Source organism: Desulfoluna sp. CLI2B, assembly GCF_056847375.1.
The window spans coordinates 5,045,113-5,100,193 of the sequence record NZ_CP186557.1 but is presented as its reverse complement, the minus strand read 5'-3'; the positions used below and the strand labels follow the sequence as shown (position 1 = coordinate 5,100,193).

General features: G+C 57.4%; 61 protein-coding genes, 6 tRNA genes and 3 pseudogenes (2 of these 70 running past the window's edge). 56 read left to right on the top strand and 14 right to left on the bottom strand.

Going from position 1 to position 55,081, the window contains the following annotated elements:
* Both fliJ and ACOYW2_RS23805 read left to right on the top strand, forming a co-directional pair.
* Nucleotides 1–21, top strand: the final stretch of a protein-coding gene (fliJ, locus tag ACOYW2_RS23810) for a flagellar export protein FliJ (RefSeq protein WP_482768196.1). 429 nt of this gene lie to the left of the window's left edge; the window shows 21 of its 450 coding nt (coding positions 430–450); its start codon lies off the left edge, out of view; its stop codon occupies nt 19–21.
* 7 nt (nt 22–28) lie between these two features.
* On the top strand, nt 29–598 hold the full coding sequence (locus ACOYW2_RS23805) for a MotE family protein (protein WP_482768195.1): 570 nt from the start codon (nt 29–31) through the stop codon (nt 596–598).
* A 145-nt stretch (nt 599–743) separates the two neighbouring features.
* Here ACOYW2_RS23805 and ACOYW2_RS23800 read toward each other — a convergent pair whose 3' ends face one another.
* Both ACOYW2_RS23800 and ACOYW2_RS23795 read right to left on the bottom strand, forming a co-directional pair.
* The gene (locus ACOYW2_RS23800) at nt 744–1,313 is read right to left on the bottom strand and encodes a hypothetical protein (RefSeq protein ID WP_482768194.1); all 570 of its coding nucleotides are present in this window, start codon (nt 1,311–1,313) and stop codon (nt 744–746) included.
* Between the two features lie 102 nt (nt 1,314–1,415).
* On the bottom strand, nt 1,416–2,210 hold the full coding sequence (locus tag ACOYW2_RS23795) for a substrate-binding domain-containing protein (protein WP_482768193.1): 795 nt from the start codon (nt 2,208–2,210) through the stop codon (nt 1,416–1,418).
* Between the two features lie 370 nt (nt 2,211–2,580).
* On the opposite strand from ACOYW2_RS23795, the gene ACOYW2_RS23790 reads away from it, so the two are divergent.
* From ACOYW2_RS23790 to ACOYW2_RS23775, 4 genes are all read left to right on the top strand, one after another.
* The gene (locus ACOYW2_RS23790) at nt 2,581–3,369 is read left to right on the top strand and encodes a coenzyme F420 hydrogenase/dehydrogenase beta subunit N-terminal domain-containing protein (RefSeq protein WP_482768192.1); all 789 of its coding nucleotides are present in this window, start codon (nt 2,581–2,583) and stop codon (nt 3,367–3,369) included.
* Nucleotides 3,370–3,403: 34 nt separating this feature from the next.
* The gene (locus ACOYW2_RS23785; protein ID WP_482768191.1) at nt 3,404–3,733 is read left to right on the top strand and encodes a Coenzyme F420 hydrogenase/dehydrogenase, beta subunit C-terminal domain; all 330 of its coding nucleotides are present in this window, start codon (nt 3,404–3,406) and stop codon (nt 3,731–3,733) included.
* Complete coding sequence (locus ACOYW2_RS23780; protein ID WP_482768190.1) at nt 3,730–5,670, top strand: thiamine pyrophosphate-dependent enzyme; 1,941 nt, start codon at nt 3,730–3,732, stop codon at nt 5,668–5,670. Before ACOYW2_RS23785 ends, ACOYW2_RS23780 begins: the two co-directional genes overlap by 4 nt.
* 417 nt (nt 5,671–6,087) lie before the next feature.
* Nucleotides 6,088–6,708, top strand: coding sequence for a 2-oxoacid:acceptor oxidoreductase family protein (locus ACOYW2_RS23775; protein WP_482768189.1), 621 nt, complete (start codon nt 6,088–6,090; stop codon nt 6,706–6,708).
* Nucleotides 6,709–7,143: 435 nt separating this feature from the next.
* On the opposite strand, the gene ACOYW2_RS23770 is transcribed toward ACOYW2_RS23775, so the two are convergent.
* From ACOYW2_RS23770 to dnaJ, 6 genes are all read right to left on the bottom strand, one after another.
* Nucleotides 7,144–8,145: an MBL fold metallo-hydrolase gene (locus tag ACOYW2_RS23770; RefSeq protein WP_482768188.1), complete on the bottom strand. Its 1,002-nt coding sequence runs from the start codon at nt 8,143–8,145 to the stop codon at nt 7,144–7,146.
* Between the two features lie 407 nt (nt 8,146–8,552).
* Complete coding sequence (locus ACOYW2_RS23765; protein ID WP_482768187.1) at nt 8,553–9,392, bottom strand: MBL fold metallo-hydrolase; 840 nt, start codon at nt 9,390–9,392, stop codon at nt 8,553–8,555.
* Nucleotides 9,393–9,938: 546 nt separating this feature from the next.
* The gene (locus ACOYW2_RS23760) at nt 9,939–10,832 is read right to left on the bottom strand and encodes an acyltransferase (protein ID WP_482768186.1); all 894 of its coding nucleotides are present in this window, start codon (nt 10,830–10,832) and stop codon (nt 9,939–9,941) included.
* 289 nt (nt 10,833–11,121) lie between these two features.
* Nucleotides 11,122–11,877 (bottom strand): phosphoribosylformimino-5-aminoimidazole carboxamide ribotide isomerase, encoded by a 756-nt coding sequence (gene hisA / locus ACOYW2_RS23755; RefSeq protein ID WP_482768185.1) that lies wholly within the window; start codon nt 11,875–11,877, stop codon nt 11,122–11,124.
* A gap of 25 nt (nt 11,878–11,902) precedes the next feature.
* Nucleotides 11,903–12,274 (bottom strand): 6-carboxytetrahydropterin synthase QueD, encoded by a 372-nt coding sequence (gene queD / locus ACOYW2_RS23750; protein WP_482768184.1) that lies wholly within the window; start codon nt 12,272–12,274, stop codon nt 11,903–11,905.
* Nucleotides 12,275–12,288: 14 nt separating this feature from the next.
* Nucleotides 12,289–13,404 (bottom strand): molecular chaperone DnaJ, encoded by a 1,116-nt coding sequence (dnaJ, locus tag ACOYW2_RS23745; RefSeq protein WP_180137708.1) that lies wholly within the window; start codon nt 13,402–13,404, stop codon nt 12,289–12,291.
* Between the two features lie 236 nt (nt 13,405–13,640).
* Here dnaJ and ubiE point away from each other — a divergent pair, with 236 nt between their 5' ends.
* Together ubiE and trhA are read left to right on the top strand one after the other, a co-directional pair.
* Entirely contained in the window at nt 13,641–14,378 is a 738-nt protein-coding gene (ubiE, locus tag ACOYW2_RS23740) for a bifunctional demethylmenaquinone methyltransferase/2-methoxy-6-polyprenyl-1,4-benzoquinol methylase UbiE (protein ID WP_482420263.1), read from the top strand.
* A gap of 484 nt (nt 14,379–14,862) precedes the next feature.
* On the top strand, nt 14,863–15,546 hold the full coding sequence (gene trhA / locus ACOYW2_RS23735) for a PAQR family membrane homeostasis protein TrhA (protein WP_482768183.1): 684 nt from the start codon (nt 14,863–14,865) through the stop codon (nt 15,544–15,546).
* Nucleotides 15,547–15,901: 355 nt separating this feature from the next.
* On the opposite strand, the gene pyk is transcribed toward trhA, so the two are convergent.
* Nucleotides 15,902–17,314: a pyruvate kinase gene (pyk, locus tag ACOYW2_RS23730; protein WP_482418324.1), complete on the bottom strand. Its 1,413-nt coding sequence runs from the start codon at nt 17,312–17,314 to the stop codon at nt 15,902–15,904.
* Between the two features lie 446 nt (nt 17,315–17,760).
* Here pyk and ACOYW2_RS23725 point away from each other — a divergent pair, with 446 nt between their 5' ends.
* Complete coding sequence (locus ACOYW2_RS23725; protein WP_482420261.1) at nt 17,761–18,765, top strand: response regulator; 1,005 nt, start codon at nt 17,761–17,763, stop codon at nt 18,763–18,765.
* A gap of 1 nt (nt 18,766) precedes the next feature.
* Here the strand turns inward: ACOYW2_RS23725 and ACOYW2_RS23720 are convergent, their stop codons facing one another.
* The 5 genes from ACOYW2_RS23720 to ACOYW2_RS23700 form a co-directional block, all read right to left on the bottom strand.
* Nucleotides 18,767–21,625: a response regulator gene (locus ACOYW2_RS23720; RefSeq protein WP_482768182.1), complete on the bottom strand. Its 2,859-nt coding sequence runs from the start codon at nt 21,623–21,625 to the stop codon at nt 18,767–18,769.
* A 19-nt stretch (nt 21,626–21,644) separates the two neighbouring features.
* Nucleotides 21,645–22,190, bottom strand: coding sequence for a TOL_0243 family YfiR-like periplasmic protein (locus tag ACOYW2_RS23715; RefSeq protein WP_482418321.1), 546 nt, complete (start codon nt 22,188–22,190; stop codon nt 21,645–21,647).
* 53 nt (nt 22,191–22,243) lie between these two features.
* Nucleotides 22,244–24,271, bottom strand: coding sequence for a TOL_0244 family TonB-dependent receptor (locus ACOYW2_RS23710; protein ID WP_482768181.1), 2,028 nt, complete (start codon nt 24,269–24,271; stop codon nt 22,244–22,246).
* A 270-nt stretch (nt 24,272–24,541) separates the two neighbouring features.
* Nucleotides 24,542–24,616 (bottom strand) — tRNA-Arg (locus ACOYW2_RS23705).
* Nucleotide 24,617: 1 nt separating this feature from the next.
* Entirely contained in the window at nt 24,618–26,363 is a 1,746-nt protein-coding gene (locus tag ACOYW2_RS23700; RefSeq protein WP_482418319.1) for a LysM peptidoglycan-binding domain-containing protein, read from the bottom strand.
* A 398-nt stretch (nt 26,364–26,761) separates the two neighbouring features.
* Between ACOYW2_RS23700 and ACOYW2_RS23695 the strand changes: the two genes are divergently transcribed.
* The 47 genes and pseudogenes from ACOYW2_RS23695 to rpsK form a co-directional block, all read left to right on the top strand.
* Nucleotides 26,762–26,837 (top strand) — tRNA-Thr (locus ACOYW2_RS23695).
* A 21-nt stretch (nt 26,838–26,858) separates the two neighbouring features.
* Nucleotides 26,859–26,943 (top strand) — tRNA-Tyr (locus ACOYW2_RS23690).
* A gap of 97 nt (nt 26,944–27,040) precedes the next feature.
* Nucleotides 27,041–27,116, top strand: a tRNA-Gly gene (locus ACOYW2_RS23685).
* Nucleotides 27,117–27,151: 35 nt separating this feature from the next.
* A tRNA-Thr gene (locus tag ACOYW2_RS23680) sits at nt 27,152–27,228 on the top strand.
* 116 nt (nt 27,229–27,344) lie between these two features.
* Nucleotides 27,345–28,542 (top strand): annotated as a pseudogene (gene tuf / locus ACOYW2_RS23675) (elongation factor Tu).
* Between the two features lie 16 nt (nt 28,543–28,558).
* Complete coding sequence (gene rpmG / locus ACOYW2_RS23670; RefSeq protein WP_092214426.1) at nt 28,559–28,708, top strand: 50S ribosomal protein L33; 150 nt, start codon at nt 28,559–28,561, stop codon at nt 28,706–28,708.
* A 66-nt stretch (nt 28,709–28,774) separates the two neighbouring features.
* Nucleotides 28,775–28,851, top strand: a tRNA-Trp gene (locus tag ACOYW2_RS23665).
* A gap of 60 nt (nt 28,852–28,911) precedes the next feature.
* The gene (gene secE / locus ACOYW2_RS23660) at nt 28,912–29,295 is read left to right on the top strand and encodes a preprotein translocase subunit SecE (protein WP_180137675.1); all 384 of its coding nucleotides are present in this window, start codon (nt 28,912–28,914) and stop codon (nt 29,293–29,295) included.
* Between the two features lie 18 nt (nt 29,296–29,313).
* Nucleotides 29,314–29,844: a transcription termination/antitermination protein NusG gene (gene nusG / locus ACOYW2_RS23655; protein WP_180137674.1), complete on the top strand. Its 531-nt coding sequence runs from the start codon at nt 29,314–29,316 to the stop codon at nt 29,842–29,844.
* Nucleotides 29,845–29,872: 28 nt separating this feature from the next.
* On the top strand, nt 29,873–30,298 hold the full coding sequence (gene rplK / locus ACOYW2_RS23650; protein WP_180137673.1) for a 50S ribosomal protein L11: 426 nt from the start codon (nt 29,873–29,875) through the stop codon (nt 30,296–30,298).
* Nucleotides 30,299–30,328: 30 nt separating this feature from the next.
* Nucleotides 30,329–31,033: a 50S ribosomal protein L1 gene (gene rplA, locus ACOYW2_RS23645; RefSeq protein WP_482418317.1), complete on the top strand. Its 705-nt coding sequence runs from the start codon at nt 30,329–30,331 to the stop codon at nt 31,031–31,033.
* A gap of 221 nt (nt 31,034–31,254) precedes the next feature.
* Nucleotides 31,255–31,785: a 50S ribosomal protein L10 gene (rplJ, locus tag ACOYW2_RS23640; protein ID WP_482418316.1), complete on the top strand. Its 531-nt coding sequence runs from the start codon at nt 31,255–31,257 to the stop codon at nt 31,783–31,785.
* A 73-nt stretch (nt 31,786–31,858) separates the two neighbouring features.
* Nucleotides 31,859–32,242 carry a 50S ribosomal protein L7/L12 gene (rplL, locus tag ACOYW2_RS23635; protein WP_218950963.1) on the top strand — a complete coding sequence of 128 codons (384 nt, stop codon included), beginning with the start codon at nt 31,859–31,861 and terminating at the stop codon, nt 32,240–32,242.
* A 127-nt stretch (nt 32,243–32,369) separates the two neighbouring features.
* On the top strand, nt 32,370–36,101 hold the full coding sequence (gene rpoB, locus ACOYW2_RS23630) for a DNA-directed RNA polymerase subunit beta (RefSeq protein WP_482768180.1): 3,732 nt from the start codon (nt 32,370–32,372) through the stop codon (nt 36,099–36,101).
* Entirely contained in the window at nt 36,016–36,465 is a 450-nt protein-coding gene (locus ACOYW2_RS23625; protein WP_482768179.1) for a DNA-directed RNA polymerase subunit beta, read from the top strand. Before rpoB ends, ACOYW2_RS23625 begins: the two co-directional genes overlap by 86 nt.
* Before the next feature lie 10 nt (nt 36,466–36,475).
* Nucleotides 36,476–40,915, top strand: a complete 4,440-nt coding sequence (gene rpoC, locus ACOYW2_RS23620) for a DNA-directed RNA polymerase subunit beta' (RefSeq protein WP_482768178.1) — start codon at nt 36,476–36,478, stop codon at nt 40,913–40,915.
* Nucleotides 40,916–41,072: 157 nt separating this feature from the next.
* Nucleotides 41,073–41,444, top strand: coding sequence for a 30S ribosomal protein S12 (gene rpsL, locus ACOYW2_RS23615; RefSeq protein ID WP_180137669.1), 372 nt, complete (start codon nt 41,073–41,075; stop codon nt 41,442–41,444).
* 53 nt (nt 41,445–41,497) lie between these two features.
* On the top strand, nt 41,498–41,968 hold the full coding sequence (gene rpsG / locus ACOYW2_RS23610; RefSeq protein WP_180137668.1) for a 30S ribosomal protein S7: 471 nt from the start codon (nt 41,498–41,500) through the stop codon (nt 41,966–41,968).
* 136 nt (nt 41,969–42,104) lie between these two features.
* Nucleotides 42,105–43,296 (top strand): annotated as a pseudogene (gene tuf, locus ACOYW2_RS23605) (elongation factor Tu).
* A gap of 17 nt (nt 43,297–43,313) precedes the next feature.
* Nucleotides 43,314–43,622, top strand: coding sequence for a 30S ribosomal protein S10 (gene rpsJ, locus ACOYW2_RS23600; RefSeq protein WP_092214491.1), 309 nt, complete (start codon nt 43,314–43,316; stop codon nt 43,620–43,622).
* An 18-nt stretch (nt 43,623–43,640) separates the two neighbouring features.
* Nucleotides 43,641–44,273, top strand: coding sequence for a 50S ribosomal protein L3 (rplC, locus tag ACOYW2_RS23595; protein WP_180137666.1), 633 nt, complete (start codon nt 43,641–43,643; stop codon nt 44,271–44,273).
* Between the two features lie 76 nt (nt 44,274–44,349).
* The gene (rplD, locus tag ACOYW2_RS23590; protein WP_180137665.1) at nt 44,350–44,973 is read left to right on the top strand and encodes a 50S ribosomal protein L4; all 624 of its coding nucleotides are present in this window, start codon (nt 44,350–44,352) and stop codon (nt 44,971–44,973) included.
* A complete protein-coding gene (locus ACOYW2_RS23585) occupies nt 44,970–45,257 on the top strand; it encodes a 50S ribosomal protein L23 (RefSeq protein WP_092214396.1) in 288 nt (95 codons plus the stop codon). Before rplD ends, ACOYW2_RS23585 begins: the two co-directional genes overlap by 4 nt.
* 14 nt (nt 45,258–45,271) lie before the next feature.
* A complete protein-coding gene (rplB, locus tag ACOYW2_RS23580; protein WP_482420254.1) occupies nt 45,272–46,099 on the top strand; it encodes a 50S ribosomal protein L2 in 828 nt (275 codons plus the stop codon).
* A 55-nt stretch (nt 46,100–46,154) separates the two neighbouring features.
* Nucleotides 46,155–46,433: a 30S ribosomal protein S19 gene (rpsS, locus tag ACOYW2_RS23575; protein ID WP_092214391.1), complete on the top strand. Its 279-nt coding sequence runs from the start codon at nt 46,155–46,157 to the stop codon at nt 46,431–46,433.
* Between the two features lie 35 nt (nt 46,434–46,468).
* Complete coding sequence (gene rplV, locus ACOYW2_RS23570; RefSeq protein ID WP_482418313.1) at nt 46,469–46,804, top strand: 50S ribosomal protein L22; 336 nt, start codon at nt 46,469–46,471, stop codon at nt 46,802–46,804.
* Between the two features lie 18 nt (nt 46,805–46,822).
* Nucleotides 46,823–47,470, top strand: a complete 648-nt coding sequence (gene rpsC, locus ACOYW2_RS23565) for a 30S ribosomal protein S3 (RefSeq protein ID WP_180137662.1) — start codon at nt 46,823–46,825, stop codon at nt 47,468–47,470.
* A gap of 40 nt (nt 47,471–47,510) precedes the next feature.
* Nucleotides 47,511–47,924, top strand: a complete 414-nt coding sequence (gene rplP / locus ACOYW2_RS23560; protein ID WP_092214385.1) for a 50S ribosomal protein L16 — start codon at nt 47,511–47,513, stop codon at nt 47,922–47,924.
* Entirely contained in the window at nt 47,924–48,106 is a 183-nt protein-coding gene (gene rpmC, locus ACOYW2_RS23555; protein WP_180137661.1) for a 50S ribosomal protein L29, read from the top strand. Before rplP ends, rpmC begins: the two co-directional genes overlap by 1 nt.
* A gap of 30 nt (nt 48,107–48,136) precedes the next feature.
* On the top strand, nt 48,137–48,394 hold the full coding sequence (gene rpsQ / locus ACOYW2_RS23550; RefSeq protein WP_180137660.1) for a 30S ribosomal protein S17: 258 nt from the start codon (nt 48,137–48,139) through the stop codon (nt 48,392–48,394).
* 18 nt (nt 48,395–48,412) lie between these two features.
* On the top strand, nt 48,413–48,781 hold the full coding sequence (rplN, locus tag ACOYW2_RS23545) for a 50S ribosomal protein L14 (protein WP_180137659.1): 369 nt from the start codon (nt 48,413–48,415) through the stop codon (nt 48,779–48,781).
* Between the two features lie 39 nt (nt 48,782–48,820).
* The gene (rplX, locus tag ACOYW2_RS23540) at nt 48,821–49,150 is read left to right on the top strand and encodes a 50S ribosomal protein L24 (RefSeq protein ID WP_180137658.1); all 330 of its coding nucleotides are present in this window, start codon (nt 48,821–48,823) and stop codon (nt 49,148–49,150) included.
* A 20-nt stretch (nt 49,151–49,170) separates the two neighbouring features.
* On the top strand, nt 49,171–49,710 hold the full coding sequence (rplE, locus tag ACOYW2_RS23535) for a 50S ribosomal protein L5 (RefSeq protein WP_180137657.1): 540 nt from the start codon (nt 49,171–49,173) through the stop codon (nt 49,708–49,710).
* Between the two features lie 92 nt (nt 49,711–49,802).
* Nucleotides 49,803–49,973 carry a type Z 30S ribosomal protein S14 gene (locus tag ACOYW2_RS23530; RefSeq protein WP_281374462.1) on the top strand — a complete coding sequence of 57 codons (171 nt, stop codon included), beginning with the start codon at nt 49,803–49,805 and terminating at the stop codon, nt 49,971–49,973.
* A 65-nt stretch (nt 49,974–50,038) separates the two neighbouring features.
* A complete protein-coding gene (rpsH, locus tag ACOYW2_RS23525; RefSeq protein ID WP_482418311.1) occupies nt 50,039–50,437 on the top strand; it encodes a 30S ribosomal protein S8 in 399 nt (132 codons plus the stop codon).
* Between the two features lie 15 nt (nt 50,438–50,452).
* Nucleotides 50,453–50,983: a 50S ribosomal protein L6 gene (rplF, locus tag ACOYW2_RS23520; protein ID WP_482420253.1), complete on the top strand. Its 531-nt coding sequence runs from the start codon at nt 50,453–50,455 to the stop codon at nt 50,981–50,983.
* 93 nt (nt 50,984–51,076) lie between these two features.
* Nucleotides 51,077–51,169 (top strand): annotated as a pseudogene (locus tag ACOYW2_RS23515) (50S ribosomal protein L18); the annotation flags it as partial.
* A gap of 131 nt (nt 51,170–51,300) precedes the next feature.
* Nucleotides 51,301–51,438: a 50S ribosomal protein L18 gene (locus ACOYW2_RS23510; RefSeq protein ID WP_482768177.1), complete on the top strand. Its 138-nt coding sequence runs from the start codon at nt 51,301–51,303 to the stop codon at nt 51,436–51,438.
* 18 nt (nt 51,439–51,456) lie between these two features.
* Nucleotides 51,457–51,951, top strand: a complete 495-nt coding sequence (gene rpsE / locus ACOYW2_RS23505; RefSeq protein WP_180137652.1) for a 30S ribosomal protein S5 — start codon at nt 51,457–51,459, stop codon at nt 51,949–51,951.
* A gap of 16 nt (nt 51,952–51,967) precedes the next feature.
* The gene (gene rpmD, locus ACOYW2_RS23500) at nt 51,968–52,162 is read left to right on the top strand and encodes a 50S ribosomal protein L30 (protein ID WP_180137651.1); all 195 of its coding nucleotides are present in this window, start codon (nt 51,968–51,970) and stop codon (nt 52,160–52,162) included.
* On the top strand, nt 52,152–52,589 hold the full coding sequence (rplO, locus tag ACOYW2_RS23495) for a 50S ribosomal protein L15 (RefSeq protein ID WP_180137650.1): 438 nt from the start codon (nt 52,152–52,154) through the stop codon (nt 52,587–52,589). Before rpmD ends, rplO begins: the two co-directional genes overlap by 11 nt.
* A gap of 6 nt (nt 52,590–52,595) precedes the next feature.
* Nucleotides 52,596–52,964 carry a hypothetical protein gene (locus ACOYW2_RS23490; protein WP_482768176.1) on the top strand — a complete coding sequence of 123 codons (369 nt, stop codon included), beginning with the start codon at nt 52,596–52,598 and terminating at the stop codon, nt 52,962–52,964.
* Nucleotides 52,961–53,893, top strand: a complete 933-nt coding sequence (gene secY / locus ACOYW2_RS23485) for a preprotein translocase subunit SecY (RefSeq protein WP_482420251.1) — start codon at nt 52,961–52,963, stop codon at nt 53,891–53,893. Before ACOYW2_RS23490 ends, secY begins: the two co-directional genes overlap by 4 nt.
* A 293-nt stretch (nt 53,894–54,186) precedes the next feature.
* A complete protein-coding gene (gene infA, locus ACOYW2_RS23480; RefSeq protein ID WP_092214362.1) occupies nt 54,187–54,405 on the top strand; it encodes a translation initiation factor IF-1 in 219 nt (72 codons plus the stop codon).
* Between the two features lie 46 nt (nt 54,406–54,451).
* Nucleotides 54,452–54,565 (top strand): 50S ribosomal protein L36, encoded by a 114-nt coding sequence (rpmJ, locus tag ACOYW2_RS23475; protein WP_092214360.1) that lies wholly within the window; start codon nt 54,452–54,454, stop codon nt 54,563–54,565.
* Nucleotides 54,566–54,578: 13 nt separating this feature from the next.
* A complete protein-coding gene (gene rpsM / locus ACOYW2_RS23470; RefSeq protein ID WP_180137648.1) occupies nt 54,579–54,947 on the top strand; it encodes a 30S ribosomal protein S13 in 369 nt (122 codons plus the stop codon).
* A gap of 48 nt (nt 54,948–54,995) precedes the next feature.
* Nucleotides 54,996–55,081, top strand: partial view of a 30S ribosomal protein S11 gene (gene rpsK / locus ACOYW2_RS23465; RefSeq protein ID WP_092214356.1) — the start only. It continues 304 nt past the right edge of the window; 86 of the gene's 390 nt are visible here — the first part of the coding sequence; it begins with the start codon at nt 54,996–54,998; its stop codon lies beyond the right edge, outside the window.

The following is a 55,081-nucleotide window of genomic DNA, read 5'->3' as shown; positions in this document are numbered from 1 at the left end:
ACGGCCCGGAGCCGGGAGTGAGGACGTGATGAAGGCAATGAGAGTTGTGATGGTGGGGATGCTGATTTTCTGGAGCCTGTGGGCTCCTGTGCTGGCAGCCGATTCACAGGACGGGGAAGCGCCCGAAGGCCAGGAAGCTGCCGCCCCTGTGGTGGAGACCCCGGAAATCCTCTTCCGGGGCCTGGAGGCCAAGCGCATTGCCCTGGAAGCCAGGGCAGAGGCCATTCGCCTGGAGGAGAAAAAGCTCAAAGAGCTTAAAACAGAGCTGGACGCCACCCGTGAAACCCTGGAGACCCTCCGCCGTCAGATCGAAACCAGCCTGAGCCGCCTGGAAGCCAAGGAGAAGGCGGTGAACGAAGCACAGCGCCTGGAAGAGGAGAAAAAGATCAAGCAGCTGGTCAAGCTCTACTCCAGCATGAAACCCAAACAGGCCGCAGCCATCGTGGACAGCATGGACATCGTCATTGCCGAGCGCCTCTTCATGAACCTCAAAGGGGACGTGGCAGGAAAGATCCTCGCCTATGTGGCAAAGGACAAGGCAGCGCGCATCAGCGAACGCCTCGCCGAAACGTTAGCCGACCTGCCGGAGGTGAAGTAGAACACCCCCGGTGAACTTCAGACAAACCAAACGCAAAAAGGCCGTGATTCCATGGGAATCACGGCCTTTTTGCGTTTGTGAGTGTTGCGCCTCCGGCGGCCCTGCCGAAGGGCAACGCGCAATGGCAATCAGCTTTCGAGGTGGCTCACCTCGCCGCCGGAGGCCTGCTTTTCTTGCTCAACGTCACCTGTTCAGTGCGTATAGGTCTTGTCGATGGTTGAGATGTAGAGGATGTCGTTCTCTTTTTTGACGAAGCATGCGATTCGAGGTCGTGTTCCTCAGCATCGTCAGGCCGGATGACGGCGTTTTCGTCCGTCAGGAGGTTTTTGAGCCTCCCGGAATCCGGGAACTGGAGAAGGACCTTTTCCCCCGGGGCGTTTTCCACGTCCCCGCAGGGGATCACTTCGCCGGAGTCGGCCATGAGGCGCCCCAGCTCCTCTTCGCTGGCGTTGGCATAGATCTTGGCCATGAGGTAGTCCACGGCCCCCAGGCCGTAGAGGGGCAGCTCGCACAGGGCAATGATGAAGCCCCTGGGGCGTTTTCGGGAGATCTGGATCTCCTCGATGGTCTCTTTGCAGTAGGGCTGGCGGGTGAGGGTGTAGATTCCTTCGGTCTCTTCAGCATGTAGACGGCGTTGATGCGCTGGCCCACCCCTTTTTCTCCGGTGCGGGTCTCCTCCACGCGCGGGGCCGACATGGTCAGGGCCGAGGCGCACCCCATGGCGAGAAGGAGACTTGAAAGCCAGATGAGGCCGATGGTTCTTTTCAGGTACATGGTGTTCTCCCGTTACGCTGGTGGCGGTTGGCTTCCAAACGGATCACTGGATAAGGGGGGTAAGTCCCCGACGCGTCATGTTGGCCCTGGCCTTTTCCGACAGGGTGTAATTGAGCACTTCCCGGACCACCCCGGACGGCTGGCCCCGGGTCACCAGTGAGAAGGTCTGCGTGTAGGGGTAATCTTCGGAACCGGGCTCAAGGCCGTCGATGGTGAAGATTTTGACGTTGTCGTATTTGGCCACCACGCTGCGTGTGGCAAAGGAGAGGGCCCCGGGAATGTGGCTCACTGCTTCAACGGCCGACGAGGAGTGGGCCGCCTGGTAATCGAATTTCATCTGGGACGCGCCCATGGCCTGCCGCACAAAATTGACATAGGCCCCGGTCTCCTTGACCGGGGTGATGATGCGCACGGGCAGGTCCGGTCCCCCCACCTCATTCCAGTTGGGGATGTTGCCGCTGAAAAGGCGCCTTACCTCGGTGAGGGAGAGATCCCCCACCGGAATCTCCGTACAGGCAATGACCACCATGGGGTCCTTGCAGATGGGGATGGCCACAAGGCCCTGCTTTCGATCCTCCGGAGAGAGGGGCAGGGCCGAGGCGGCCAGCTCACAGAAGCCGTTTTTCAGCCGGTTGATGGACACCTGGGAGGAGAAGATATGGAGGGTGACATTGAGACCGGTGGTCTGTTTGAAGTCGTTGAGGACGGTTTTGCCGAAGGCCTCGGCAATCTGGGAGGAGCAGCTGGCGTTGACCATGCCCTGGGCGGACACCGAGGCAGGCAGAAGGCACGACAGGGCGATGAGTAAAACGAAAAGAGCGTTATTCCTGGGTGACATGGCATCTCTCCGAGTGGAAGGTTGACGATCTGTATATCGAAACATAAAGAGCTGTTCGGTTCCTGGTAATGCCGAAAACCACGATACGAATATGCTGCCCCGAGGTAAAGTGAAATATTTCAGGCCGGACAGCCATGGGAGGGGATATGAGGTGTGTATCTTAAAATGAACGACGATCGCAACATAAAAATAGTGTTCGATAATTTTGTTGACAGGAAAAATGGGATGCCCGTATAATTTTTTTATAATGATATACGCTATTTGATAATGTCGAACAACTGAGGGCCAACGGCTCACGTCCGGCCCCTGTTCCGTGGAACCGGAGAACTGGTTTCGATTCACCCGTTTGTGCGATGCAAGGGAGACTGCCATGGAGATTCGCGGAGGGATGGAGCTGGTGCGTGATGTCCTGGACAAGGGGCTGTGTGTGGATTGCGGTGGCTGCGTGGGGCTCTGTCCCTATTTTCGGAGCCATAAGGGGCGCGTGGCCATGCTTTTCGACTGCAACCTCGAGAAGGGGAGGTGCCATGCCCACTGCCCCAGGGCGGAAGTGGACCTGGACGCCGTAAGCAAAAAGCTTCCCGGGGGCCATTACACCGGTGAGCCCGCAGGCCGCTTTCTTCGCATGGTCAAGGCCCGTGCCGGAAAGAAGATGGCGGGCAGGGCGCCGTACCAGAACGGGGGGACCGTCTCTTCCCTCCTGGCCCTGGCCCTTGATACCGGTCTCATCGATGCCGCCGCCCTTACCGATCGCAAGGGGCTGATGCCCCGGCCCCGCGTGGTCACCGACGTGGCCGGGGTCCTTGCCTGTGCCTCCTCCAAGTACATGGCATCCCCCACGGTGGCGGCGGTTCACGAGGCTGTTGCCGAAGGGTTTCGGCGCATCGCCGTGGTGGGGACCCCCTGCCAGGTCACCTCGGTGGGACAGATGCGGTGCGACCCTCTGGACCGCTCTGAAACCGATCCAGTGGCCCTGACCATCGGCCTTTTCTGTACCTGGGCGCTGGACGCTCGCCTCTTTTCCGACCTGATTCCCGGCGGGGTCGCCCCTGAGTCCGTTACCGGCATGGACGTGCCCCCACCCCCTGCCTCGGTGTTTTCCCTTCACACCTCGACCGGTACCGTAAATCTTCCTTTGGAAAAACTGCAGACTTCGTAAAGCCATCCCGGACGGCTGCCGGGTCTGCCCGGACATGACCGCAGAGTTTACCGATCTCTCCGTGGGAGCCATGGAAGGGGATACCTCCTGGAACCTTCTTATCTGCCGCACCGAGGTGGGGGATGCCCTGGTTGAAATGGCTGTCAGCAGGGGCTACCTCGACACCACGCCAGTGGACCCGGCTCAGGCAGACCGCCTCATGGAGGCCGCAGCTGTCAAAAAGGCCCGGGCCATGGGAAAGGCCCGTGACGAAGGAGGGCTCAACAGTAAGGAGGGGGCGTCGATGTTTCGCCTTGCCCCTGCCGTCGTGGACAAGATCATGGGCCGGGGGGCACCGACCCCAGGCGCCAGGGAGGAGCGATGAGCCATCTGCATGAAGAGAGGCCGGGAACCCGCCGGCTCTGCATGGGAAACGAAGCCATTGTCCGTGGGGCCCTGGAGGCAGGGGTGGCTGTTGCCGCAGGGTACCCGGGAACCCCGTCGTCTGAGATCATCGAAACCCTTTCGGAGTCGGCTGAATCCGAAGGGCTCTATGTGGAGTGGTCGGTGAACGAGAAGGTGGCCCTGGAGGTGGCGTCTGCCGCCTCCTTTGCCGGGCTGAGGGCCCTGGCCGTGATGAAGCAGCCGGGCCTCAACGTGGCCTCAGACTACCTGCTCCACTTGTCGGGCTCCGGTACCCGGGGAGGCATGGTGCTGGTCTCCGCCGACGATCCCGGGGCCCTATCCAGCGTCAACGAGGGGGAGACCCGGCCCTACGCCAAACTCATGGAGGTGCCCCTGCTGGAGCCGGGTGATGTCCAGGAGGCCAGGGAGATGACGGCCTGGGCCTTTGAGCTCTCCGAAACCCTTCGCAACGTGGTGCTCCTGCGGACCGTGACCCGGCTCTCCCATGCCAGTGGCACCGTGGTGATGGGAGATGTGCAGGAGACAGAGAAGAGGGCGCGATTTACCCACGACGGGTTTATCATCGACCCCATGGAAGGGGTGGTGATGAGCCCGCCCGTGGAGTGGAAACACGGCCAGCAGCAGGAGAAACTCGAAAAGGCCCGGGCCCTTTTTGAAACCTCCCTCTTCAACACCTACGAAGGCCCGGAGAACCCGGAGCTGCTCATCATCACCAGTTCGGTCTGTGCCCTCTACAGCAGGGAGGCCGTGAGCCTTCTAAAAGCGGAAGAAAGGGTGGGGATCCTTAAGCTCGGCACCACCTGGCCCCTGCCCGAGGCCCTGGTAAAAAAACACCTGGCCTCTGCTGCAAAGGTCCTGGTGGTAGAAGAGGTGCTTCCGTTCCTGGAAGGGGAGATCAAGATCCTGGCCGCCGAGTCCGCAGGGGAGATCGGCGTTAAACAATTCTTTGGTAAAAAAGAGGGGAACCTCGCCTCCACCGGGGAGATGAACCCGGACCGCGTGGTGGGGGCGCTGTCCGCCATCTTGGAGATCCCCTATGAAGGCCTGGAAGCAGCCTACGCCCAGCGGGCCACCGAGGTGTCCTTCATGGGTTCCCCCAACCGGGAGGCCACCTTTTGCCCGGGCTGTCCCCATCGTGCCTCCTTCTGGTCCATCAATACGGTCCTGTCCATGGACAACCGCAACGGCTTTGTCTGTGGTGACATTGGCTGCTACTCCATGGCCGTACTCCCGGCCGGGTTCTCGACCCTCAAGACCCTCCACGCCATGGGCTCCGGCACCGGGGTGGCAAGCGGGTTCGGCAAGCTCTCTCCTTTTGGCATGGACCAGCCCGTGCTCTCGGTCTGCGGGGACAGCACCTTTTTTCACTCCATTCTTCCCCCCCTTGCCAACGCCATCCACCACCGGGCCAACCTCACCCTCGTGGTCCTGGACAACAGCGGCACGGCCATGACAGGCTTCCAGCCCCATCCGGGCCTTGGCATCGATGCCATGGGAAGCCCCGCCCTCTCCATTGATATCCCCACAGTGTGCAAAGCCATGGGAGCACGCGTCAGCGTGGCCGATCCCTTTGAGGTGGCCACCACCCGGGAGACCCTCTTTGACCTCATGGATCAGGAGGGCGTGGGCGTTCTGGTTCTCAAGCAGGCCTGCGCCCTGAGCCCTGAAAAAAAACGCACCAAAGCCTGGGAGATGAGCGTGGATGAGTCCGCATGTCTGGGAGAAACCTGCGGATGCAACCGCCTCTGCACCCGGGTCTTTGCCTGTCCAGGCCTTGTCTGGGACAAAGAAAAAGGCACAGCCCGCATCGATGAGGTGGTCTGCACCGGCTGCGGAGTCTGCGCGGACATATGCCCTGTGGGCGCCATCCGGAGGGATGTGGCAGAAAGCGTGTGAAAAAGCGTGCCTCCGGCGGCGAGGTGTGCCACCTCGAAAGCTGATTGCCTCTGCGCTTTGCCCTTCGTTCCTCAGGACAAAGCGCAGAGGCGTTCGCCGCGGGCTGCGCCCGCCTCCAAAACCGGAGATTTTACGGGTATTCTCACAAGGTTTGGAAGGGTGTGGCTACGGTTTCATTCCTTCATTCCAAGGCGGAGTTTTGGAATGTTAAGGATCCCTGATCCAGGGTGTTGCCCTTTGCCTTCGGTACTCAGCACGGGCGAAGCCCGTCAGGGAATGTGATGGGCCTGAGGAATGAAGGCGAAAGAGCATTCTCGAACCTGGGGTCCAGGGGTGGCGAAGCCACTTAGGCTAAAAATCCCCTGGCCGCCGGAGGCAGGCTTTTTTTGAACCTGTATTGCGGACAGAGGAGAGCATATGGATGGCAGAGGACTTCCCCATGATCCGTACAATTTGATTGTTGCGGGGGTGGGCGGGCAGGGAAACGTGATGACGTCGCGGACCATCGGCTCCATGCTGGCGGCCCAGGGTTTTTTTGTTACCATCGGGGAGACCTTCGGGGCGTCCCAGCGTGGGGGATCGGTGATGAGCCACCTTCGCATTTCCGCCCGGTGCAGCTGGTCGCCGCAGATTCCGTTGGGCAAGGCGCACATGGTGGTCTCCATGGAGCCCTCCGAGGCGATTCGGGTGCTTAAGGATTTTGGGAACCGTCAGGTGAAGGTGATCACCAACACGCGTCCTTTTTTGCCGGTGGGGGTGATCTCCGGGCAGCTCAGTTACCCCTCGGATGAGGAGATCAGGGGCTGGATCCTGGAGATGACAGAGGGGGCCTGGTTCCTCAATGCCACGGAAGAATCCGTCAAGATCGGAGCACCGGTACTGGGCAACGTCATCATGGCAGGTGCCCTGGCGGGAACCGGTGAACTTCCCCTGGCACGGGAGCTGTTTGAAGGGGCTGCGGAAAAGCGGTTTGACGGGGAGACGCTGACTCAGAATCTCACAGCATTTGATGTGGGGGTCGCGGCCGTTTCCGGCTGAGCGTCCCCCCCACCAAGCTGTGAACGATAGGAGAATATGATGAAGAAACTCCCTGTGTGGGAGTACTCTTACCTAATACACAGTCCGTGCCAAGATGGAAAAATAATTTATGGAACCATGAGTAACGGGGCTTCTGGCCTTTTTGGGGACCTGAAGGGCAGGGATGGGAAAAGGGAAAAAAAGATCCGGGTGACTCCATTGGAGTCACCCGATGCCGCCGGGTGGATAAAAAAGTCTCACCAAGCGGTTTTTTTATGCGCATAAAATGATTGTTCGGCTTAACAACGCCCCAGGAGTGAGGCGCTCCAGGGCACAAGGGTGTTCGGGGGGGTAACAGGCCGATGGACCAAACGATGATCAAAGCGCATTCGCAATCTGCTTTTAAGGCGGCACACCTTGTCGCCGGAGGCTTGTTTTTTTGAATCCTGAAGGGTTCTATTGAGACAAGGCAATGGGGCGCCCCACCTGCACTTCGGCATAGCCCTTGCCAAAGGCCTTTCGGAATTGGTCCAGGCTCCAGTCGCAGCTGTCGTGGGGGGAGAGGCCCACGGTGGTGGCACCTGCTTTTTTGATGGTTTCGATGCCGCTTCGCACGTCGGCTTCGGTGAGGCCGTTCCACGGCATTCTATCGGAGCCCACGTATTTCTGGATGTTCACTGGGCCTACCTTGATGCGTCCTCCGCGGATGGGGTAGTGGAGCCCGCCGATGACAGCAAAAACAGGGTGGGGAAAAAGGGCTTCACAGCGTTCGATAAGACCTTCAATGGTGGGGTGGCCGCAGCCGATAATAAGGGCCATGCCCTTGCCCTTAACGTGGACGGCCAGGGCCTGTTCCAGGGTATAGCCCATGAAAAACAGGGACCGGCCCATGGGGCCCAGGGACCAGACCCCCGGCGCGATCTCCCGGGGTTCGGTGACGGTGACGGGACGGCACCCCTCGGGCAGGTGACCGGTGAGGGGCTCCGGGGTGTAGACAGGGAGGTCGGCCATGGAAAAGGGCCCTTGGGAAAAAGAGAACCGTTTCTCCTTCTCTTCGGGGATGCCCCCCACGTGGTCCCGGTGGAGGTGGCTGAGGACCAGGGCGTCGAGGGTGTTTAAATCCACACCGAGGGCTTCGGCATTGGCCAGCAGGGGAGAGGGGTGCTCCCCCTTTTCATTGGCGCCCACGTCCAGGAGGATCTTCGTGTCCCCTGCCGTGACGAGGTAGGAGACCCCGGCTTCGGTGGCAAGACCAGGCTCGGCTGCGTGGTAGTCCACCAGGGGCAGTACGGTGAGGGAGGAGACCCCATTGGAAGCGTCGAGCTTTGGTGCCCGGTACGCGGCATTTTCTATCTGCTGCCGCTTGATGCCGCGGGCGAGCTTGATCTTGAGCAGGGCCAGGGGGGTAAGGAGGATCAGGGCGAGGATGATCATAACCGTGAGCATGAAGGTGAGCATGGGCGCCTCCGGGGCTGGTGTGGGGTTTAACAATGACGCGTAAGGTATACGTCCGTGGTAAAGCAGTTTGTTTTGTGATTATTCAGCTTCAAAAAACAGCCTCCGGCGGCGAGGTGGAGCCACCGCGAAAGCTGATTGCGCGTGCGCATTTTCCTTCGTTCCTCAGAAAAATGCGCACGCGCCTTCGGCCCGGGCTTCGCCCGATACGTAAGCTGGTGGATTGTACAAACTATCCCACAAACCTTGGAGGACCAGGATGCGTTATCGTAACCCGTTGATAATCAGTTTTAACCGGACTACTTCCAAGGTGTTGGGAGATTTAAAAACCTGTTTGTCAAACTTTATAAAAGTTTGGCCCCCGGCAGGGCCGCCGGAGGCTTCTTGGGGCTGAATCGTTACCTCTGTTTTTATATTTTTACGACCCGATCCTTTTCAATCCCTTTGCGGCCCTCTTTGACGGTGGCCGCGGCGATGGCGGGGTCGTGTTCGAAAAAGAGGGTCCAGTTACCGGCCACGGCCTGTTTGAGGACGTTCTCCTTTTCGGACATGATGAGCAGGGGCTGGTTGTCGTAGCCCATGTGCCAGGGGACCGGGATATGGGCCGAGGTGGGGATCAGGTCGCCGCAGTAGAGCAGGGCGCCCTCCTCGTCGTGGATGAGGGGGAGCTGCTGGCCGCAGGTGTGGCCGTCGGAGAAGAGCAGGTCGATACCGTCGATGGGCAGGGTGTTGCCGTCCAGGACCGTGAGTTGCCCGCTTTCTTCCATGGGTGCCCAGTTCTCGGCAAAAAAGCTGGCCCGATCCCTCAAGGTGGGGTGCTTGGCCCAGTTGAGCTGGCGTTTCTGGGTGTAGTAGGTGGCGTTGGGAAAGGTGGGGACTGCCTTGCCGTCCTTGAGAAAGGTGGTGCCCCCTGCGTGGTCGAAGTGAAGGTGGGTGAGGATGACGTCGGTGATCTCCGCCGTGGAGAGGCCGAAGTCGCTCAGCGCTTGGTCCGGGCTGCGGGTGGACGTGACCCCGTAGATGGCAAGCTCTTTGTCACTGAACTTCGTGCCGCAGCCGGTGTCCACCAGGATGTTGCGGCCGTTGCCGCGAAGGAGCAGGGACCGCGCCTTGAGCGGGATGCGGTTTTTGTCGTCCGAGGCGATCTTTTTTTCCCAGAGGGGCTTGGGCACCACCCCGAACATGGCGCCTCCGTCCAGAAGAAAATCGCACATTTCCACCCCATGACACCTGTAACCACCGAACTCCATCGTTTGTCTCCCCGGTAAAAAGAGTTGCTCCACATCACCTTCCGGTCCGTCCTGAAAAACCGTATCCTACTTGATTTAGCCTGTAAATAGCTGAATATGAGCCATAGATAATGTTACCTCAGGGGGGCTGGGCGAGGAGCGTCGGCCGGCTGTGGAGGCAGAGTGTTGGATGGGTCTGAGGAGAATGGGGCGTGGCATGTGGCCATGGGGGACGTCAGGATGGAAAAAATCCCGTAACTGTTCAGCTCCAAAAAACAGCCTCCGGCGGCAAGGTGTGCCACCTTGAAAGCTGACAGCAGATGTGATTTGCCCCTCGTTCCTCGGGTCAAATCACATCTGCATTTAAAACGGCAGTAACTATTCAGCTTGCCTCCGGCGGGTCGCTTTTTTGAAAAAAAGCTCCGCAAAAAACTTTTGTAATGCAAAAAGTGGAAATTATTTCGGCGGAGCCTGGAAAGACTTGCTTAACACCTGTTTGTCGAACCCGACTCATAAAATCGGGCAAAAGTTTGGCCCCCGGCAGGGCCACCGGAGGCATCTCGGTTTTTATGCAGCCTTACGCAGTTGGTCGATGCGTCGGTCTTTTGCTTCCCAGACGCCGTTGATCCAGGTCTGGAAGTGGGCGCGGAAGTCGGGATCGTTCTCGTAGGAGCCGATGATGTCGTCGGTGACCTCCATGAGCTCCACGTGGACCTTGACGGCGTCGATCTTACCGCAGAGGTATTCCCAGAAGCTCTTGGTCCCGTTGGGGTAGACGATGGTGACGTTGACGATGCCGGTCATAAGCTCGCCCATGGAACCCAGGACAAAGGCGACGCCCCCGGCTTTGGGTTTGAGCAGGTGGGTGAAGGGGGAGCTTTGCCGGGTGTGTTTGCCCGGGGTGAAGCGGGTCCCCTCCACGAAGTTGACGATGGAGACCGGGATGGTTTTGTATTTTTCGCAGGCCTTTCGGGTGACCTCGATGTCTTTTCCCTTGAGGTGGGGGTGTTTTTTGAGCTGCTCTTTGGAGTAGCGCTTCATAAAGGGAAAATCCATGGCCCACCAGGCGAGGCCCATGATGGGGACCCAGATGAGCTCCTTTTTGAGGAAAAACTTCAGAAAGGGGATTTTGCGGTTGAGGACCCTCTGGAGGATGAGGATGTCCACCCAGCTCTGGTGGTTGCTGATGACAAGGTACCACATGTCCCGTTTAAGGCCTTCGGTTCCGGTGACTTCCAGGTCGATGTTCTGCATGAGCCGCATGTTGAAGGTGTTGACGTCGATCCAGTTTGTGGCCAGCATATCCAGGATTTTCCGGGAGGCTCGTTGCCAGAAGGAGAAGGGGATCACCAGCTTGGTGATGGCAACGGTCACCAGGGGCACAATGGTGACAATGGAGTTGAGGAAATAAAGCAGAAAAGCGAGGACCCCCCTGATGGGGCCGGGCAGAATGGATCTCATGGTCGGTGACCTCCGTGGGGTTGAGGGCCTTGGTGACAGGCCGGTTTCGGACACCTCGTTCGCCCATGCGTGACGGGTCCGGTGATGGCGCGGACGGGCCTGTGGTGCAGGCTGACCGACCGGGGTTCGGCAACAGGTTTATGCAAGCTTTGTGCCTGGTGCGTGTGTCGGTGGGATGCTTCGGAAATGCAGGGGGTTCACGATGGGGTGACGGCTGGTTTCGGGACGGAAAGGGGAATGGGGTGTGCAAACCAAGCAGGTTGGTTTGCACGATTTGTACAAAGATGTGTCAGCCGCTGTAGCGCTGGCTCAGGGTCTCGTAGGCCAGGGCGTCGCCTCCGAAGATGTCCAGGGCGCTTCCCACGGTGAAGTCGATGGCCCCGTTGCCCAGGGTGTCGATGGTCTCGATGTCCGACAGGGAGCGGATTCCCCCGGCGTAGGTGACGGGGCGTTTCCCCCATTTCCCAAGGAGTTCCACCAGGGGCTCTTCAATGCCCGAGACCATGCCCTCCACGTCCACGCCGTGGATGAGGAACTCATGGCAGGAGTCTGCCAGGCGGTCCAGCAGGGGGAGGGTGATCACCTCATCGGTCCAGGTTTGCCAGCGGTCGGTGACGATGCGGTAGCCTTCGTCGCTGCGCCGGCAGCTCAGGTCCAGGACGAGTCGCTCTTTGCCCACGGTCTTGACCAGTTTGGCCAGGCGCTCTTCGTCGATGCGGCCGTCGTGGAAGACGTGGGAGGTGACGATGACGGCTGCAGCCCCAGTAGACCAGGAGACAGCGTTGTCGCAGGTGATGCCGCCGCCCACCTGCAAGCCGTCGGGCCAGGCGGCAAGGGCACCGCAGGCCGCCTCTTTGTTGCCCGGGCCCAGCTGGATGACGTGGCCGCCGGTGAGGTTGTCCTTGCGGTAGAGCTCGGCAAACCAGGAGGCGGGCCGGGTGGCGGAAAAGTTGGTGGTGGGCGACTCGTCCGAGTCGGTCAACGTGCCGCCCACGATCTGTTTGACGACCCCCTGGTGGAGGTCGATGCACGGTCTGAATTTCATGGTCTCCTGTCCCGTTGGGGTGCGATCAGTCGGCGATGTAGGTGGCGCAGGAGTTTTCAGATTCCCAGGCCGAGACACGGGAGACCTTGACCCCGTCCACGTCGATTCTGCGGTCGAGCTCTTTTGCGATGTACATGGCAATGTGCTCGGAGGAGGGGGGCGCGTCCTTGAAGATGTCCGACTCATTCAGGTAGGTGTGATCCAGGGTACCTATCACCTCTTTCAGCTCTTTTTTGACGATGCCGAAGTCCATGAGGACCCCGCCCTTGTCCAGCTTTTCTCCCTGAACGTACACTTCCACGTGCCAGTTGTGGCCATGGAGGTTCTCACACTGTTCGCCCACCATGGTGAGGCGGTGGGCAGCGGCAAAACGGGTGGTGACTTTCAATTCAAACATGGGCTCTCCTTCGTTTAGTAGCCAGACCCCTTGAGGAGGTTCTTCAGCCTGTTGGTGAACTTTTCCGAATCGAGCTTTTCAAATTCCCGGAGGAGCTTCTCCTGCTTTTTGGAGATTTTCTTGGGGGTGGTGATCTCCACCTGGATGATCTGGTCCCCGGGCCTGCCGCCCCGCAGGGACGGAATGCCTTTGCCGGGGAAGCGGAAGGTCTCGGCGTACTGGGTCCCTGCCGGGATCTTGAGGGACTCTTCGCCTTCCAGGGTGGGGATGGTGATGGTGGCTCCAAGGGCCGCCTGGATAAAGGAGATCTCCACCAGGCAGATGATGTCGTTGCCGTTGCGCTGGAAGTGCTTGTGGGGGCGCACGGAGATGAAGACGTAGAGGTCCCCTGCGGGGCCGCCGTTGGGGCTGGCTTCCCCTTCGCTGGTGAGGCGCAGGCGGGAGTCGGTGTCGACGCCGGCCGGGATCTTCAGGGAGACGGTCTTGCTCACGGCCACCTGGCCGCGGCCGTTGCAGTCGGGGCAGGGGGTCTTGATGGTTTTGCCGCGGCCCTGGCAGGCCGGACAGGTGGAGCGCACCGTGAAAAATCCCTGGCTCTGGGTGTGCTGGCCCGTGCCCTTGCAGAGATGGCAGACCTCGGGTTCGGTGCCGGGCTTGCAGCCGTTGCCTTCACAGGTGGTGCAGGTCTGGCGCTTGTCCAGCTTGATCTCTTTTTCCGTGCCGAAGGCGGCCTCTTCAAAATCGATGGTGAGGTCGTAACGCAGGTCGGCCCCGCGCTGGACCCGGCTCCTGCCGCGTCCGCGTCCCCGGCCTCCGCCGCCCATGCCGAAGAAGTCTTCGAAGATGTCGCCGAAGCTGGAGAAGATGTCGTCAAACCCGCCGGAGCCGGAGAAGCCGTTGCCTTCAAGGCCCTGGTGGCCGTACTGGTCGTAGATCTGGCGTTTTTTGGGGTCGGTGAGGACGTCGTAGGCTTCGGCCGCCTCTTTGAATTTATCCTCGGCTTCCTTGTCCCCGGGGTTTCGGTCGGGGTGGTATTTCAGTGCCAGCTTGCGGTATTTCTTTTTCAGCTCTTCGGCACTTGCCTCGCGATCGACGTCGAGGATTTCGTAGTAGTCTCTTTTCGTCGTCATGTATATTTCCGATACGCTTCCAACAGGTTGTCACGGTTGACCAATTGTGATAATTTCGATGGCTTGGTCCTGCGATACGCCCTTTGCGGGCGCGGGGTCATCCCTTTAGGCTGCCCGGAATATGGGGCTCGGCCGTCGGCGTGGTTCCGCCACCATCAGGTGACGTTCATACAGGGCGCACCCCTCCCATGTCGGCAGAACCATGGACTAAATTAAATCAGAATTTGGTGTTGTCAATGAATAATGTAGAGCTGCCCTTCATTCGGGAGATGTTTGACGCCATTGCCCCGAAGTACGATGTGTTGAATCGGAGCCTGAGCCTGTACCAGGACGTGATCTGGAGGCGCAGGGCCATTGCCTCTCTCAAGCTTGGCAACGGACGCGGAAAAAAAATGCTCGACGTGGCCTGCGGCACCTGCGACATGGCCATCGAAGCGGTACGAAGGACCCAGGGGCGCCTTTCCGTGGTGGCCACGGATTTCTCCTTCAACATGCTGGCTTTGGGCAAGGCCAAGGTGGCGGAAGAGCCCCACGGAAAGGCCATCGCCCTGGCCCAGGGCAACGGCCTGGCCCTGCCCAGCTTTGACGATGCTTTTGACGCCGTGACCATCGCCTTCGGTATCCGCAACATCATGGACCGCAAGGGTGCCCTCACCGAGTTCCACCGCTGCCTTAAAAAGGAGGGGCGTGTGGCTGTTCTGGAGCTCACCACTCCCACCAACAAGGTCCTGAAAAGTCTTTACCTTCTCTATTTTCAGAAAATCCTTCCCGTCATCGGCGGGCTCTTTTCCAAAAACAGGGGGGCCTACACCTACCTGCCCGAGTCGGTCCTCAAGTTCCCCAGCCACGAGGAGTTCAAGGCCATCATGGCCGAGGCCGGGTTCCTACAAGATCCACCCCTCCCCATCAACCTTTGGGAGAAGCTCCAGCCACCCTTCACAGGGAGTGGAAAAGACCTTGCTGCCTGGGGTTGAAATGTCAGCCAAAGGCTCTCACAGTGTTTATCTCCAAGGGCTCCGCTGTCAGTAATACAAACAAATTTGCATGGATCTTTTCATGCGCTAATGCCAGCGTGTCCACTGAGGCCACCACTCCTGCACACCTCGGCTTTTGAGGGCGGCCATGGCACGTGATTATTCCGGTTAACCTCAAGCGAATCCCAAAGGTTCTTCATCGTGTTATTAGAAGAATGAAATGGACCTCCCCTGCAAAGACGGTTGCCAGATGTCGCACATCACGCGAATGCAACGATAACGCAGGCAGAATGGCTGCCTCCATGCATTCGCCTCAGGGTTTCAAGGTGCCCCCACCTTGCCGCCGGAGGCTCTTTTTTTGAGCTGAACAGTTACCCTGTTTTCTCCGGGGCATTTTTTCTTGCGATAAATCGGGCCAGGGTGTAATCTTTCCCATTGATTTAACAGGTTACACCTGCCCCAAGGATTTTATCGGGAGGAGACAATGAGTGCAGTTGCGGCGTTGCCCTGCTACAGTGCCGGCGAGGAGCTCGCCAACAGCATTACCCACGGCGTGGGGATTCTTTTCGGGATCTCGGCGTTGTGCATCATGACCACCTTCGCCGCCCTTTACGGGGATGCCTGGCATATCGTCGGCTGCAGCGTCTTCGGGGCGGCTCTTGTTCTGCTCTATACCTTTTCCACCCTCTACCACAGCGTCACCGTTCCCCGCTTGAAATCCGTGTTTCGGGTTTTTGACCACTCCGCCATTTATCTTCTCATCGCAGGCACCTACACCCCTTTTACCCTGGTGAGCCTTCGCGGCGCCTGGGGCTGGGTTCTCTTCGGGGCCGTCTGGGGTGCAGCCCTTGTGGGCATTGTCTTGAAGATCATCTCCATCCATCGCTGGGAGGCCCTTTCCCTCGGGCTCTATGCAGGGATGGGGTGGTCGGTGGTGGTGGTCGTCAAACCGCTTCTCTCCTCGTTGCCCACGGGGGGGCTTATTTTTTTGATTCTCGGAGGTCTCGCCTATACCTTCGGCATCGTCTTCTATGCCTGGGAGAAACTCCCCTTCAACCATGCCATCTGGCACCTTTTCGTGCTGACAGGCATCGTCCGCCGTACTCTTCTATGTGATCCCCGTTTTCAGCTGAAAGGGGCTGATCATTTATCCGTTTTACAACCGTAACTATTCAGCTTATGCCTCCGGCGGCCCTGCCGGGGGCTAAACGTTTGCCTGATTTTATAAAGGCGGGTTTAACAAACAGGTTTTAAAAAATCTTTTTGAGTGAATTTTTACTTTAAAGGCAGATGTGATTTGACCCGGGGAACGAGGGGCAAAACACATCTGCTATCTGCTTTCAAGGTGGCACACCTTGCCGCCGGAGGCTGTTTTTTTGAGCTGAATAGTTACTTACAACCAAACACAAAGAGCCATGGGAAGGACGTCCCATGGCTCTTTGTGTTTGGTGTGATTCTCACGGGCGAAGCCCGTCAGAAAAATGAGAAGGGCCGAAGGCCCGGAGCATGTGCGAACCTGGGGATTATCCCCTGCTCAACAGGTTCTGGGCGGTGCTGATCTCCACGAAGGAGGCGCCGTTTGCCGCACCGAAGTGACCGGCCAGGACGACAATGAGGTCCTCCTGGCTGAAGGAGCCCCTGGACAGGAGGCGGGTGAGGGCTTCGTGGAGGAACTCGTTGGTGGTCTGGTTGAGCTTCATGTAGCTCCCGAGGACCCCGAAGGAGAGGGCGAGTTCCCGCATCACCCGCTTGCTGTAGCACTGGGCGTAGATGGGGTTTTCCCCACGGTAAGCGGCCAGGCCCCTGATGGTGCGCCCGGTGAGGGTATCGGCCACGATGGCTTTGGTGGGAAGGCGCAGGGCAGCCTTCACCGCGGCCTTGGTGAGGTAGTCTGTGGTGATACTTTCCGGTGTGTAGGGGGTGTCGTTGAAGGTGCTGCGGCTCTCCTCCACCTCCAGGGCGATGCGGGCCATGGTCTGGACCGCCTCCACCGGGTACTTGCCGTTGGCGGTTTCACCGGAGAGCATGATGGCGTCGGTGCCGTCCAGGCAGGCGTTGCCAACGTCCGAGACTTCGGCCCTGGTGGGACGCGGGGCGTGAATCATGGAGTGGAGCATCTGGGTGGCGATGATGACCGGTTTTCTCTTCTCCACGCACTTTTTAACGAGGCGCTTCTGGATGAGGGGAATGCGCTCGGCCGGGATCTCGATGGCCAGGTCCCCCCTGGCGATCATGGCGCCGAAGGCGTGGTCCAGGATCTCGTCGATGTTGTCCAGCCCCTCCTGGTTTTCGATTTTGGCGATGATTTTGACGTCGCTGTCCATGGCATCGAGGATCTCCTGAACGGCCTGAACGTCCTCTTTTTTACGGACAAAGGAGTGGGCGATGAAGTCCACGTCCTGTTCTGCGGAGTACTTGACAAAGGCGATGTCTTTTTCGGTGAGGGCGGGCAGGTTGATGGTGACATCCGGGATGTTGATGCTCTTGCGCCCTTTGATGGTGCCGTCGTTTTCCACGGTGCAGTGGAGGGTGGTGTCGGTTTTGCCGGTGACGGCCAGGGCGATGTCACCGTCATCGATGAGGAGCTGGCTTCCCACGGGGACGTCTGCGGCCAGGTCGTTGTACGAGACGCAAAGAAGGCCGGGCTTTGAGGTGCCGCTTGCATCACCCCGCACGTCGATGAGATCGCCTGCGATGACGGGCAGGCCTTCGTCCATGGCCACGGTTCGGATCTCCGGCCCCTTGGTGTCCACCATGATGGCCAGGTTCTCGGAAACGGCCCGGACGTTGTCGATGACCTTTTGGGCGTCGTCCGTGGTCATGTGGGCCGTGTTGAGGCGCACCACGTTCATCCCGGCGTCGTAGAGCTCACGTAAAAAGTCCACATCACATTTCAAGTTGGAGATCGTTGCTACGATTTTTGTCTTTTTTTGCACAGGTTACCCGCCTTGTCCGTCATCTGGGTTTTGCCGCAATCCGAGGCGTCCCGCGTCGTGCCCGCGGCATTGCCGGGGCAGGGCGAGGCTGCGGCTGCCTTGATTCCTTAGGTTACTCTACAGGAAGCGTTATCAAATGAAAACGGTTCTTTCTTCCCGGCTCCCCCAGGGATCATCCGGGTTGAGCCCGGGTCATCGGAGGGGCGCGCAGGCGGTGGTAACCCGTTGATTACCCTATGGGTAACCGCTGTTTTGTGGTAGAGTAAAAAAACAGGTATCGTTCAGACGGGTATTCCTCTTTTTTCCCCTCGTGCCCCCAGGCCTTCGGCACACCCCGCCTGCACGGCAGCCCCTCCAGACACAATCCGACACCCAGGCCCCCGGCTGCAAGCGCCGCCTTTGGGGCTCAGCTTTCACTTACAACAACCCATCAGAGAGACAAGCCGATGAATGTACTGGTCGTGGATGACGAGATCCTCTCCGTGGAACTTCTGAAAGAGGCGTTGAACCGTACGGGGTATGAGGTGGCTGTGCGCGAGAACGGGAGTGAGGCCCTGTCCTACCTTCGGGACCATGGGGAGTGCCGCATTGTGATTACCGATTGGGAGATGCCGGACATGGACGGGCTGGAGTTGACCCGGCGCATCCGCCAGGACAGCATCGGGCACTATGTCTACATCATCATGGTTACCAGCCGCGGGGGCACGGCCAACGTGGTGGAGGGGCTGGAGGCCGGGGCCGACGACTTTATGTCCAAGCCTTTTCATCCCGCGGAGCTGGAGGTGAGGTTGCGCTCCGGATTGCGTCTCATGTCCCTTGAGGCGAGCAACATGACGATTTTTGCCCTGGCCAAGCTGGCCGAGTCCCGGGATCCGGAAACCGGGGCCCACCTGGAACGGGTGCGGGGGTTCTCCCGTGCCCTGGCCGTTCGCATGGGTGCCGAAGGGCCGTTAAGCGGGGAGATCGACACCGCCTTTATTGAGAACATGTACCTCACCACCCCCCTGCACGATATCGGCAAGGTGGCCATACCCGATTACGTGCTCCTCAAACCCGGGCGTCTCACCGATGCGGAGTTTGAGATCATGAAACGCCATACCACCGAAGGGGCCGCCACCCTTAACCTTTGGTATAAGGATCGCCCGCACCTTATTTTCTCAGTCGCCCGGGATATCGCCCTGTGTCACCATGAACGCTTTGACGGCACCGGTTACCCAAGGGGCCTCAAAGGGCGGGACATTCCCCTGGCTGCACGTATCTTCAGCCTTGCCGACGTCTACGACGCCCTTATCTCCAAGCGGGTGTACAAGCCTGCCTACAGCCACGATGTGGCCAAAAACCTCATCATGGAAGGGGACGGCACCCAGTTTGACCCTTATGTGGTGGAGGCCTTCCTGGCGCTGGAAGAGACGTTCCAGGCCATCGTGAAGAGTCAGGGCCGGGGCATGTAAGCTACATGCCTTCCTCCAGGCATTTCACAAACCGTTCCACCCCCTCCTCAATGGCTGCCGCATGGTCGGCGCACGCCTTTACATCTCCTTTTTCCGCCGTGTTTTGAAGGGTTGCGGCCAGCTGTTCCAGCCGCTTGGCCGAGATGTTGGCAAAGTACCCCTTCATTTTGTGGGCCTGTGCACGGATGGGTTCGGGATCCCCTTGGGCCACGGCTTCCCTCAGGCGCTCCAGCTCCTGGGGTGTTTTTTCAAGAAAAAGGGTGATGAGTTTGTCCAGCAGCCGGGTGTTGCCCTGGATACGCAGGAGGAGATCTTCCCGGTCAAAAAGCAGGAGCTCTTCCGGGGGCTTCTCCTTTTCCCGGGGTTCCGGCAGGGACGGCTGGGCCTGGGGGCGGGGAGGGGTCAGGAGGTAGGACTGCAGGGCGTGATACACCGCTTCGGGCAGGATGGGTTTTGGGATGTGGTCGTTCATGCCTGCCTTGAGGCATTTTTCCCGGTCCCCCTCCATGGCGTTGGCTGTCATGGCAACGATGGGGACATCGTGGCGCATGACGGCCGACTGGGGATCCCGCACCACGCGGGTGGCCTCAAACCCGTCCATCTCCGGCATCTGGAGGTCCATGAAGACGAGGTCGTAGGCGGTGGTTTCCATGGCTTTGACGGCCTGGAGGCCGTTTTCCGCCACATCGGCCCGGAAGCCGTAGCTCTCCAGGATGCCCAGGGCCACCTCCTGGTTGATGGGGAAGTCTTCCACCAGGAGGATCCGGTGGTTGCGCCGCGAAAGCTCGGCCATGGTGTGGCGGGTGAGAAACGGCTTTTCGGGCTGGTTCTCCACCGGGGTTCCTCCCAGGAGCGTGGCCAGGCAGTTGTAGAGTTGAGAGCGCTTGTAGGGCTTGGTGAAGTAGGCGTCGAAACCAGCGGATTTGAAGCGGCTGGCATCGCCCCGCTGCCAGAGGGTGGCCATGAAAATGAGGGAGAGCCCCTGCAGGGATCCGTGGGCCCGGATGCGCCTGCCCAGGGTTTCGCCGTCCATGTCCGGCATGTCGCTGTCGATGACGGCGATGGCATAGGGATCGCGGTGGATGGCTGAAACGAGCAGGTCAAGGGCCGCCTCTCCGCTGGGCGCTTCGTCGGTGCGGCAGTGCCAGGCCTCCAGCTGGCTTTTCAGGGCTTTTCGGCTGCTCTTGTTGTCGTCCACCAGCAGGATGCGGCAGCCGCGGATATCGGCTGCCGGGGTCATGCAGAAGCTTCCTTCGCGTGGGCAGGCGTCCAGCATCACGGTGAACCAGAAGGTGCTCCCTTTGCCCTCCTCGCTCTCCACCCCGATCTCACCACCCATGAGGGTGATGAGTTGCCTGGAGATGGAGAGCCCCAGCCCTGTACCGCCGAACCGTCGGGTGGTGGAGACGTCGGCCTGGGTAAAGGGAGAGAACAGGTTGTCGCGGGCCTCTTCGGGGATGCCGATGCCCGTATCGGAGACAGCGAACCACAGGGGGATTTTCATCCGAGAGGCCCCTTCCCGCTCTGTGCACCGGGTGACGTGGATGAGCACCTCGCCTTTGGCCGTGAACTTGATGGCGTTGCTGATGAGGTTCATCAGTACCTGCCGCAGGCGGGACGGGTCCCCGGAGAGGCGCAAGGGGACGTCGTGGTCCATGCGGAAGATGTACTCAAGGCCCTTGGACTGGGCCTTGACCGCCATGATGTCGTTGATGTTTTCCAGCATGGTCAGAAGGTCAAAGTCGATGGCCTCCAGCTCCAGCTTGCCCGACTCGATCTTCGAGAAGTCCAGGATGTCATTGATGATGGTCAGCAGGGCATCTGCGCTTTTCTGGATGGTGTGTACCCGGTGGGTCTGCTCTTCGGACAGGGGGGTGCCCATGAGGAGCCGGGTCATGCCCATGACGCCGTTCATGGGGGTGCGGATTTCGTGGCTCATATTGGCCAGGAAGCGGCTCTTGGCCCTGTTGGCCGCTTCCGCGGCCCGGGCCAGGTCCTTGGCGTTGTGGATGGCTTCCCTTAAGTGGAAGTTGGCGGCCTCGGTGGCGGCCTTGGCGTCCTTGAGGTCCGCCACGGTCTGCCGGAGCTCTGCGGTGCGCAGGGCCACGGTCTCCTCCAGGCTCTCATGCTGTTTCAGGAGCTCGGCATCGCGGCGCTGGATCTGGCTCAGCATGTCGTTGAACCCCTCCATGAGCAGGCCGATTTCATCTTCTGTGCGCTTGACGGCTCTGACCGCGTAGTTTTTTCCCTCCGAGACTTCGCTCATCATGCCGGTGAGCTCCAGGATCGGTCCGGAAACGATAACCTGGAGGCGAGAGGAGATGGTGTAGGCGGCAAAAATGGAGAGGGCCAGGATCCCCATGGCTGCGGCCAGGTAGAAGAGGAGTCGGCGGTAGACCCGGGTGAGGTCTGCCTGCAGGGTGACGGTGCCCAGGAGCTCACCGTCGAAGCGAATCTCTTCTTTCACCTCGATGTGGGTGGCAGGAAAGGGAAGGTCGTTTAGCAGGCGGTGGGGCGGAGCGGACTCCGGGGTCTGGGAGGACGGAGGAAGACGCCGGTACTGGGCAAAGAGGGTCCCGTCGGGTTTGTGGATGCGGGCCCGGTCCAGGCTGGGGTCCACGGAGAGCCCCTCCAGGTTTTCCCTTGCCACCTTGGTGTCGTTGAAGGTGAGGGGGGCCACGGAGTTGTATCCGATGATGCGGGCCAGCATGGAGAGGTTGTTGTGCATCTCCTGTCGAGACGTAAAGGCCTCGGTGGCCAGCAGCAGCAAGGTGGCCAGAATCAGGATGAAGCCTGAGATAAGGGTCATCAGGGCCACGAGTTTCTGCCGGAGGGGCAGGGCTTTGAAGTAGGTGAGCATGGGGTCGCCTGTATCTGTGTTAGGGCACCAGCCGGGCGAGCTTGAGCAGGCGGGAGCTGATGGCGAGTCCCGCTGTCCGGGTGGTGGACAGGTTGACTTCAAAACGGATTTTGTTTTCCGTCTTGATAAAGGTGAGCATGCCCCCCCGGCTGGAGAATCCCGGGAGGCTGCTGACGGTCAGGATGGGCCGGGTCCCGATGGCCGCAAGGATCTGCTGGATGGTTTTCGGGGTTGTCTCCCCCACAAAGAGCATGTGGCAACGTGGCAACTCCCCTAGGGTGTTGATATGGCGGATTTCCAGGGGGCGGTCCTGGACCCGTTTGTACTGGATGGTGGGCAGGGCCGAATCAATGGGGTCGTCACCGAGAACACAGAGCACGATGGGAGCCACGCTGTTGTCAAAGGCCTCTTCGGGCCAGGTCACGAACCGGGCAAAGTTCAGGAGATAAGCCGCTTTGATGCGGCTCTCCGTTGCCGGCTCCGCAGACACACGGGCAGGCCCCACGCTGAAAAGAGCGATGCAGAAGACAAGAACGGTGATGGTGAGGCGTTGCTTGCTGTTCATGACCTTGAGAAAACGTGCGGAATACCGCGAAACGGGGCCTGCCGCGTTTGGGGTTAAAAGGCCAGGGTCGCCTGGGCGTGGACGGAACGCTCCACTTCCGTGGGCGCGACCCACAAAAGGGACTCGGCGAACTCTGCGTGGCTTTCGTGGAGGAGGTTCTGCCCGGTGACGGAGAGTTCCACGCCCTTAGTCGGTTTCCAGGCGAGGCGCGCGTCGAGTTCGGTGTAGGCATCCACGCGTCCTTCCTGGATGTCGTCCATGTGACGGAGCCAGAGGTCCAGGGTCACCCTCGGTGAGAGGTCCAGGCCGGACCGCAGGGAGAATTGGACCTTGGGCGCGGCGTCGTCGGTGTCATCGGAAAAACTCCCCGCGTAGCCGGACTTGGTGTCGTAGCTGGCCTGGAAGAGGGTGCCGGAGGCCTGGAGCCGCCAGTTGGGACGGGGCGCCCAGTTGGAAGCAACCTCCAGGCCCCAGGTGTGTCCCTCCATGCCGTTGTTGATGGAGGTCTCCAGGGTGACGCGGGGCGGGTCTGCCCCCGGGTCCGGCACCGGCTCGCCGGTGAGGTAGCCGCTGAGGTCGTCGTAGCTGTTGAAAAAGAGGGCCAGGTCCAGGGAGAAGGCGGGGTCCGGGGTGAGGCGGTAGCCGGCCTCTAAGGCGATGAGTTTTTCGGATTCGAAGTCCTCGTCTCCTGTGATGAGCACCTCCAGGGGAAGGGGAGAGGGATTGACCGGGGTCCCCGGAGGTACAACCGCCTGGCGGATCCGGATCTGGGTTTCGGATCGGTTGGGGGTGCGAACGGCCCGGGAGACGGCAAACCAGGTGCTGTGGATGGCATTGGGTGCCCAGAGAATCCGGGCATTGGGCTGAATCTCCGTTCCGGTGTAGTCGTTGTGTTCCAGCTTGGTGCCCAGGGTGAGCTGCAGGGACGGTGTGAGGGTGATTTCATCCTGGAGAAAGGTGCTGATGAGATGGTCGGTGGTGGATGGGGAGGCCAGGGTAAAGTTGTCGCTGAATTCAATGGTGTCCGAATAATAGCGGTACCCAAACCCCCAGATCACTTCGTGGCCTGAAAGGGGCTGGAACCGGTGCTGAAAATCGAGGTCGGCAAGGTCTCCTTCCCAGGAGAGATCGTTTTCTTCTTTTTCCGAGCGGTCGTAGTAGGCCTGGAAGGTGAACTCCGAGGTGGTGGACAGGGTGCGGGTGACCCGGCTCAGCAGGTTCATGTGCTTGGAGTCGTTTTCATTTTCGTACAAGGTTGTGTATGGCGCGGAAAGGGACGGGAGATTTGTACGCTCGTTGAATCGCCCGGAGTAAACGTCGCCCTGGAAGGTGAGGCGCATATCGGCCGTGGGGGTCAGGTCGCTGCGGAATCCTCCCTGGAGGGTGTCCCAGGAGTCGCCGCTGCCCTCGCCTTCGGGGCTGACGGATTCATCCCGGTTGGCGTAGGTGGCGTAGAGGCGGTAGTGGCCTTTGGATCCGGCCTCGCCCCCGTAGCGGGCACCGCCGCCGCTACGCTCCAGGGTACCGACGCGGTTGGTGGCAAGGGCCCCCTGGGTTTTGTCCGATGTCTTGGTGATGATGTTGATGATGCCGTTGACGGCATTGGCGCCCCAGAGGCTGGCACCGGGGCCCCGGATCACTTCGATGCGATCGATGTCCTCTAAAAGGGTGGTCTGGTCCTCCCAGAACACCCCGGAAAAGAGGGGGGAGTAGAGGGTGCGGCCGTCCATCTGGACGAGGAGTTTGTTGGCGAACTGGCTGTTGAACCCCCGGGCGGTGATGGCCCATTTGCTCGAAGATATGCGGGCCACCTGAATGCCCGGGACCATGCGCAGGGCATCCGGGATATTGGTGACCCCGGACCTGCGGATATCATCGGAGGTGATGACGAAGATGGCCGACGGGGCGTGGGAGAGCTTCTGGGGCTTGCGGGAGACCGAGGTGACCTCGATGTTGGCGAGCTCTTCGATGGAGAGTTCCGTAAAGTCTTCGGTGGCACCGGCCGGCAAGGCCAGGCAAAGCCCGATGGCGAGGGTCCACGCAAGGATGGCACGACAATGTGGGGGGCGTGACTTTTTCATGGGGATCTCCAGGCTGCCGATGTGGTCGGTGCACCATACGGGCGGCAGCGGGAAGGGCAATGGGCCGCGGTATGTTGACCTGCCCGGCGGAGGAGAGGGAAACGGGAGACAAGTGCCGGGTAAGGGGCGTTAAATGCGCTAACTTTGTTAATATACCACGGGGACGGTCAGGCAGCAATGCGAAGGCGGTGGGAAACGGGCGGCCCCAAACGCAAAAAGGGTCGGGACAATCGTCCCAACCCTTTGAAACTTGCGTGTATTTTTATAGGATGGTACCCCCAGCAAGAATTGAACTTGCGCACATGGATTAGGAATCCAATGCTCTATCCACTGAGCTATGGGGGCACTAATCTATATAGAGACGCTGACCCGGATAGATGGTGCTTCCTGAAGTCAGGTTATTCAGGTCAAGCAATCTCGCGACTGAGATATTATGTTTTGTGGCAATTGTAAAGGGATTATCACCGCGTTTGACATAATAGACGGATTTTTTTGCCTGGCGGGCCTTGGGCGAAGCCGGGCTGGGCAGTTTGAGGACCTGGCCCACGGTGAGGGTGTTGCTGGAGAGACGGTTGGTCTCCTTGAGCGCCGTGGGGGTTGTGCCGTACTTTCTGGCAATGAGCCAGAGGGACTCGCCCTTGCGCACCACATGCTTGGTGGGGCGCTTGGCGTTGGGGATGGCGGTGTTGGCGTAATATCCCTTGGTGGTGTAGCCCCGCTGGGGGATTTTGATCTTCTTTCCGGCCACAATGATGTGGCGGTTGGAGAGGCCGTTGGCCCTTGAGATGGCCTTTACCGAGGTGCCGTATCGCTTGGCCAGGGTGGAGAGGGTGTCCCCTGGGCGGACCTTGTGGTAGACGAAGGCGCGCTGGGGCGGCAGGGAGACCCTCAGGGAGCTCATGGCGGTGAGGGTGGCCTTGCTTTTGCCCACGGGAACCCGGAGGCTGTAGCTCTCCTTGGGAAGGATGCCGTAGCGCAGCTCGGGGTTGAGGCGCTTGAGGGTGGCGTAGGGGGCGCCGATGGCCTTGGCCACATCCGCGAGTTTTACCTGCTTTTTGACGGTCACGGTGTCAAACGTGGGCGGCGTGTTCAACGTGACGGTGTGGAAGCCGTACTTCTCAAGGTTGTTGACGATGTGGATCGTGGCAATGAACTTGGGCACGTAGCGGGCCGTCTCCGAGGGAAGCCGGGAGTAGAGGTCCCAGAAGTTGTCCAGGTAGTTGAGGTTCTGGCGGCGGATGATCTTCAGCACCCGGCCCTCGCCGCAGTTATACGCCGCAAGGACCGTGGACCAGTCCCCGAAGAGCTTGTGCAGCCTGTCGAGGTAGGCGATGGCGGCGTCCGTGGATTTTTCCGGGTCCAGGCGCTCGTCCACGAAGGTGGTGCGCTTGAGGCCGTACATGTACCCCGTGGACGGGACGAACTGCCAGAGACCCAGGGCCCGGGCAGAAGAGAGGGCCTTGACCTTGTACCCGCTCTCCACCAGGGGCAGCCAGGAGAGTTCGGCAGGCAGGCCGGCTTCCTGGAGTTTTTTGACCATCATGGGCCGGTACTGCCCGGATCGTTTCAGGGATTCGGCAAAGAAGCGGCGGTCCTTTTTGGTGAAGATGTCGATCTCCCGCTGCACCTGCTGGTTGATGGTGATGGGGATGGCGTTGCGCGTAAAGGAGGTGGTGGTGGCCCGGGAGGTGTAAATCTCAAGGATCCGGCGTGAGATGGTGAACCGGAGGTCCTCCTTCTGCTGGAGAAGCAGGGGATCGTTGCCTGTGTCGACCTTGAGAATCAGGCCGTAGGCCTCGTCAAGGCTGGAGAGGGCCCCGTCCATGTCGCCCTTTTCCCAGAATGACTGGGCCGCCTTGCAGTACTCGATGGCATGGTCGAAGAGGGGGAGCTCTTCCTGGGCTTCTTCAGGCAATTCCAGGGAGATATTGCGCCGGTTGGTGGCGAAGTTGAAATCCGTGGGCTCGGGCGCTGTTTTTTCTATGCCTATATAAGGATAGCGTGGCGCCTTGGTATTGAGGGGGGCCGTCGGCGTTGTGCATGCGGTGGTGAGCAGCACGAAGGCGCATGTGATAAGGGAGGTCTTTTTCATAGGGTTTTGGCTCTTATATGGCTGTAAGTTGTTGTTATCTGAATACAGGGGAATTACAGGCTTGGGCAGGAGGTGTCAAGTGATTTGGGTGGAAGCCCGGTGAGCGGCTCCGGGCAGACGAAGAAAAAAGGAGACGGCAGCGGGAAAAAAGGGGAGGCAAATTTAAGGGGATAAAAAACCAATTGTATGGTAATATCCGACAATTAGGTCCGAAGATGTCCGGTGGGCATGCTGGTTTTTTGCAAAATCGCATTTGTGGGAGAAATACGGAGCTTTTGGGCGATAAATTGGGCTTTGAGGCTAATATTTCCATCTAATCACCTATAATCGGCATTGATAAATTATGGCCTCATGGGTAAAAAGGCTTCGTTCTTTGACGACGGCAGTCTTCAAATCGAGCCGGCATAGCTCAGTTGGCAGAGCGTCTCACTTGTAATGAGATGGTCCTCCGTTCGATTCGGGGTGCCGGCTCCAAAAAGAACATGTTCCAAAAATGGTGGGGTTCCCGAGTGGTCAAAGGGATCAGACTGTAAATCTGACGGCTCAGCCTTCGGAGGTTCAAATCCTCCCCCCACCACCATCCCGGAAAAGCAAGCCGGGTGTAGGAGGCCAAATGGCCGCGACTACACGGCTGCCTGCATAAAACTTGCTTCCGGTGTTTTACACCGGTTAGGTCGGCGGGAGTAGCTCAGTTGGTAGAGCTTCAGCCTTCCAAGCTGAATGTCGCGAGTTCGAATCTCGTCTCCCGCTCCATTTGGCTATTGCCCGGCCGCATAATCAGCGATTTAGCCCATGTAGCTCAGTTGGTAGAGCGCATCCTTGGTAAGGATGAGGTTCATCAGTTCGACTCTGATCATGGGCTCCACGCTGATTTGTGTTTAGCCTTCTGATATTGCGGCAGGTGTAAGTAAGCAAGTCACACCATATTATATTAAGAACACAATTTGGGTAAAGCACCAAACGTACAGGGAGGTAGTTGACATGGCAAAGGAAAAATTCGAGCGGTCCAAGCCGCATGTGAACGTCGGTACCATCGGTCACATTGACCATGGCAAGACTACGCTGACCGCTGCGATCACCAAGCAGAACGCACTCCGTGCCGCAGGTATAATTTGCTATCGCTTTCGATGAGATTGACAAGGCTCCTGAAGAGAAAGAGCGCGGAATCACCATTGCCACCGCACACGTGGAGTATGAGACCCCCAATCGTCACTATGCTCATGTTGACTGCCCCGGCCACGCCGACTACATTAAGAACATGATCACCGGTGCTGCTCAGATGGACGGCGCAATCCTGGTTGTTTCCGCTGATGACGGCCCCATGCCCCAGACCCGTGAGCACATCCTGCTCGCCCGTCAGGTTGGCGTTCCCCGCATTGTGGTCTTCCTTAATAAATGCGACATGGTCGACGACGAAGAGCTCATTGAGCTCGTTGAGATGGAGCTCCAGGAGCTTCTCTCCAAATACGATTTCCCCGGCGACGACACCCCCATCATCCGCGGCAGCGCCCTGCGCGCCCTGGAAGCCGACAGCCACGAAGACGACGCTGCTCAGTGCATCTTCGAGCTCATGGATGCTTGTGACAGCTTCATCCCCGAGCCCGAGCGTGACACCGACAAGGATTTCCTCATGCCCATCGAGGACGTCTTCTCTATCTCCGGCCGAGGTACCGTTGTTACCGGTCGTATTGAGCGCGGTGTGATCCACACCGGCGACGAAGTGGAACTCGTGGGTATCCGTCCCACCGCCAAGACCGTATGTACCGGTGTTGAGATGTTCCGCAAGCTTCTCGACGAAGGCATGGCCGGTGACAACGTAGGCCTGCTTCTCCGCGGCACCAAGCGTGACGAGGTCGAGCGCGGCCAGGTTGTGGCCAAGCCCGGGACCATCACTCCCCACACCAAGTTCAAGGCAGAGATCTACGTTCTCTCCAAGGAAGAAGGCGGACGTCATACTCCTTTCTTCTCCGGCTACCGTCCCCAGTTCTTCTTCCGTACCACGGACGTGACCGGTATCCTGAACCTGCCTGAGGGTGTTGAGATGATCATGCCCGGCGATAACACCGCCATCATTGCTGAACTGATCAGCCCCATCGCCATGGAAAAAGAGCTTCGTTTCGCGATTCGCGAAGGCGGCCGTACCGTCGGTGCCGGGGTTGTATCCGAAATCATCGAATAGATCGAGGAGCCGATAAGTGCGAACTCTAGTGACTCTCGCCTGCACCGAGTGCAAAAGGCGAAACTACACCACGACAAAAAACAAGCGTACGACGCCTGACAAGCTTGAATTCAAGAAGTACTGTCCCTTCTGCAAGAAGCATCTTGCTCACAAGGAGACGAAGTAATCAGGTCCATAGCCGGGGTGGGTCCCACCGAATTCACCCCGGTCGCTTGAAAAAGGTTTACCTTGCAGGTCAGTAGCTCCAATTGGTAGAGCGTCGGTCTCCAAAACCGAATGTTGGGGGTTCGAGTCCCTCCTGACCTGCCACAAACCTTGATTAGAGGGGCTCCCTGGGACCTCCCTATCGACAGATACAGAAGGAGAGGTATGGGTCGTATACAGCGCAAAAAGACAGAGAGCCAGAAACTGAAGCAAAAGGAGAAGCAAAAGCTTCGAAGGGAATCACAAGCTGACGTTCTGGCGGACCAAGGGCCCTCGTCAAAGAAGTTACCTGATCAGAAAAAGCAGATTCAGACCAAGGCTCATTATTCGGTGAAGACGACCGGAATCAATAATGAGCCTGGTTTGATTGAGAAGGTGAAAACTTTCTTTAACGAGGTGAAATTAGAGACAAAAAAGGTTGTATGGCCTGAAAAGAAACAGACGATTGCCTCCACCTCGGTGGTCATTGTCCTCGTGATTCTCATCTCATCCTTTCTGGGCTTGGTCGATGTGGGTTTAAAGGGCCTAATCAGTCTCGTTCTTCACTAAAACCGAGGAGATAGTTCAGTGGCTCTAAAATGGTATGTGGTTCACGTATACTCGGGCTTTGAAAATAAGGTCAAAGCTGCCCTGGAAGAGCGGATAACCGCATCACCCTTCAAGGAGAAATTTGAGGAGATCGTTGTTCCCACGGAGCAGGTCGTTGAGCTGGTCAAGGGGAAGCGGCGTGAGTCTTCAAGAAAATTCTACCCGGGCTACATCCTTGTCCGAATGGAGCTGAACGACAATACCTGGCACATCGTCAACAACACCGCGAAAGTTACCGGTTTTCTTGGGGGAAGGAACAGGCCTGCGCCGATCTCGGATGACGAGGCCGAAAAGATCCTGAACCGCATGGAGGCGGGCAAAGAGAAGCCTCAACCGAAATTTCTATTTGAAACTGGCGACGAGATTCGCGTAATCGACGGGCCCTTCACGAATTTCAACGGCACGGTAGAAGAAGTCAATCCTGAAAAGGGAAAGATCAAAGTGCTGGTGAGTATCTTTGGACGTGCTACGCCAGTTGAACTGGACTTTGTTCAGGTAACGAAGTTATAGCATTCACTATCGGGAGTAAGTAAGTACAATGGCAAAAAAAGTTATTGGACAGATAAAATTACAGGTAAAGGCCGGCAAAGCCAACCCCTCACCACCCATTGGTCCTGCGCTTGGTCAGCATGGTGTGAACATCATGGACTTCTGCAAGGCGTTCAACGCACGAACCGCCAAGGAAGAGCCTGACATGATCATCCCGGTGGTGATTACCGTTTTTGCCGACAGGACGTTCAAGTTCATCACCAAGACCCCTCCGGCATCGGTGCTTCTGAAAAAAGCAGCCAAGCTTCAGAAGGGCTCTAGCGATCCCCTTCGCAACAGGGTCGCAAAAATTACCATGGATCAGGTGGAAGAGATCGCCAAGATCAAGATGGAAGACCTCAACGCCAACGATCTCGAGGCTGCAAGCAAGATCATTGCAGGCACAGCCCGAAGCATGGGAATTGACGTCGTCTAATTGGATTTAGATAAGGAGCAATAGGGTACGATGCCAAAGCGTGGTAAAAAATACATAGAAGCTGGGAAAGATGTAACTCCCCTGCAGAAGTTTGAACTGGCTGAAGCCGTGGGGGCTGCTGTTTCCAACGCATACGCCAAGTTTGACGAAACCGTGGACGTGGCCATCCGTCTCGGGGTCGATCCCCGTCATGCGGATCAGATGGTGCGCGGCACCTGCATCCTTCCCCACGGCCTCGGTAAAGAGGTGAAGGTCCTTGTGTTCTGCAAGGGCGAAAAAGAGAAAGAGGCACTGGACGCCGGTGCTGATTTCGCAGGAAGCCAGGATCTCGTTGAAAAGATCCAGGGCGGCTGGTTCGAGTTCGACAAGGCCATTGCCACCCCCGACATGATGGGCGTGGTCGGCAAGATCGGTCGCGTTCTCGGTCCCCGTGGCCTGATGCCCAACGCCAAGACCGGCACCGTCACCTTTGACGTGGCCAAGGCCGTTGAAGAGCTCAAGGCCGGTAAGATCGACTTCCGCGTGGAGAAGGCAGGGATCATCCATGCCCCCATCGGAAAGGTCTCCTTCGGTGCTGAAAAACTCACCGAAAACCTGACCGCACTTCTTGAGGTGCTCATCAAGCTCAAGCCTTCCGCAGCCAAAGGCGCCTACTTCAAGAGCCTCACTGTTTCCTCTACCATGGGACACGGCTACCGGGTCGATCCCACCGCTCTGAAAGAAGTTGCAAAATAGATCTTGCCTTTGATCTGCTCAAGGTATATACTATATCGATTTTTTCATTTGGGCATAACCCGCCTGCCGCACTTGGTGCGGCAAGGCCCGGGTTCTATATATGTCACAGACAGTAGGTGCACACGTTAGGTTCACCGTGTTTAATCGGCGAGGCCGGCCTACCGAGACACTCGTTTTGGTACAGTTGGCACCTCATGTAGAAAAATCTGCTTAAAGGAGGTGTGAAAGAATTGAATCTGGATAAGAAAAAGGCTGTTGTAGATAGCCTGCACGAAAAGCTTGCGAAGTCCGCCATCGTCATCTCGACGGATTACAAGGGACTGGACGTGGCTACCGTGACCAAGCTCCGAGCCGAACTGACCAAGGTCGGCGTCGAGTTCCACGTGGCCAAAAACACCCTGCTTCGGCGCGCTTCCGAAGAGACAGACGCAGCGCTTATTACCGACTCCTTCAAGGGCCCCACGGCCATCGCCATCAGTTTTGATGATCCGGTGGCTCCTGCCAAGATCCTCTCCAAGTTCGTCGAAGAGAACGAGAAGATGCAGATCAAGGCAGCCGTCATGGAAGGCAAGACCCTGGATTTGAATGGCCTCAAGGCGCTCTCCGAGCTGCCTTCACGCGAGGTTCTCCTCTCCCAGGTACTCTCCGCCATGAATGCGGTGCCCACTGGTATGGTACGCGTTCTTGCAGAAGTCCCCCGACAGATGGTCAACGTCCTTTCGGCCATCAAGGATCAGAAGGAAGCGGCGTAATTTGCGCGGGTTTCCGTTTACGACACAATCGATACACTAGAACAAGATAAGTTTTTCTGGAGGTTATAAAACAATGGCTGATATTACCAAAGACGACGTAATTGAGTTTATCGCAAACATGACTGTTCTCGAGCTTTCCGAGCTCGTTAAGGAACTTGAAGATAAATTTGGTGTTTCTGCTGCCGCTCCCGTAGCCATGATGGCTGCTGGCCCTGCAGGCGATGCAGGCGGTGCTGCTGAAGAGAAGACTGAGTTCGACGTCATCCTCACTTCTGCCGGCGACAAGAAGATCAACGTGATCAAAGAGATCCGCGCCATCACCGGCCTCGGTCTCAAAGAAGCCAAGGCTCTCGTTGACGAAGCTCCCAAGCCCGTTAAAGAAGGCATCGCCAAAGACGAAGCAGAAAAAGTCAAGGCTCAGCTCGAAGAAGCTGGCGCTCAGGTTGAACTTAAGTAATCAAACGCTTAATTAGCCTACCATACCCAATTACTATCACCTTTGCGGATGAAAGGCGGGCACTTGTGCCTGCCTTTTAATCCGCTAATCCTGTTTCTGCAGTCTCAACAAAAAATTTGGAGATGATATGACTGGAAGCCCCTTGGCGAAAAAGCGATTAAGGAAGAATTTCGGAGGGAAGCATAAAATCGCTGAGATTCCTGATCTTATCGGTATGCAGCGAGATTCTTACAACCGTTTTCTGCAGATGGATGTTCCGCCTGAGAAGAGGGAGGATATAGGTCTCCAGGCAGTCTTCAAGTCCGTTTACCCCATCAAGGACTTTACAGGTAGCGCTTCCCTTGAGTACGTATCGTATTCCTTCGGTGAGATCAAGCACTCCATGGAGGAGTGTATCCAGCGTGGGATGACGTATGAGATCTCCCTTCGGATTCGCGTTCGCCTCGTCGTCTACGACATTGATAAGGACGCCGGTATCTCCAATATCCGGGACATCAAAGAGCAGGAGATCTATTTCGGCACCATCCCCCTGATGACCAAGCGGGGAACCTTTATCATCAACGGCACCGAGCGTGTCGTGGTGAGCCAGCTCCACCGATCCTCCGGTGTCTTTTTTGACCACGACAAAGGCAAGACCCACTCCAGCGGCAAGATTATCTATTCGGCACGGATCATCCCCGTGCGTGGTTCCTGGATCGACATGGAAGTCGACCCCAAGGATATCGTTTACATTCGCATCGACCGCCGCAGGAAGTTTCCCGTTACCGTACTGTTCAAGGCCTTTGGATACACCAACGAAGACCTGCTGACCTATTTCTATGCCAAAGAGAAGATTCTCCTGGAAGGCGGCGTGTTCAAGCGCGTCTTCAACGAGGACTTCCTCAAGGGCCAGCGTGCCAGCGAGGACATCACGGATCCCGAATCCGGTGAAGTCATCGTCAAGCAGGGCCGCCTGTTCACCAAGCGTGCCATCAAGCAGCTCAAGGCCCTGGGCACCGAGACCCTGCCCATCAGCCCCGACGACATCCAGCAGCGTGGCCTGGCCACCCGACTGGTGGACCCCAAGACCGGTGATGTGGTTGCCATGGCAGGGGACCTGGTGGACGAGGAGGTGCTCGAGCGCATTTCCGAATCCAACGTAACGGGCTTCGAACTCCTCTATCAGGACACGGCCTACTCTTCGGATGCCATCCGCAAGACCATCGTGGCCGATAAGGTGAACACCAAGGAAGAGGCCCTGGTAGAGATCTACCGCCGTCTCCGTCCCGGCAACCCGGCTACCCCCGAGGTCGCCCAGGAGTTCATCGATCACCTCTTCTTTAAAGAGGCATACTACGACCTGTCAGGTGTGGGCCGACTCAAGATGAATCACCGTCTGGGCCTCAACACCGATATCAATATCAAGACCCTGCGCCGTGAGGACATCCTCCTCACCGCCAAGACCCTGGTCCAGCTCCGCGACACCCAGGGTGTGGTGGACGACATCGACCACCTGGGCAACCGACGCGTCCGCGCCGTGGGCGAGCTCCTGGAGAACCAGTACCGCATCGGCCTGGTCCGCATGGAGCGTGCCATCAAAGAGCGCATGAGCATGCAGGAAGTAGACGCCCTCATGCCCCACGACCTGGTGAACCCCAAGCCGGTGTCCGCCGTGGTCAAGGAGTTCTTCGGCACCAGCCAGCTCTCCCAGTTCATGGACCAGACCAACCCCCTGTCGGAGACCACCCACAAGCGTCGTCTCTCGGCCCTGGGACCCGGCGGTCTGACCCGTGAGCGCGCAGGCTTTGAAGTGCGAGACGTGCACCCGTCCCACTACGGCCGTATCTGCCCCATTGAGACCCCTGAAGGCCCCAACATCGGCCTCATCGTCTCCTTGTGTACATATGCCCGCGTCAACGACTTCGGGTTTATCGAGACCCCGTACCGTGTGGTCAACGACGCCCATGTCACCAACGATGTTCGCATGCTCAGCGCCTTCGAGGAGAAGGCCCTGCCCATCGCCCAGGCCAACGCGCCCATGGACGACAACAACGACTATGTGAACCCCCTGGTGACCTCCCGCGTGGAAGGGGAATTCGAGATGGTTGAGCGCGAAGAGATCGAGCTCATGGACATCTCCCCCAACCAGCTGGTGAGCGTCTCGGCGTCGCTTATTCCCTTCCTGGAAAACGACGACGCCAACCGAGCCCTCATGGGCTCCAACATGATGCGCCAGGCCGTGCCCCTGACCCAGAGCCGCGCGCCCCTGGTGGGCACCGGCGTTGAGGGCGTTGTGGCCCGTGACTCCGGCGTGGCCATTGTGGCCGAGGCCGACGCCACCGTGGTGGAGGTGGACTCCGAGCGCATCGTGCTCCAGCACGATGTGGACATGGAGAAGCCCGGGTTCAACCCGGTGACCATCTACAACCTCTCCAAGTTCATTCGCTCCAACCAGAACACCTGCTTCAACCACCGACCCATCGTGGTCAACGGTCAGAAGGTGAAAAAGGGCGAGGTCCTGGCCGACGGCCCCTCCACCGAGAAGGGCGAACTGGCCCTGGGCCAGAACGTCACCGTGGCCTTCATGCCCTGGGGCGGTTACAACTTTGAGGACTCCATCCTCGTCTCCGAAGCCATTGTCCGTGACGGGGTGTACACCAGCATCCACATTGAAGAGTTCGAGGTGGTGGCCCGTGACACCAAGCTGGGCAAGGAAGAGATCACCCGGGACATCCCCAACGTCGGGGAAGAGGCCCTGAAAGATCTGGACGACAGCGGAATCATCCGCCTGGGCGCCGAGGTCAACCCCGGGGACATCCTCGTGGGCAAGATCACGCCCAAGGGCGAAACCCAGCTCTCCCCCGAGGAGAAGCTGCTCCGCGCCATCTTTGGTGAGAAGGCAGGGGACGTCAAGGACACCTCTCTGCGGGTTCCCCCCGGTGTCACCGGCACCGTGGTGGACGCCAAGGTCTTCTCCCGACGCGGCGTGGACAAGGACGACCGTACCCGTCACATCGAGGACGACGAGATCGCAGGCTTTGAAAAAGATCGCAACGACAAGATCGAGGTGATCGAAAAAACAGCCCGCGAGATGATCGAAGCCATGGTGGTGGGCAAGAGCTGCCCCACCCCCTTGCGCAAGGCCAAGAAGGTCGTGATCCCGGCCGACACCGTCATCACCGACGAGATGTTCGCCGAGGTCTCCCTCTCTCAGCTGGAGGGGATCATCCTGGACGATGACACCGTCACCGAGCGGGTCAACGAGATCCTGGACCGCAAGAACGAAGAGATCGAAAAGATCAAGAAGACCTTTGAAGATCAGGTGGTGCGCTACGAGAAGGGGGACGACCTCCCTCCGGGCGTCATCAAAATGATCAAGGTCTACGTCGCCATGAAGCGCATGCTCTCCGTGGGTGACAAGATGGCGGGCCGCCACGGGAACAAGGGTGTTGTCTCTCGCGTCCTTCCCCAGGAAGACCTGCCGTACTTTGAAGACGGCACCATGGTGGACATGATCCTGAACCCCCTGGGCGTTCCTTCGCGAATGAACGTGGGGCAGATTCTGGAGATTCACCTGGGTCGAGCCGCCAAGGGCCTCGGCAACCAGATTGCCGACCTCATCGACGCCAAGAAGGCAGAAGACCTGCGAACCAAGCTCAAGCGGATCTTCACCGGCGAGGCGGACCACGAGATGATGGACAGCCTTGAAGGCGACGACATCTATACCTTTGCTGAAAACTATCGACGCGGGGTCCACATGGCCACCCCGGTCTTTGATGGCGCCGAAGAAGAACATGGGGCGGCCTCGACAGGCGGAGTACAAAACCTCCGGCCAGGCCCGTCTGTTCGACGGCCGGACCGGCGAGCCTTTCGACGGTGAGGTGACGGTCGGCACCATGTATATGCTCAAGCTCCACCACCTGGTGGACGACAAGCTCCACGCCCGATCCATTGGTCCCTACTCCCTTGTGACCCAGCAGCCCCTGGGCGGCAAGGCGCAGTTTGGTGGCCAGCGTCTCGGGGAGATGGAGGTCTGGGCCATGGAAGCGTATGGTGCGTCCCATGCGCTCCAGGAGTTCATTACGGTCAAGTCCGACGACATGGCCGGTCGTACCCGAATGTACGAAAAGATCGTGAAGGGACAGGCCGTTCTCGAGCCGGGAATGCCCGAATCCTTCCGCGTTCTTACCAAAGAACTGCAGAGCCTCGGACTGGACGTAACCTTAATCGAAGGCACTAACTAAGGAGCAGATATTGGAAACCCTATACGATTTTTTCGCCAAGCCGATAGATCCCAAGATGTACTCCGGCGTAAAGATTGCCCTGGCTTCCCCCGAGCAGATCATGCAGTGGTCCCACGGGGAGATCAAAAAGCCCGAGACGATCAACTACCGTACGTTCAAGCCTGAGCGGGACGGCCTGTTCTGTGCCAAGATCTTTGGTCCCACCAAGGACTATGAGTGCAACTGCGGCAAGTACAAGCGCATGAAGCACCGTGGCGTGGTGTGCGAAAAATGTGGCGTCGAGGTCATTCAGTCCAAGGTGCGCCGCGAGCGTCTGGCCCACATTGAGCTGGCTACCCCCGTGGCCCATATCTGGTTCCTGAAGAGCCTGCCCAGTAAGATCGGCAACCTTCTGGACATCACCCTGAAGAACATGGAGAAGGTCCTCTACTTTGACAGCTACATCGTCATGGACCCCAAGGAGACCGGTCTCACCAAGTACCAGCTCCTCTCCGACGACAAATACATCGAGGCCCTGGACCTGTACGGCAAGGAAGCCTTTGAGGTGGCGGTGAAGGGCGCCGAAGCGGTGCGAACCCTTCTGGAAGAGCTGAACCTGGAGCAGATCTACAACGACCTGCGCGAGGAGCTCAAGACCACCACCTCTTTGGCCAAAAAGCAGAAGCTGAGCAAGCGACTCAAGATCGTCGACGCCTTTTACAACTCCGGCGTGGACCCCATCTGGATGATCATGAGCGTTGTGCCCATCCTGCCGCCGGACCTGCGTCCCCTGGTGCCCCTGGAGGGCGGTCGTTTCGCCACCTCGGACCTGAACGACCTCTACCGCCGGGTGATCAACCGGAACAACCGCCTGAGCCGCCTCATGGAGCTCAAAGCGCCCGATATCATCGTGCGCAACGAAAAGCGTATGCTCCAGGAGTCCGTGGACGTGCTTTTCGACAACGGCCGTCACGGCCGCGTGGTTACCGGCACCAACAAGCGTCCCCTGAAGTCCCTGTCCGATACCCTGAAGGGTAAGCAGGGCCGCTTCCGTCAGAACCTCCTCGGCAAGCGTGTGGACTACTCCGGTCGTACCGTTATTACCGTCGGCCCGAACCTGCGCCTGCATCAGTGCGGCCTGCCCAAGAAGATGGCCCTGGAGCTGTTCAAGCCCTACGTCTACCATCGCCTTGAGAAAAAGGGTCTGGTCTCCACGGTCAAGAGCGCCAAGAAGATGGTGGAGCGTGAAGTCCCCGAGGTGTGGGACACCCTGGACGAGGTGGTTAAAGAGTATCCCGTGATGCTCAACCGTGCGCCCACCCTTCACCGTCTCGGCATCCAGGCCTTTGAGCCGGTGCTCGTGGAAGGCAAGGCCCTTCAGCTGCACCCCCTGGTCTGTACCGCCTTCAACGCCGACTTTGACGGGGACCAGATGGCCGTCCATCTGCCCCTCTCCATTGAGGCCCAGGTGGAAGCCCGCGTGCTGATGCTCGCCTCCAACAACACCCTGTCGCCCGCCAACGGCCAGCCGGTGATCGTGCCTACCCAGGACATCGTCCTCGGTCTGTACTACATCTCCCGCCAGGTGGACGGCGCCCGCGGCGAAGGGACCCTCTTCGGCAGCTTCGACGAGGTCCGCACCGCCTACGATCACGGCAAGATGGGTATCCATGCCGCCATCAAGGTGCGCATGGGCGAAGAGATGGTGGAGACCACCGTGGGTCGAACCCTCTTGTGGGACATCATTCCTTCCCACCCCGAGCTGAGCTTCCGCCGCATTGTGGTCAAAGACCGCGACAAGGCCGATGAGATCAAAGAGGCCCTTACGTCCGGAACCCCCTTTGCCGACCTTGTGGAACGATCCGAAACCTCCGACAAGAAGCGCGGCGGAGACATCGGGTACATGGACCACGAGGAGATGCGCAAGGTCTTCCGCATCGACGACGATACCCTGGAGGTCATCTTTGCCATGGAGATCGGTGACATCAGCGATCCCATTGAGACCCAGGGCGGGTACAATATCTTCTATGTGGCCAACAGGCGCCCCGGCGTGCCCTTCGCCATGATCAACAAGGTCATGGACAAAAAGGCGGCCCGGGACCTCATCGATTTTGCCTACCGCTACATCAGCCCCAAGGCCACGGTTCTCCTGGCGGACCGCCTGAAGAACCTGGGGTACCGATACTCCACCATCGGCGGCCTCTCCATCTCCATCGACGACATGGTAATTCCCGGCAACAAATGGGACATCATGAAGGAGTCCGAGGACAAGGTTGTGGAGATCAACCGTCAGTATGCTGAGGGTCTCATCACCCAGGGCGAGAAGTACAACAAGGTGGTGGATATCTGGGCCAAGGCCACGGACGACATCGCCAACGCCATGATGGATACCATGAGCGAGCCCAAGGTGCCTGTGGAGCTCCCCGAAAAGGGAGAGCACGACATTCGCCTGGATACCCGCAACGTGGACAACATCAACTCCATCTTTATGATGGCTGACTCCGGGGCCCGAGGCTCCAAGGACCAGATGCGTCAGCTGGCCGGTATGCGAGGCCTCATGGCCAAGCCCTCCGGTGAGATCATCGAGACGCCCATCCAGGCGAACTTCCGCGAAGGCCTCTCGGTGCTTCAGTACTTCGTCTCCACCCACGGCGCCCGTAAGGGTCTGGCGGATACGGCCCTTAAAACGGCCAACTCCGGTTACCTCACCCGTCGTCTGGCCGACGTGGCCCAGGACTGTGCCGTCATCGAGCCCGACTGCGGCACCACCATGGGTATCGAAGTGGAAGCCCTCATGGAAGGCGGCGAGGTGATTCAGCGCCTTGGTGAGCGTATCCTCGGTCGAACCACCCTGGAGAACGTCTACGACCCCTTCACCGACGAGGTGCTGGTGGAAGAGGGTGTTGAGATCGACGAGAAGATCCTCTCCATCATGGAAGATGCCGGCATCACCAGCCTCAAGATCCGCTCCGTCCTCACCTGCAAGACCCGCGGCGGGGTGTGCGCCAAGTGTTACGGCCGAGACCTTTCCCACGGGGATACCGTGGAGATCGGACAGGCCGTGGGCATCATGGCCGCCCAGTCCATCGGCGAGCCCGGTACCCAGCTCACCATGCGTACCTTCCACATCGGCGGTACGGCGAGCCGGAAGGTGGAGGTTGCCGAGATCAAGGCCCGCGTGGACGGCAACATCAAGTTCCTCGACGACCTCAAGGTTGTCAAGAACGAAGAGGGCGAGCTCATCGTCATGAACCGTCGCGGCGGGGAGTTCTCCATTGTGAGCGACACCGGCCGTGAGCGTGAGAAGCACCACGTTATCTATGGTGCCCACCTCCTGGTTGAGGACGGGGCCTCTGTGGAGAACGGTCAGCTCCTGGCGTCCTGGGACCCCTTCACCGTGCCCATCATCACCGAGGTGTCCGGCAAGGTCAAATTCGGCGACATCGAGTCCGGCAAGACCATGCAGGAAAAACTGGACCCCGTCACCGGCAAGTCCAGCCGTACCATTATCGAGAGCCGCATCGGCGATGCCCGTCCCCGCATCTCCATTAAGGACGAGAACAACAAGACCGTCCAGCTCGGCGGCGGGGCCCTGGCCCGGTACAGCCTGCCCGTGGAAGCGGTTATCCTGGTGGAGGAGCACGACGAGGTCAAGGCGGGTCACATCATCGCCAAGCTGCCCCGAGCCACCACCAAGACCAAGGATATCACCGGTGGTCTTCCCCGGGTTGCCGAGCTCTTTGAAGTTCGCAAGCCCAAGGAGACCGCGGTGCTGACCCAGATTGACGGTTACGTGGGTATTGCCAAGGGCACCAAGGGCAAGCAGAAGGTCACCGTGACCAACGCCGATGCCGGCGAGAAGCGCGAGTACCTGATCCCCAAAGGGCGTCACATCAACGTCTACGAAGGGGACTATGTCCGTGCGGGTGAAAAGCTCACCGGCGGCAGCGAAAACCCCCAGGACATCCTGAACATCAAAGGCGAGGTGGCTCTGGCCAGCTACCTGGTGGACGAGGTCCAGCAGGTCTACCGTCTCCAGGGCGTCCGCATCAACGACAAGCACATCGAGGTCATCGTGCGCCAGATGATGAAGCGGGTCAAAGTCACCGACTCCGGCGACTCCAACTTCATCATGGAAGAGCATGTGGACCGCACCGAGTTTGCCGACGTGAACCGGGCTCTGGTGGAAGAGGGTGCTCAGCCCGCCCAGGGCGAGCCTTTGATCCTCGGGATCACCAAGGCCTCCCTCTCCACGGACAGCTTCATCTCGGCGGCTTCCTTCCAGGAGACCACCAAGGTCCTCACCGAAGCGGGTATCCGCGGCAAGGTGGACACTCTGCGGGGTCTCAAGGAAAACGTGATCATGGGCCGGCTCATTCCCGCCGGTACCGGCATCGCTCAGTACCGCAATATTGAAGTGCAGAGCGACCTCGAAGAGGTTGTTGAAGAGAGCAACGTCATCGATCTGTAGAAAAAAAAGGCGGGTTTCTTCGGGTTTTTTCGGGGGAACCCGCCTTTGATACAATTGGGTAAGGAAATTATTCCTTGACAAAACGGGGTGGTATATGTATCATGCCGTATTTTGCGTTTTAGGAAAATGACAAACAATTAAAGGAGTTTGGTACGAAATGCCTACGATTAACCAGTTGGTCCGGAAAGGAAGAACGCGCGCGAAGAAAAAGACCAGCACGCCAGCCCTGATGGGTGGGCCTCAGAAGCGTGGTGTCTGTACTCGTGTGTATACTTCGACTCCGAAAAAACCAAACTCAGCACTCAGGAAGGTGGCCAGGGTTCGCCTCACCACAGGCGTGGAAGTTACCGCCTATATCCCCGGCATCGGCCATAACCTCCAGGAACACTCCGTTGTCCTGGTTCGCGGTGGTCGTGTAAAAGACCTTCCGGGTGTCCGTTACACTATTGTAAGGGGTACCCTTGATACGCTGGGTGTGGAAGACAGGAAGCAGAGTCGCTCCAAGTACGGTGCACGCAAGCCTAAGTAAGACGACTCTTCATCTGATTCGTTAACCAAGATTTGTTCAAAGAGTGAGTAGCTATGCCAAGAAGAAGGGAAGTTCCCCATAGACCGGTAATGCCCGATCCCCGATACAACAGTGAGCTGGTTTCACGATTCGTGGCGGCCATTATGCTTGACGGGAAAAAAAGCACCGCCGAGAAAATTTTCTATGGCGCCTTTGACATCATCAAGGAGAAGAGCGGTCAGCCTCCCCTTGAGGTGTTCGAAAAAGCCCTTGAAAACGTGCGACCCGCCATCGAGGTTAAGTCCCGAAGGGTGGGGGGATCCACTTACCAGGTTCCCACTGAGATCCGTCCCTCACGGCGCAGGGCCCTGGCCATTCGCTGGGTCATCGAGTATTCCCGCAAGCGTTCCGAAAAATCCATGGCAGCCAAGCTGGCCGCCGAGATGATGGACGCAGCAAGCAACCGCGGTGCTTCCGTTAAGAAACGTGAAGACACCCACAAGATGGCAGACGCAAACAAGGCATTCGCCCACTACAGGTGGTAATCCGGATCCAATTGTTACGCGACCGATTGCACTGTATGCGAGACGCTTTGAAGCGCGCTTTATGTCAGCCTGCATGAAGGCAAACACCATCACGTTTGCAACCACCAAGGTAGCGAGGAGGAGGAAAAAACAACCCATGGCAAAAGAAAAATTTGAACGTTCCAAACCGCATGTAAACGTCGGTACCATCGGTCACATCGACCATGGCAAGACCACGCTCACCGCTGCGATTACCAAGCAGAACGCCCTCCGAGCCGGAGCAGGCGCAGCCGTTGCCTTCGACGAGATCGACAAGGCACCGGAAGAGAAAGAGCGCGGCATCACCATTGCAACCGCTCACGTGGAGTACGAAACTCCCAACCGTCACTACGCACACGTTGACTGCCCTGGTCACGCCGACTACATTAAGAACATGATCACCGGCGCCGCCCAGATGGACGGTGCGATCCTGGTTGTGTCCGCAGACGACGGCCCCATGCCCCAGACCCGTGAGCACATCCTGCTCGCCCGTCAGGTTGGTGTTCCCCGTATTGTTGTGTTCCTCAACAAGTGCGACATGGTCGACGACGAAGAGCTCATCGAGCTCGTTGAGATGGAGCTCCAGGAGCTTCTCTCCAAGTACGATTTCCCCGGCGACGACACCCCCATCATCCGCGGCAGCGCCCTGCGCGCCCTGGAAGCCGACAGCTACGAAGACGCAGCTGCTGCTTGCATCTTTGAGCTCATGGACGCGTGCGACAGCTTCATCCCCGAGCCCGAGCGCGACACCGACAAAGATTTCCTCATGCCCATCGAGGACGTCTTCTCCATCTCCGGCCGTGGTACCGTTGTAACCGGTCGTATCGAGCGTGGTGTGATCCACACCGGCGACGAAGTGGAACTCGTGGGCATCCGTGCCACCGCCAAGACCGTTTGTACCGGTGTTGAGATGTTCCGCAAGCTTCTGGACGAAGGCATGGCCGGTGACAACGTTGGCCTGCTGCTCCGCGGCACCAAGCGTGACGAGGTTGAGCGCGGCCAGGTCGTAGCCAAGCCCGGTACCATCACGCCCCACACCAAGTTCAAGGCAGAGATCTACGTCCTCTCCAAAGAGGAAGGCGGCCGCCATACCCCGTTCTTCTCCGAGCACGTTCCAGCTCTTTCGTACCACCGACGTCACCGGGATCCTGAACCTCCCCGAAGGCGTTGAGATGATTATGCCCGGCGATAACACCGCCATCATTGCTGAACTGATCAGCCCCATCGCCATGGAAAAAGAGCTCCGCTTCGCTATCCGTGAAGGCGGTCGTACCGTTGGTGCTGGCGTCGTATCTGAAATTATTGAATAGGTGGGACCCAAATCATGATGATCAATACCAAAATCAGGATCAGACTCAGGGCATACGACCACAGGCTTCTCGACAAATCAGCCCTTGATATTGTCGACACCGCCAAGAAGACAGGCGCAAAGATCTGCGGGCCCATTCCATTGCCCACGCGTACCAACAAATTCTGCATTCTTCGCTCACCCCACGTGAACAAAAAATCACGTGAGCAGTTTGAGATCAGAACCCACAAGAGACTGCTGGACATTCTCGAACCCACCCAGCAGACCGTGGACGCTCTGATGAAGCTGGATCTTTCGCCCGGTGTCGATGTAGAGATTAAACTGTAGTTAAGGGGTATATTACCAATGAGTAGAGGACTTTTGGGTAAAAAATTGGGGATGACAGGCGTCTACTCCTCAGACGGGAGGTACATCCCCGTCACTGTAGTACAGGTAGGCCCCTGCGTCGTAACTCAGATCAAAACCGTGGACACGGACGGGTACAACGCCGTTCAGCTCGGATTCGGTGAGAAAAAAGCAAAGCACACCACCAAGCCCCTGAAGGGCCACTTCGCCAAAAGCGGCGAGAGCTTTTTTTCCGATGTCCGTGAGTTTGAAGTGGCTGATCCCGCTGAGTACTCCCTGGGCCAGGAAATCACCGCCGAGATGTTCGAGGTTGGTGAACTCGTGGACGTGACCGGAACCTCCAAAGGCCGCGGTTTCTCAGGTACCATCAAGCGCCACGGGTTCTCCCGCGGCCCCGAGACCCACGGTTGCCGTAACCACAGGGCCCCCGGCTCCATCGGTTGCAGCGCCTGGCCTGCCAAGGTTTTTAAAGGAAAGAAGCTTCCCGGACAGTACGGCGGCGTCAGAAAGACCGTTCGAAACCTGACCGTTGTGGACATTCGTGCCGACGAAAATGTGGTTCTCATTCAGGGCTGCATTCCCGGCGCCAAGTCCGGTCTTGTTGAGATCAAGAAGCCGAAGTTTGGCAAGTAAACGATGAACATCAACGTGTGCCCAACCGCAGGGACCCTGCGAAGTGGGTGCATGAAAATAAAAAACGAGGGAAGTTATGGCTGTCGTTGATGTACTGAATGTTACAGGAGATAAGGTCTCGCAGGCTGAGCTTGCGGACGATATCTTCAATGTAGCCGTAAAAGGAAGTGTCCTTCACGAAGTGGTCAAGATGCAGTTGGCCAACCGGCGCGCCGGGTCTGCATCTGTTACGAACCGCTCCGATATTACCGGTAGCACCAAGAAGCTTTACCGGCAGAAGGGTACCGGCAACGCCCGCTCCGGCTCCATCAAGTCGCCCCTGCGTCGTGGTGGTGGGGTTATCTTTGGCCCCCAGCCCAAGAGCTGGGCGTACAAAGTGCCCAAGAAGGTGCGGAAGCTTGCACTGAAAATGGCTCTTTCCAGCCGTTTCCAGGGCGATAACCTCATGGTTGTCGATACCTTCGGAGTGGACGAGATCAAAACCAAGACCGTTGTCAAGGCCCTTACCGACCTTAAGGTCGACAACGCTCTGATCGTGACCGACGCGGAAGATATCAAATTTGAGCTGTCAGCGCGCAATATCAAAGGCGTCAAGGTGATCCGCACCGAGGGCCTGAATGTGTATGATATTCTCAAGTACAACAAGCTGGTCCTCATTGAGTCTTCCATCAAAGGCATCGAAGGGAGGCTTTCAGCATGAATACATTCGATATCATTATCAAGCCGTTGAACACGGAAAAGACCACGATTCAGAAAGAGACGCTGAACCAGGTATCTTTTGAAGTCGCCCCGAAGGCCAACCGGATTGAGATCAAGAAGGCTGTCGAGAAGATCTTCAAAGTCGGCGTGGAAGATGTCCGCACGGTTAACGTGAAGGGCAAGGTCAAGCAGAGAGGCAAAATCGTCGGAAAGCGCAAAGACTGGAAAAAGGCGATTGTGACGCTGGTGCCTGGAAGTACCATTGAATTCTTTGAAGGCGTATAGACCGGGAGCGATAAATGGCAGCAATTAGAAAAACCAAACCGACATCACCTGGCCGCAGGCACCAGGAATATTCGACGTTTGAAGGGATTACCACCGACAAACCCGAAAAGAGTCTGCTGCGGCCCCTGAAGAAAAGCGGCGGTCGTAACGTCAACGGCCGGATTACCTGCCGTCACAAGGGTGGTGGACACAAGAGACATTACAGGGTCATCGACTTCAAGCGTGACAAAGTCGGTATCCCTGCTAAAGTAGCGACGATCGAATACGATCCCAACCGCAGCGCCCGGATCGCTCTGCTTCACTACGTCGATGGCGAGAAGCGGTACATCCTGGCCCCCATCAACCTCAATGTGGGCGATCAGATCATGTCCGGCCCTGAGGCCGACATCAAGCCCGGGAACTGCCTCCCCCTGGAGAACATTCCCCTGGGTACCCAGATCCACAACATTGAGCTCAAGGTGGGCAAAGGTGGGCAGATCGTTCGCAGCGCCGGAACCTTTGCACAGCTGATGGCCAAAGAGAAGGCCTACGCCATGGTTCGACTTCCCTCCGGTGAAGTACGCATGGTCCTTGCCAAATGCAAGGCGACCATCGGGCGACTTGGAAATACAGAGCACAGCAGCATCAACAAGGGCAAAGCCGGCCGTACCCGCTGGATGGGCGTTCGTCCCAGTGTCCGCGGTGTGGCCATGAACCCTGTTGACCATCCCATGGGTGGTGGTGAAGGACGCTCTTCCGGCGGCCGTCACCCCTGTTCACCCTGGGGCGTACCCTCTAAGGGATTCCGCACCAGAAAGAACAAGACCACCAACCGTTACATCGTGAAGCGACGCACGAAGTAACAGGCTCGCGTAAAGCAATTACGGGTAATTTGAAAGATTAAGAACAGGAGACAAAATGCCACGTTCGCTTAAGAAAGGGCCGTTTGTTGATGCAAAGCTTGTCAAGAAAGTGCTCTTGGCTCAGGAAAGCCGATCCAACCAGGTCATCCAGACATGGTCGAGACGATCTACCATCTTCCCCGAGATGGTAGGGTTGACGCTTGCAGTACACAACGGTCGTAAATTCATTCCGGTATTCGTTACCGAGAATATGGTTGGCCATAAACTGGGGGAATTTTCACCGACACGCACCTACTGGGGGCATGCGGCTGATAAAAAGACCAAGGGCAAATAGCGCCCCGCAAACCTTTAAGTAGAGGATGACTTACAATGGAGGTTAAAGCTGTAGCAAGGTATGTGCGAATTTCTCCTCAGAAGGTGCGGAAGATTGTCGGCGCCGTGAAGGGGAAGCCTGTCGAATCAGGCCTCAATTCGCTCAAATTTATGCCTCAGAAAGCCGCTGCAATCGTCGAGAAGACTCTGCGGTCAGCTGTCGCCAACGCCGATCACAACAACGAACTCGACGTTGACGCGCTCTTTATTAAGAATATTACGGTTGACCAAGGGCCCAGCCTGAAGCGGTTCAGGGCCAGAGCGCGCGGTAGAGGATCCCGCATCCTGAAGAAAACCAGTCACATCACAGTCGTCGTGGCTGATGAGGCGTAACGAAAAGGAGATAAAAAGTTGGGCCAGAAAGTAAATCCAATAGGACTTAGACTCGGAATCAACAAGACCTGGGATTCCCGCTGGTACGCCGACAAGCAGTATGCGGATTTTGTCATGGAAGATTTCCGGATCCGCAAGTTTCTCAAAAAGCGACTGTACCATGCCGGTATTTCCAAGGTAGAGATTGAGCGATCCTCCAAGAGGATCCGCCTCCGCATCCACACTGCCCGCCCCGGGATCGTCATCGGCAAGAAGGGCTCTGAGATCGGTCTGCTCAAGACCGACCTGGTGAAGCTGATTTCTGCCGGTGGGGACAAGCGCGACGTCATGATCGACATTCAGGAGATCAAACGTCCCGAGCTTGACTCCCAGATGGTGGCTGAAAACGTGGCCCTCCAGCTGGAGCGCCGTGTGGCCTTCCGCCGCGCCATCAAACGCTGCGTCTCCTCGGCTATGCGTTTCGGCGCACTGGGCATCAAGATCATCTGTGCCGGCCGTCTGGGTGGCGCTGAAATGGCCCGTACCGAATGGTACCGGGAAGGCAGGGTGCCCCTTCATACCCTCCGTGCGGATATCGACTACGGTTTTGCCGAAGCCCATACGACCTATGGGGTCATCGGCATCAAAGTGTTTATTTTCAAAGGAGAGATCCTGGGTAAGGACTGATGTGGCCCTTGCTTTGACAGGATAATGAAGGAGTTTCCAAATGCTGAGTCCTAAAAAGGTCAAATTCAGAAAGCAGCAGCGTGGAAGAATGACGGGGAAAGCCTACCGTGGCTCCACCCTCAGCTTCGGCGAATTCGGGCTGCAGGCCCTGGAGTGCGGCTATGTTAACGCACGCCAGATCGAGGCTGCCCGTATTGCCATGAACCGTCGCGTTAAGCGTGGCGGAAAGATGTGGATCCGGATTTTCCCGGACAAGCCCATCACCAAGAAACCTGCCGAAGTCCGAATGGGTAAAGGTAAAGGTTCCACCGAGGCATGGGTTGCCGTTGTCAAACCCGGCAAGATCCTTTATGAACTCGAAGGTGTTCCCAGAGATCTGGCTCGCGAAGCGATGCGTCTTGCCGCCCACAAGCTTTCCATTAAAACACGTTTTATTGAGAGGGGCGACTACTAATGAAGATCAAAGATATTCGTGCCATGGGCAAGGATGATCTGAAGGCGAAACTTCAGGACCTCAAGGAAGAGCACTTTAACCTGCGCTTCCAGCACGGCGTGGGGCAGCTTGAGAAGACCTCCATGCTCAAAAGCGTGCGAAGGGACATTGCCAAGGTCGAGACGGTCATCCGGGAAAACTGAACTTTCTAAAGGTAGAGACTAGTTACCGCTATGAAAAAACGAGGAATGAAGAGACAGCTGCAGGGAACTGTGGTGTCCGATAAGATGGATCGAACCGTCGTCGTTCTTGTGGAAAGGCTGGTTAAGCATCCTCTTTACAAGAAATATATCAAGCGCCACAACAAATATGCAGCCCACGACGCGGAGAACGCATGCGGCATCGGCGACAAGGTCGTCATCACCGAGTGCAGGCCCCTGAGCAAAAGCAAACGGCACCGCGTCAGCAAGATTGTTGAAAAGGCGGTTTGATAAAGAAGGAAGACAACGATGATTCAGACAGAAACTAGATTGACCGTGGCAGACAACTCCGGTGCCAAGGAGCTGTACTGCATCAAGATATTGGGCGGTTCCAAAAAGCGATACGCAGGTGTCGGCGACATCATCGTCGTGTCTGTCAAGGAGGCCATTCCCAACGCCAAGGTAAAAAAAGGCGATGTGATGAAGGCCGTGATTGTACGCACGAAGAAGGCCATCAAACGAGCCGATGGATCTTACATCCGTTTCGACGAGAACTCCGCGGTACTGGTCAATCAGAGCCAGGAACCCATCGGAACGCGTATTTTCGGCCCGGTGGCAAGGGAGCTGAGGGCGAAGCGATTTATGCGTATCATCTCACTGGCTCCTGAAGTCCTTTAATGCCGGAAAAGACCCCGGTCGCTATTTTGGAGACAAATTATGAACAGTGAAAAATCTCATATCCGAAGAGATGATAAAGTTAAGGTTCTTACCGGAAAGGACAGGGGCAAGATCGGCAAAGTCCTCAAAGTCATCCGGAAGGAAAACCGGGTTGTTGTGGAAAACATCAACAAGGTGAAGAGACACCAGAAGCCTAACTTCAAGAACACCCAGGGCGGTATCATTGAAGCCGAGGCGCCCATTCACCTGTCCAATGTTCAGCTGATGTGCAACCACTGCCTCAACCCCGTCCGGATAAAGATGAAGGTCCTGGAAGATGGTAAGAAGGTCCGTGTTTGCAGAAAATGCAATGAAACCATCGAAGCTTAGGGCCAAGGCGGAGGATGTAAATGTCAGATTTTAAAAAACAGTATCAGGAAGAAGTGGTTCCCAAGCTTATGGAAACCTTCGGGTATAAAAACCTCATGGAGGTTCCCAAGGTTGAGAAGGTTGTCCTGAACATGGGCCTGGGCGAAGCCATCAAGAACGGAAAGATCCTCGACTCGGCAGCTGCCGAGCTGGCGACCATTTCCGGTCAGAAGCCGGTGATCACCAAAGCCAAGAAGTCCATCGCAGCCTTCAAGCTGCGCGAAGGCATGCCCATTGGGTGCATGGCGACCCTGCGCAAGGAGAAGATGTGGGATTTCCTCTACAGGCTGATCAACATCTCCCTTCCTCGCGTTCGGGACTTCCGCGGTATTTCCGGCAAGGCCTTCGACGGCCGAGGCAACTACTCTCTGGGCGTTCGTGAGCAGATTATTTTCCCTGAAATCGATTACGATAAAATCGATCAGATCAAGGGGCTGAATATCACGATCGTGACCACTGCCAAGAACGACGCGGAAGGCAAAGAGCTTCTCAGGCTCCTTGGAATGCCTTTCCGGAATTAGAGGAAAAAGACCTGACTTCATGAAGGGGGCGATAAGGGAGACCGAGTCCCCGCAAGGAAGTCTGCAAGGAGAAAGCTGTGGCAAAGAAATCAATGATGGTGAAAGCCGAACGCAAGCCCAAGTTTAAAGTCCGTGCGAACAACAGATGCCCGATGTGCGGGAGGCCCAGGGCTTACATGCGAAAGTTCGGTATCTGCCGTATCTGTTTCAGGAACCTTGCATCGCACGGCAAGTTACCCGGTGTTACTAAGTCGAGCTGGTAAGGGATTTTTTCCTTTACCCTCGATACTGGTATAAACCTTTACAGTACTATTCAACGGAGTAAATCATGACGATGAGTGATCCTATTGCGGATTTGTTGACACGCATCCGCAATGCCGGCAGAGCCAAGTTCCCCAAAGTCGATATCCCCGGATCCAAGATCAAGGTGGAGATCGCACGGGTTCTTCAGGAACAGGGCTACATCAAGAACTACAAGTTTGTCGACGACGGAAAGCAGGGCATGCTGAGGCTGTACCTTAAGTACGATCAGGAAGGTACGCACGCCATTTTCGGAATCACAAGAGTGAGCAAGCCCAGCCGACGTGTGTACGCAAAGTACAAGGACCTGAAACCGGTCCTCAACGGACTCGGCGTGGCCGTGGTCTCCACCTCCAAGGGTGTGATGACCGACAAGCAGGCGAAAGCGCAGAAACTCGGCGGCGAGATTCTCTGCAATATTTGGTAGCAAGGGAGCGACATTATGTCTCGAATTGGAAAAAAGCCCATTGTGCTGCCTGCATCCGTCAAGGCGGCCTATGCGGATCGAAAACTTGTGGTTGAAGGCCCCAAAGGCAAGCTGGAACAGGAGATTCATCCTGTAGTGGACCTGAAGATTGAGGACAACGTCATTTCCGTTGAAATCATCGACAACGTTCGTGATGCGGGAGCGTATCATGGTATGGTCCGAGCCATCGCCGCCAACATGGTGACTGGCGTCAGCACTGGATTTGAAAAGGCCCTTGAGGTCAACGGTATCGGCTACAAGGTGGAAGTCAAAGGTCAGACGGTCATCCTGAACGTCGGATACTCTCACGCTGTCAGCTATGATCTCCCCAAAGGCATTGAAGCCAAGGTGGACAGGAACATCCTGAAGATCATGGGTGCCGACAAGCAGTTGGTGGGCCAGGTTATCCGCTGCATTTGTGACGTTCGTCCCCATCTTTCCAAGGGCAAGGGGATCAAATATGTCGACGAGCACATCCAGAGGAAAGCTGGAAAGACAGGAAAATAATAAGCCTGACTTTGTGGCGCCAGCTATGGTGTGGCCGGGACCTGACTCTTCAGGTCCCGCCAAGGTTCAGCTTATCATATACAGGATAAAGATATGGGTACTACAAACTCTCGCAAAGAGAAGCGACTCAAAAAAAAGATCAGGATCCGTAAGAAGATTGTCGGAACTCAGGAACGTCCCCGTCTCTGTGTGTTTCGCAGCGCCAAGCACATCTATGCGCAGCTCATCGACGATACGGTCGGCGCACTTCACCGACCTTCACCGTCGGTAAAGGCTACAGCGCAGAAGAGGGTGCCGATAAGTCTGCCAAGGCCAAGATGGTCGGCAAGCTTGTCGCGGAGAAGGCCATGGAAAAAGGTGTCAAGAGCATCGTTTTCGATCGCAGCGGTTACATCTACCATGGTCGTGTGAAATCCCTTGCAGAAGGGGCTCGTGAAGCAGGACTGGAATTTTAATTCTGAAGGAGGCGTCCTTTGTTTAAGAAAGACACAGAAGATAACGGATTGATTGACAAGGTTGTCTATATCAACCGCGTCGCCAAGGTCGTCAAGGGTGGTCGCAGATTCAGCTTCAGTGCCATTGTTGTCGTCGGTGACGGAGAGGGCAGCGTCGGCTTCGGGCTCGGCAAAGCCGGTGAGGTTCCCGAAGCCATCCGTAAGGGCGTGGAAGCCGCCAAGAAAAACATGGTGAAGGTAAATCTCGTGAATGGGACCATCCCCTCTGAGGTAATCGGCAAGTTCGGTGCCGGTCGCGTGCTGCTCAAGCCCGCTTCCGAAGGTACCGGCCTCATCGCCGGCGGTGCTGTTCGCGCCGTCCTCGAAGCCGTGGGTGTGAAAAACATTCTGACCAAATGCATGGGTTCCAACAACCCCCATAACGTAGTCAAAGCCACCATCGCCGGCCTGAAAGCAAACCAGAGCCGTGAAGAAGTGGCCCGACGCAGGGGTCTGAGACCTGAAGATCTGTAATCGGGGGAGTTAGCAAATGTCACAGAAGCTGAAAATCACTCTTGTCAGAAGCATGATCGGCCGACCCGAAAAGCACCGCAAGGTACTCAGAGGCATGGGCCTGACGAAGATGAACAAAACAGTCGAGCTGGAAGACACCCCCTCCATTCGAGGCATGGTCTCCAAGGTCGTTCATCTTGTGAAAGTGGAGGAGAACGCCAATGAAGCTTAATGAACTGTCACCGGCCGAAGGCTCGGTTAAAGCGCGCAAGCGTATCGGTCGCGGTGTAGGCTCCGGTTGGGGCAAAACCGCTGGTCGTGGTACCAAGGGATTTAAGAGCCGTTCCGGCGGCAACGTCCGTCCCGGTTTTGAGGGCGGCCAGATGCCGATCCACAGGCGTCTTCCCAAACGCGGTTTCACCAACATCTTCAAAAAAGAGTTCGCCATCTTGAACGTCAAGGACCTTGCCCGCTTTGAAGAGGGCCAGGTGGTGGATGAAGCGGCTCTCGTAGCGGCTGGCCTCGTTAAAGGCCGTCGTGACGGCATCAAGATCCTCGGCAACGGTGAGATCACCATGAAGCTCACCATCAAAGAGTGCCAGGTGTCCAAGAGCGCCCGAGAGAAAATTGAAGCAGCAGGTGGAACAGTAGAGGCCTAAGACCATATGACGACCAGCGGATTCCAGAACCTATTCAAATTGCCGGAATTGAAGAAACGGATCGTAACCACACTGATGCTGTTGCTCGTCTACCGCATCGGTGTGCACGTTCCCACACCCGGGATTAACCCCGACTCCCTGGCCGAGATCTTTCGCACGCACGGCGAGGGCATCGTGGGCATGTTCAACATGTTCTCCGGGGGGGCACTCGAGAGACTCTCGGTGTTTGCCCTGGGTATCATGCCTTATATCAGCGCCTCCATTATTCTTCAGCTGATGACCGTGGTGCTTCTCACCCTCAGTAGGCCCGCAAAGGTGAGGAGCAGGGTCAGAAGAAGATCACCCAGTACACTCGGTACGGGACGGTGCTCTTGAGCGTGATCCAGGGCTTTGGCATCAGTGTGGGCCTGGAAGCCATGCACGCCGCAACCTCACCGGGTTGGGGCTTTCGCATCATGACCGTCATCACCCTGACGGCCGGCACCGCGTTTATCATGTGGCTGGGTGAGCAGATCACCGAGCGTGGCATCGGGAACGGTATCTCCCTGATTATCTTTGCAGGGATTATTGCCCGCATGCCCGCTGCGGTTGCCAACGTGTTCAACCTCATGGGGTCTGGTCAGATGAGCCCCTTTACTGCGCTGATGCTCGTTGTCATGATGGTTGGCGTCATCGGGTTTGTCATCTACATGGAGACGGCTCAGCGCCGGATCCCCGTGGAGTATGCCAAACGCGTGGTGGGCCGCAAGGTCTACGGGGGGCAGAGCTCGCATCTGCCCCTGAAGATCAACACCTCCGGTGTGATCCCGCCCATCTTCGCCTCTTCCATCATCGTCTTCCCGACCACCGTTGCCTCGTTTTTTCCCGGCGTTCCGGTGATGAAAACCATCAGTGACCTGATGGCTCCGGGCAGCGTGCTTTATACGGTCATCTTTGTGGCCTTCATCGTGTTCTTCTGCTTTTTCTACACCGCTATCCAGTTCAACCCGACGGATGTGGCTGAGAACATGAAAAAGAACGGGGGCTATATCCCCGGGATTCGGCCCGGCAAGCGCACCGCGGATTACATCGACAAGGTGCTTACCCGCATCACCGTTGTGGGGGCTGTTTACGTCTCCGCCATCTGCGTGCTGCCGACCATGCTGATTACCAAGGCCAATGTTCCCTTCTACTTCGGCGGCACGGCCCTCCTCATTGTGGTGGGTGTTGCCATCGATACCGTTGCCCAGATGGAATCGCATCTTGTGATGCGAAATTACAGCGGGTTTCTCGGGGACGGCAAAGCGATGAAAGGTCGCCGATAGCGACAGGTAAGTTTAGAACGTATATGGATGGTTACCCCTTTGCACCGGGCGCCTATTTCAAGGTGTCCGGAAAAAAGGGGTTGTCATCCATTTGCGAGTGTAGTATCACATCATGCTGGTTTTTTTTGTTTCGTGGCCACCTCTCCATGGAACTGCCGGTTGAGTTGCAATGTGTGAGATACTCGATATTTGGATATCATTCGTAAGGTAAACTCTGCAATCTGGTCGAAAGCGGTGTGAGCCGTTTTAACCCATTTGGACCAGACAGATGCGATTATCGTGGGAGGAGAGTTATGGCAAAGGAGGAGCCCATTAAGGTACAGGGAACTGTACTTGAGACTTTGCCCAATGCAATGTTCAAAGTGGAACTGGAAAACAAGCATCAGATCCTGGCTCACATCTCGGGTAAAATGCGCATGCATTTTATCAAGATTCTACCCGGGGACAAGGTGACCGTTGAACTGTCGCCTTATGACTTGACCAGAGGACGAATCACCTACCGTTCCAAGTAGGTATCCTTACGAAATTTGAAGGATAAGACGAGGGAGTATAACCCAAATGAAAGTCAGAGCTTCAGTAAAAAAGATATGTCCTAAGTGCAAGGTTGTTCGTCGTCACGGCGTTGTACGGGTTATCTGCGAAAACAAACGTCATAAGCAGAGACAGGGATAGAGGAGGATAAATTTTGGCAAGGATTGCAGGGGTAGACATACCCAGAAGAAAAAGAATCGATATCGCGCTCACCTACATCTACGGTGTAGGGCTCTCCACTTCCAAAGAGATTCTCTCTAAGCACGATATTGACCCGAGTACCCAGACTCAGGATCTGACCGAATCCGACGTCAACCTTATCAGGAAGACCATTGATGCAGACTACCGTGTGGAAGGTGAACTCCGCACTGAGGTGTCCATGAACATCAAGCGTTTGATGGATCTTGGTTGCTACCGTGGACTTCGTCATCGTAAATCCCTCCCTGTCAACGGACAGAGAACCAAAACCAACGCACGTACCCGTAAAGGCCCCAGACGAGCTGCCGTTAAGAAGAAGAAGTAGGTGCAGCTTGGGACACCTGGTCACGATTAAAGGAGGCTTTTAAGCGTCATGGCGAAGACACGCGCACGACAGAAGAAAAAGGTCAGAAAGAACATATCCAGTGGAGTGGTTCATATCCAGTCCACATTCAACAA

Coding starts and splice junctions, on each gene's coding strand:
- queD (WP_482768184.1), bottom strand. CDS start 12,274: ATGTTTGAATTGAAAGTCACCACCCGTTTTGCCGCTGCCCACCGCCTC.
- infA (WP_092214362.1), top strand. CDS start 54,187: ATGGCAAAGGAGGAGCCCATTAAGGTACAGGGAACTGTACTTGAGACT.
- rplD (WP_180137665.1), top strand. CDS start 44,350: ATGGCTGTCGTTGATGTACTGAATGTTACAGGAGATAAGGTCTCGCAG.
- rplF (WP_482420253.1), top strand. CDS start 50,453: ATGTCTCGAATTGGAAAAAAGCCCATTGTGCTGCCTGCATCCGTCAAG.
- ACOYW2_RS23625 (WP_482768179.1), top strand. CDS start 36,016: ATGGGGCGGCCTCGACAGGCGGAGTACAAAACCTCCGGCCAGGCCCGT.
- rpsH (WP_482418311.1), top strand. CDS start 50,039: ATGACGATGAGTGATCCTATTGCGGATTTGTTGACACGCATCCGCAAT.
- trhA (WP_482768183.1), top strand. CDS start 14,863: ATGAGTGCAGTTGCGGCGTTGCCCTGCTACAGTGCCGGCGAGGAGCTC.
- rpoB (WP_482768180.1), top strand. CDS start 32,370: ATGACTGGAAGCCCCTTGGCGAAAAAGCGATTAAGGAAGAATTTCGGA.
- rplO (WP_180137650.1), top strand. CDS start 52,152: ATGAAGCTTAATGAACTGTCACCGGCCGAAGGCTCGGTTAAAGCGCGC.
- ACOYW2_RS23765 (WP_482768187.1), bottom strand. CDS start 9,392: ATGGAGTTCGGTGGTTACAGGTGTCATGGGGTGGAAATGTGCGATTTT.
- rplA (WP_482418317.1), top strand. CDS start 30,329: ATGCCAAAGCGTGGTAAAAAATACATAGAAGCTGGGAAAGATGTAACT.
- rpsG (WP_180137668.1), top strand. CDS start 41,498: ATGCCAAGAAGAAGGGAAGTTCCCCATAGACCGGTAATGCCCGATCCC.
- dnaJ (WP_180137708.1), bottom strand. CDS start 13,404: ATGACGACGAAAAGAGACTACTACGAAATCCTCGACGTCGATCGCGAG.
- rplE (WP_180137657.1), top strand. CDS start 49,171: ATGTCAGATTTTAAAAAACAGTATCAGGAAGAAGTGGTTCCCAAGCTT.
- ACOYW2_RS23760 (WP_482768186.1), bottom strand. CDS start 10,832: ATGAGATCCATTCTGCCCGGCCCCATCAGGGGGGTCCTCGCTTTTCTG.
- rplN (WP_180137659.1), top strand. CDS start 48,413: ATGATTCAGACAGAAACTAGATTGACCGTGGCAGACAACTCCGGTGCC.
- ACOYW2_RS23530 (WP_281374462.1), top strand. CDS start 49,803: ATGATGGTGAAAGCCGAACGCAAGCCCAAGTTTAAAGTCCGTGCGAAC.
- rpsJ (WP_092214491.1), top strand. CDS start 43,314: ATGATCAATACCAAAATCAGGATCAGACTCAGGGCATACGACCACAGG.
- ACOYW2_RS23785 (WP_482768191.1), top strand. CDS start 3,404: ATGACCGCAGAGTTTACCGATCTCTCCGTGGGAGCCATGGAAGGGGAT.
- ubiE (WP_482420263.1), top strand. CDS start 13,641: ATGAATAATGTAGAGCTGCCCTTCATTCGGGAGATGTTTGACGCCATT.
- rplX (WP_180137658.1), top strand. CDS start 48,821: ATGAACAGTGAAAAATCTCATATCCGAAGAGATGATAAAGTTAAGGTT.
- ACOYW2_RS23780 (WP_482768190.1), top strand. CDS start 3,730: ATGAGCCATCTGCATGAAGAGAGGCCGGGAACCCGCCGGCTCTGCATG.
- ACOYW2_RS23725 (WP_482420261.1), top strand. CDS start 17,761: ATGAATGTACTGGTCGTGGATGACGAGATCCTCTCCGTGGAACTTCTG.
- ACOYW2_RS23790 (WP_482768192.1), top strand. CDS start 2,581: ATGGAGATTCGCGGAGGGATGGAGCTGGTGCGTGATGTCCTGGACAAG.
- ACOYW2_RS23720 (WP_482768182.1), bottom strand. CDS start 21,625: ATGCTCACCTACTTCAAAGCCCTGCCCCTCCGGCAGAAACTCGTGGCC.
- rpsL (WP_180137669.1), top strand. CDS start 41,073: ATGCCTACGATTAACCAGTTGGTCCGGAAAGGAAGAACGCGCGCGAAG.
- ACOYW2_RS23510 (WP_482768177.1), top strand. CDS start 51,301: ATGGTCGGCAAGCTTGTCGCGGAGAAGGCCATGGAAAAAGGTGTCAAG.
- ACOYW2_RS23715 (WP_482418321.1), bottom strand. CDS start 22,190: ATGAACAGCAAGCAACGCCTCACCATCACCGTTCTTGTCTTCTGCATC.
- rplC (WP_180137666.1), top strand. CDS start 43,641: ATGAGTAGAGGACTTTTGGGTAAAAAATTGGGGATGACAGGCGTCTAC.
- rpmJ (WP_092214360.1), top strand. CDS start 54,452: ATGAAAGTCAGAGCTTCAGTAAAAAAGATATGTCCTAAGTGCAAGGTT.
- rplK (WP_180137673.1), top strand. CDS start 29,873: ATGGCAAAAAAAGTTATTGGACAGATAAAATTACAGGTAAAGGCCGGC.
- rpmD (WP_180137651.1), top strand. CDS start 51,968: ATGTCACAGAAGCTGAAAATCACTCTTGTCAGAAGCATGATCGGCCGA.
- rpsS (WP_092214391.1), top strand. CDS start 46,155: ATGCCACGTTCGCTTAAGAAAGGGCCGTTTGTTGATGCAAAGCTTGTC.
- rpmC (WP_180137661.1), top strand. CDS start 47,924: ATGAAGATCAAAGATATTCGTGCCATGGGCAAGGATGATCTGAAGGCG.
- secE (WP_180137675.1), top strand. CDS start 28,912: ATGGGTCGTATACAGCGCAAAAAGACAGAGAGCCAGAAACTGAAGCAA.
- rplB (WP_482420254.1), top strand. CDS start 45,272: ATGGCAGCAATTAGAAAAACCAAACCGACATCACCTGGCCGCAGGCAC.
- ACOYW2_RS23700 (WP_482418319.1), bottom strand. CDS start 26,363: ATGAAAAAGACCTCCCTTATCACATGCGCCTTCGTGCTGCTCACCACC.
- rplL (WP_218950963.1), top strand. CDS start 31,859: ATGGCTGATATTACCAAAGACGACGTAATTGAGTTTATCGCAAACATG.
- ACOYW2_RS23775 (WP_482768189.1), top strand. CDS start 6,088: ATGGATGGCAGAGGACTTCCCCATGATCCGTACAATTTGATTGTTGCG.
- rplP (WP_092214385.1), top strand. CDS start 47,511: ATGCTGAGTCCTAAAAAGGTCAAATTCAGAAAGCAGCAGCGTGGAAGA.
- ACOYW2_RS23795 (WP_482768193.1), bottom strand. CDS start 2,210: ATGTCACCCAGGAATAACGCTCTTTTCGTTTTACTCATCGCCCTGTCG.
- ACOYW2_RS23805 (WP_482768195.1), top strand. CDS start 29: ATGAAGGCAATGAGAGTTGTGATGGTGGGGATGCTGATTTTCTGGAGC.
- ACOYW2_RS23585 (WP_092214396.1), top strand. CDS start 44,970: ATGAATACATTCGATATCATTATCAAGCCGTTGAACACGGAAAAGACC.
- ACOYW2_RS23490 (WP_482768176.1), top strand. CDS start 52,596: ATGACGACCAGCGGATTCCAGAACCTATTCAAATTGCCGGAATTGAAG.
- ACOYW2_RS23710 (WP_482768181.1), bottom strand. CDS start 24,271: ATGAAAAAGTCACGCCCCCCACATTGTCGTGCCATCCTTGCGTGGACC.
- rpsQ (WP_180137660.1), top strand. CDS start 48,137: ATGAAAAAACGAGGAATGAAGAGACAGCTGCAGGGAACTGTGGTGTCC.
- ACOYW2_RS23770 (WP_482768188.1), bottom strand. CDS start 8,145: ATGCTCACCTTCATGCTCACGGTTATGATCATCCTCGCCCTGATCCTC.
- rplV (WP_482418313.1), top strand. CDS start 46,469: ATGGAGGTTAAAGCTGTAGCAAGGTATGTGCGAATTTCTCCTCAGAAG.
- hisA (WP_482768185.1), bottom strand. CDS start 11,877: ATGAAATTCAGACCGTGCATCGACCTCCACCAGGGGGTCGTCAAACAG.